General features: G+C 34.2%; 59 protein-coding genes and 7 pseudogenes (2 of these 66 cut by a window edge). 44 read left to right on the top strand and 22 right to left on the bottom strand.

Going from position 1 to position 57,671, the window contains the following annotated elements; genetic code table 11:
* The 3 genes from ASM33_RS01940 to ASM33_RS01930 form a co-directional block, all read right to left on the bottom strand.
* Positions 1-219, bottom strand: the 5' end (the start) of a protein-coding gene (locus ASM33_RS01940; protein WP_110409286.1) for a molecular chaperone DnaJ. 1,038 nt of this gene lie to the left of the window's left edge; 219 of the gene's 1,257 nt are visible here — the first part of the coding sequence; the start codon lies at positions 217-219; its stop codon lies beyond the left edge, outside the window.
* Positions 220-391: 172 nt separating this feature from the next.
* Entirely contained in the window at positions 392-1,168 is a 777-nt protein-coding gene (locus ASM33_RS01935) for a hypothetical protein (RefSeq protein WP_110409287.1), read from the bottom strand.
* Positions 1,169-1,296: 128 nt separating this feature from the next.
* A complete protein-coding gene (locus ASM33_RS01930; RefSeq protein ID WP_257791008.1) occupies positions 1,297-1,899 on the bottom strand; it encodes an LssY C-terminal domain-containing protein in 603 nt (200 codons plus the stop codon).
* Between the two features lie 125 nt (positions 1,900-2,024).
* On the opposite strand from ASM33_RS01930, the gene radA reads away from it, so the two are divergent.
* The gene (gene radA, locus ASM33_RS01925; RefSeq protein ID WP_110409289.1) at positions 2,025-3,371 is read left to right on the top strand and encodes a DNA repair protein RadA; all 1,347 of its coding nucleotides are present in this window, start codon (positions 2,025-2,027) and stop codon (positions 3,369-3,371) included.
* A 29-nt stretch (positions 3,372-3,400) separates the two neighbouring features.
* Complete coding sequence (locus ASM33_RS01920; RefSeq protein WP_110409290.1) at positions 3,401-3,583, top strand: hypothetical protein; 183 nt, start codon at positions 3,401-3,403, stop codon at positions 3,581-3,583.
* Here the strand turns inward: ASM33_RS01920 and ASM33_RS01915 are convergent.
* On the bottom strand, positions 3,580-4,023 hold the full coding sequence (locus ASM33_RS01915; protein ID WP_237342967.1) for a DUF2163 domain-containing protein: 444 nt from the start codon (positions 4,021-4,023) through the stop codon (positions 3,580-3,582). The two genes, ASM33_RS01920 and ASM33_RS01915, sit on opposite strands and share 4 nt — an antisense overlap.
* 216 nt (positions 4,024-4,239) lie before the next feature.
* On the opposite strand from ASM33_RS01915, the pseudogene ASM33_RS01910 reads away from it, so the two are divergent.
* From ASM33_RS01910 to ASM33_RS01815, 22 genes and pseudogenes are all read left to right on the top strand, one after another.
* Positions 4,240-5,085, top strand: a pseudogene (locus ASM33_RS01910) (IS110 family RNA-guided transposase); the annotation flags it as partial.
* Positions 5,010-5,402 carry a DUF5372 family protein gene (locus ASM33_RS01905; RefSeq protein ID WP_338063652.1) on the top strand — a complete coding sequence of 131 codons (393 nt, stop codon included), beginning with the start codon at positions 5,010-5,012 and terminating at the stop codon, positions 5,400-5,402. The pseudogene ASM33_RS01910 and the gene ASM33_RS01905, both read left to right, overlap by 76 nt.
* A gap of 161 nt (positions 5,403-5,563) precedes the next feature.
* Complete coding sequence (locus ASM33_RS01900; RefSeq protein ID WP_110409291.1) at positions 5,564-7,657, top strand: recombinase family protein; 2,094 nt, start codon at positions 5,564-5,566, stop codon at positions 7,655-7,657.
* 12 nt (positions 7,658-7,669) lie between these two features.
* Positions 7,670-8,266, top strand: a pseudogene (locus tag ASM33_RS08505) (DUF4815 domain-containing protein); the annotation flags it as partial.
* A gap of 36 nt (positions 8,267-8,302) precedes the next feature.
* A complete protein-coding gene (locus ASM33_RS01895) occupies positions 8,303-9,496 on the top strand; it encodes a hypothetical protein (protein ID WP_110409293.1) in 1,194 nt (397 codons plus the stop codon).
* A gap of 4 nt (positions 9,497-9,500) precedes the next feature.
* Positions 9,501-9,701 carry a hypothetical protein gene (locus ASM33_RS01890; RefSeq protein WP_110409294.1) on the top strand — a complete coding sequence of 67 codons (201 nt, stop codon included), beginning with the start codon at positions 9,501-9,503 and terminating at the stop codon, positions 9,699-9,701.
* Positions 9,698-9,946: a hypothetical protein gene (locus ASM33_RS08655; RefSeq protein WP_237342940.1), complete on the top strand. Its 249-nt coding sequence runs from the start codon at positions 9,698-9,700 to the stop codon at positions 9,944-9,946. Before ASM33_RS01890 ends, ASM33_RS08655 begins: the two co-directional genes overlap by 4 nt.
* On the top strand, positions 9,946-11,049 hold the full coding sequence (locus tag ASM33_RS01885) for a hypothetical protein (protein ID WP_237342939.1): 1,104 nt from the start codon (positions 9,946-9,948) through the stop codon (positions 11,047-11,049). The genes ASM33_RS08655 and ASM33_RS01885 overlap by 1 nt, the downstream gene beginning before the upstream one ends.
* A gap of 12 nt (positions 11,050-11,061) precedes the next feature.
* Positions 11,062-11,640, top strand: coding sequence for a hypothetical protein (locus tag ASM33_RS01880; RefSeq protein ID WP_110409295.1), 579 nt, complete (start codon positions 11,062-11,064; stop codon positions 11,638-11,640).
* 131 nt (positions 11,641-11,771) lie between these two features.
* On the top strand, positions 11,772-12,947 hold the full coding sequence (locus tag ASM33_RS01875) for a phage tail sheath subtilisin-like domain-containing protein (protein WP_110409296.1): 1,176 nt from the start codon (positions 11,772-11,774) through the stop codon (positions 12,945-12,947).
* An 18-nt stretch (positions 12,948-12,965) separates the two neighbouring features.
* Positions 12,966-13,472, top strand: a complete 507-nt coding sequence (locus ASM33_RS01870) for a phage major tail tube protein (RefSeq protein WP_110409297.1) — start codon at positions 12,966-12,968, stop codon at positions 13,470-13,472.
* 62 nt (positions 13,473-13,534) lie between these two features.
* The gene (locus ASM33_RS01865) at positions 13,535-13,744 is read left to right on the top strand and encodes a hypothetical protein (RefSeq protein ID WP_237342938.1); all 210 of its coding nucleotides are present in this window, start codon (positions 13,535-13,537) and stop codon (positions 13,742-13,744) included.
* Positions 13,728-14,009, top strand: coding sequence for a type II toxin-antitoxin system RelE family toxin (locus tag ASM33_RS01860; RefSeq protein ID WP_110409298.1), 282 nt, complete (start codon positions 13,728-13,730; stop codon positions 14,007-14,009). Before ASM33_RS01865 ends, ASM33_RS01860 begins: the two co-directional genes overlap by 17 nt.
* A 78-nt stretch (positions 14,010-14,087) precedes the next feature.
* Positions 14,088-14,345, top strand: a complete 258-nt coding sequence (locus tag ASM33_RS01855; protein ID WP_110409299.1) for a phage tail assembly protein — start codon at positions 14,088-14,090, stop codon at positions 14,343-14,345.
* A 109-nt stretch (positions 14,346-14,454) separates the two neighbouring features.
* Positions 14,455-15,459 (top strand): annotated as a pseudogene (locus ASM33_RS01850) (phage tail tape measure protein); the annotation flags it as partial.
* A gap of 50 nt (positions 15,460-15,509) precedes the next feature.
* Positions 15,510-16,985 carry an IS4 family transposase gene (locus ASM33_RS01845; protein ID WP_157956338.1) on the top strand — a complete coding sequence of 492 codons (1,476 nt, stop codon included), beginning with the start codon at positions 15,510-15,512 and terminating at the stop codon, positions 16,983-16,985.
* On the top strand, positions 16,978-18,369 hold the full coding sequence (locus ASM33_RS01840) for a phage tail tape measure protein (protein WP_110409301.1): 1,392 nt from the start codon (positions 16,978-16,980) through the stop codon (positions 18,367-18,369). The genes ASM33_RS01845 and ASM33_RS01840 overlap by 8 nt, the downstream gene beginning before the upstream one ends.
* A complete protein-coding gene (locus ASM33_RS01835) occupies positions 18,369-18,716 on the top strand; it encodes a phage tail protein (RefSeq protein ID WP_110409302.1) in 348 nt (115 codons plus the stop codon). Before ASM33_RS01840 ends, ASM33_RS01835 begins: the two co-directional genes overlap by 1 nt.
* On the top strand, positions 18,713-18,919 hold the full coding sequence (locus ASM33_RS01830; protein WP_110409303.1) for a tail protein X: 207 nt from the start codon (positions 18,713-18,715) through the stop codon (positions 18,917-18,919). The genes ASM33_RS01835 and ASM33_RS01830 overlap by 4 nt, the downstream gene beginning before the upstream one ends.
* Positions 18,919-19,875 carry a phage late control D family protein gene (locus tag ASM33_RS01825; RefSeq protein WP_110409304.1) on the top strand — a complete coding sequence of 319 codons (957 nt, stop codon included), beginning with the start codon at positions 18,919-18,921 and terminating at the stop codon, positions 19,873-19,875. Before ASM33_RS01830 ends, ASM33_RS01825 begins: the two co-directional genes overlap by 1 nt.
* 54 nt (positions 19,876-19,929) lie before the next feature.
* Positions 19,930-20,469 carry an ankyrin repeat domain-containing protein gene (locus ASM33_RS01820; protein WP_110409305.1) on the top strand — a complete coding sequence of 180 codons (540 nt, stop codon included), beginning with the start codon at positions 19,930-19,932 and terminating at the stop codon, positions 20,467-20,469.
* Between the two features lie 87 nt (positions 20,470-20,556).
* Complete coding sequence (locus ASM33_RS01815) at positions 20,557-20,796, top strand: hypothetical protein (RefSeq protein WP_110409306.1); 240 nt, start codon at positions 20,557-20,559, stop codon at positions 20,794-20,796.
* Here the strand turns inward: ASM33_RS01815 and ASM33_RS01810 are convergent, their stop codons facing one another.
* On the bottom strand, positions 20,797-21,312 hold the full coding sequence (locus tag ASM33_RS01810) for a phospholipase D family nuclease (RefSeq protein WP_110409307.1): 516 nt from the start codon (positions 21,310-21,312) through the stop codon (positions 20,797-20,799).
* Between ASM33_RS01810 and ASM33_RS01805 the strand changes: the two genes are divergently transcribed.
* From ASM33_RS01805 to ASM33_RS08645, 10 genes are all read left to right on the top strand, one after another.
* The gene (locus ASM33_RS01805) at positions 21,313-22,239 is read left to right on the top strand and encodes a patatin-like phospholipase family protein (protein ID WP_110409308.1); all 927 of its coding nucleotides are present in this window, start codon (positions 21,313-21,315) and stop codon (positions 22,237-22,239) included.
* Between the two features lie 31 nt (positions 22,240-22,270).
* Positions 22,271-23,188 carry a DNA-methyltransferase gene (locus ASM33_RS01800; RefSeq protein WP_110409309.1) on the top strand — a complete coding sequence of 306 codons (918 nt, stop codon included), beginning with the start codon at positions 22,271-22,273 and terminating at the stop codon, positions 23,186-23,188.
* Positions 23,189-23,540: 352 nt separating this feature from the next.
* The gene (locus tag ASM33_RS01795; protein WP_110409310.1) at positions 23,541-23,780 is read left to right on the top strand and encodes a hypothetical protein; all 240 of its coding nucleotides are present in this window, start codon (positions 23,541-23,543) and stop codon (positions 23,778-23,780) included.
* A 34-nt stretch (positions 23,781-23,814) separates the two neighbouring features.
* Positions 23,815-24,645: an ankyrin repeat domain-containing protein gene (locus ASM33_RS01790; protein ID WP_110409311.1), complete on the top strand. Its 831-nt coding sequence runs from the start codon at positions 23,815-23,817 to the stop codon at positions 24,643-24,645.
* 24 nt (positions 24,646-24,669) lie between these two features.
* Positions 24,670-24,927, top strand: coding sequence for a helix-turn-helix domain-containing protein (locus ASM33_RS01785; protein ID WP_110409312.1), 258 nt, complete (start codon positions 24,670-24,672; stop codon positions 24,925-24,927).
* Between the two features lie 31 nt (positions 24,928-24,958).
* A complete protein-coding gene (ligA, locus tag ASM33_RS01780) occupies positions 24,959-27,010 on the top strand; it encodes an NAD-dependent DNA ligase LigA (protein ID WP_112477197.1) in 2,052 nt (683 codons plus the stop codon).
* A 54-nt stretch (positions 27,011-27,064) separates the two neighbouring features.
* Positions 27,065-27,313: an XRE family transcriptional regulator gene (locus ASM33_RS01775; RefSeq protein ID WP_110409313.1), complete on the top strand. Its 249-nt coding sequence runs from the start codon at positions 27,065-27,067 to the stop codon at positions 27,311-27,313.
* A gap of 547 nt (positions 27,314-27,860) precedes the next feature.
* Positions 27,861-28,772 carry an Rpn family recombination-promoting nuclease/putative transposase gene (locus ASM33_RS01770; protein ID WP_110409314.1) on the top strand — a complete coding sequence of 304 codons (912 nt, stop codon included), beginning with the start codon at positions 27,861-27,863 and terminating at the stop codon, positions 28,770-28,772.
* A 189-nt stretch (positions 28,773-28,961) separates the two neighbouring features.
* The gene (locus ASM33_RS08650; RefSeq protein ID WP_237342937.1) at positions 28,962-29,081 is read left to right on the top strand and encodes a pyrimidine dimer DNA glycosylase/endonuclease V; all 120 of its coding nucleotides are present in this window, start codon (positions 28,962-28,964) and stop codon (positions 29,079-29,081) included.
* 224 nt (positions 29,082-29,305) lie between these two features.
* Positions 29,306-29,545, top strand: a complete 240-nt coding sequence (locus tag ASM33_RS08645) for a hypothetical protein (protein WP_237342936.1) — start codon at positions 29,306-29,308, stop codon at positions 29,543-29,545.
* Positions 29,546-29,690: 145 nt separating this feature from the next.
* Here the strand turns inward: ASM33_RS08645 and ASM33_RS01760 are convergent, their stop codons facing one another.
* The 7 genes and pseudogenes from ASM33_RS01760 to ASM33_RS01730 form a co-directional block, all read right to left on the bottom strand.
* Complete coding sequence (locus ASM33_RS01760; RefSeq protein ID WP_110409315.1) at positions 29,691-30,587, bottom strand: hypothetical protein; 897 nt, start codon at positions 30,585-30,587, stop codon at positions 29,691-29,693.
* A gap of 427 nt (positions 30,588-31,014) precedes the next feature.
* Positions 31,015-31,188: pseudogene (locus tag ASM33_RS01755) on the bottom strand (IS110 family transposase); the annotation flags it as partial.
* A gap of 9 nt (positions 31,189-31,197) precedes the next feature.
* The gene (locus tag ASM33_RS01750) at positions 31,198-33,291 is read right to left on the bottom strand and encodes a recombinase family protein (RefSeq protein ID WP_110409269.1); all 2,094 of its coding nucleotides are present in this window, start codon (positions 33,289-33,291) and stop codon (positions 31,198-31,200) included.
* Positions 33,292-33,452: 161 nt separating this feature from the next.
* Positions 33,453-33,785, bottom strand: a complete 333-nt coding sequence (locus ASM33_RS01745) for a DUF5372 family protein (protein WP_110409270.1) — start codon at positions 33,783-33,785, stop codon at positions 33,453-33,455.
* Positions 33,770-34,615: pseudogene (locus ASM33_RS01740) on the bottom strand (IS110 family RNA-guided transposase); the annotation flags it as partial. The pseudogene ASM33_RS01740 and the gene ASM33_RS01745, both read right to left, overlap by 16 nt.
* A gap of 254 nt (positions 34,616-34,869) precedes the next feature.
* Positions 34,870-35,520: a JAB domain-containing protein gene (locus ASM33_RS01735; protein WP_110409316.1), complete on the bottom strand. Its 651-nt coding sequence runs from the start codon at positions 35,518-35,520 to the stop codon at positions 34,870-34,872.
* Positions 35,521-35,969: 449 nt separating this feature from the next.
* Positions 35,970-36,320 carry a helix-turn-helix domain-containing protein gene (locus ASM33_RS01730; RefSeq protein ID WP_110409317.1) on the bottom strand — a complete coding sequence of 117 codons (351 nt, stop codon included), beginning with the start codon at positions 36,318-36,320 and terminating at the stop codon, positions 35,970-35,972.
* 69 nt (positions 36,321-36,389) lie between these two features.
* Between ASM33_RS01730 and ASM33_RS01725 the strand changes: the two genes are divergently transcribed.
* The 6 genes and pseudogenes from ASM33_RS01725 (at position 36,390) to ASM33_RS01700 (ending at position 41,688) form a co-directional block, all read left to right on the top strand.
* Positions 36,390-36,746, top strand: coding sequence for an XRE family transcriptional regulator (locus ASM33_RS01725; RefSeq protein ID WP_110409318.1), 357 nt, complete (start codon positions 36,390-36,392; stop codon positions 36,744-36,746).
* Positions 36,747-37,289: 543 nt separating this feature from the next.
* Complete coding sequence (locus ASM33_RS01715; RefSeq protein ID WP_237342935.1) at positions 37,290-37,637, top strand: reverse transcriptase family protein; 348 nt, start codon at positions 37,290-37,292, stop codon at positions 37,635-37,637.
* A 28-nt stretch (positions 37,638-37,665) separates the two neighbouring features.
* Positions 37,666-37,929, top strand: a complete 264-nt coding sequence (locus ASM33_RS08300; RefSeq protein WP_157956406.1) for a DUF5372 family protein — start codon at positions 37,666-37,668, stop codon at positions 37,927-37,929.
* Positions 37,930-38,090: 161 nt separating this feature from the next.
* A complete protein-coding gene (locus tag ASM33_RS01710; protein ID WP_110409269.1) occupies positions 38,091-40,184 on the top strand; it encodes a recombinase family protein in 2,094 nt (697 codons plus the stop codon).
* A 9-nt stretch (positions 40,185-40,193) separates the two neighbouring features.
* Positions 40,194-40,367 (top strand): annotated as a pseudogene (locus ASM33_RS01705) (IS110 family transposase); the annotation flags it as partial.
* A 427-nt stretch (positions 40,368-40,794) separates the two neighbouring features.
* Positions 40,795-41,688 carry a hypothetical protein gene (locus tag ASM33_RS01700; protein ID WP_110409319.1) on the top strand — a complete coding sequence of 298 codons (894 nt, stop codon included), beginning with the start codon at positions 40,795-40,797 and terminating at the stop codon, positions 41,686-41,688.
* A gap of 337 nt (positions 41,689-42,025) precedes the next feature.
* Here the strand turns inward: ASM33_RS01700 and ASM33_RS01695 are convergent, their stop codons facing one another.
* Positions 42,026-42,913, bottom strand: a complete 888-nt coding sequence (locus ASM33_RS01695) for an Rpn family recombination-promoting nuclease/putative transposase (protein WP_110409320.1) — start codon at positions 42,911-42,913, stop codon at positions 42,026-42,028.
* A gap of 107 nt (positions 42,914-43,020) precedes the next feature.
* Between ASM33_RS01695 and ASM33_RS01690 the strand changes: the two genes are divergently transcribed.
* Complete coding sequence (locus tag ASM33_RS01690; protein WP_110409321.1) at positions 43,021-43,809, top strand: ankyrin repeat domain-containing protein; 789 nt, start codon at positions 43,021-43,023, stop codon at positions 43,807-43,809.
* 27 nt (positions 43,810-43,836) lie between these two features.
* A complete protein-coding gene (locus ASM33_RS01685; RefSeq protein ID WP_110409322.1) occupies positions 43,837-44,373 on the top strand; it encodes an ankyrin repeat domain-containing protein in 537 nt (178 codons plus the stop codon).
* A gap of 275 nt (positions 44,374-44,648) precedes the next feature.
* On the opposite strand, the gene ASM33_RS01680 is transcribed toward ASM33_RS01685, so the two are convergent.
* Both ASM33_RS01680 and ASM33_RS08860 read right to left on the bottom strand, forming a co-directional pair.
* Positions 44,649-44,939 (bottom strand): XRE family transcriptional regulator, encoded by a 291-nt coding sequence (locus tag ASM33_RS01680; RefSeq protein ID WP_110409323.1) that lies wholly within the window; start codon positions 44,937-44,939, stop codon positions 44,649-44,651.
* A gap of 67 nt (positions 44,940-45,006) precedes the next feature.
* Positions 45,007-45,939, bottom strand: a pseudogene (locus tag ASM33_RS08860) (BRCT domain-containing protein); the annotation flags it as partial.
* 757 nt (positions 45,940-46,696) lie between these two features.
* Between ASM33_RS08860 and ASM33_RS01670 the strand changes: the two are divergent.
* A complete protein-coding gene (locus ASM33_RS01670) occupies positions 46,697-47,572 on the top strand; it encodes a DMT family transporter (RefSeq protein ID WP_110409324.1) in 876 nt (291 codons plus the stop codon).
* Between the two features lie 55 nt (positions 47,573-47,627).
* Positions 47,628-48,941: a UDP-glucose dehydrogenase family protein gene (locus ASM33_RS01665; protein ID WP_110409325.1), complete on the top strand. Its 1,314-nt coding sequence runs from the start codon at positions 47,628-47,630 to the stop codon at positions 48,939-48,941.
* Positions 48,942-48,943: 2 nt separating this feature from the next.
* Here the strand turns inward: ASM33_RS01665 and ASM33_RS01660 are convergent, their stop codons facing one another.
* The 7 genes from ASM33_RS01660 to ASM33_RS01630 all read right to left on the bottom strand — a co-directional run.
* Positions 48,944-50,110 carry an MFS transporter gene (locus ASM33_RS01660; RefSeq protein ID WP_110409326.1) on the bottom strand — a complete coding sequence of 389 codons (1,167 nt, stop codon included), beginning with the start codon at positions 50,108-50,110 and terminating at the stop codon, positions 48,944-48,946.
* 162 nt (positions 50,111-50,272) lie between these two features.
* Complete coding sequence (locus tag ASM33_RS01655; RefSeq protein ID WP_110409327.1) at positions 50,273-51,316, bottom strand: threonine aldolase family protein; 1,044 nt, start codon at positions 51,314-51,316, stop codon at positions 50,273-50,275.
* Complete coding sequence (locus tag ASM33_RS01650) at positions 51,313-52,362, bottom strand: threonine aldolase family protein (RefSeq protein WP_110410525.1); 1,050 nt, start codon at positions 52,360-52,362, stop codon at positions 51,313-51,315. The genes ASM33_RS01655 and ASM33_RS01650 overlap by 4 nt, the downstream gene beginning before the upstream one ends.
* Positions 52,346-54,139: an ABC transporter ATP-binding protein gene (locus ASM33_RS01645; RefSeq protein ID WP_110409328.1), complete on the bottom strand. Its 1,794-nt coding sequence runs from the start codon at positions 54,137-54,139 to the stop codon at positions 52,346-52,348. The genes ASM33_RS01650 and ASM33_RS01645 overlap by 17 nt, the downstream gene beginning before the upstream one ends.
* A complete protein-coding gene (locus ASM33_RS01640; RefSeq protein WP_110409329.1) occupies positions 54,140-55,129 on the bottom strand; it encodes a phytanoyl-CoA dioxygenase family protein in 990 nt (329 codons plus the stop codon).
* 4 nt (positions 55,130-55,133) lie between these two features.
* Entirely contained in the window at positions 55,134-56,828 is a 1,695-nt protein-coding gene (locus ASM33_RS01635) for a class I SAM-dependent methyltransferase (protein ID WP_110409330.1), read from the bottom strand.
* Positions 56,789-57,671: the final stretch of a glycosyltransferase gene (locus ASM33_RS01630; RefSeq protein WP_112477195.1), read on the bottom strand. 1,445 nt of this gene lie beyond the right edge of the window; 883 of the gene's 2,328 nt are visible here — the last part of the coding sequence; its start codon lies beyond the right edge, outside the window — the gene reads right to left on this strand; the stop codon is at positions 56,789-56,791. The genes ASM33_RS01635 and ASM33_RS01630 overlap by 40 nt, the downstream gene beginning before the upstream one ends.

Raw genomic sequence — 57,671 nt, 5'->3', positions numbered from 1 at the left:
AAGATCTTTATGAGCTTTAAAAATCTTATCAAACCTATACTTATCACCTCCCTTGTCAGGATGAGTGACAAGAATTAGTTTCCTATGCTGTTTTTTAAAAAACTCAACGAGCTCTTGGTAATTCTCGCCTACAACATCACCAATTTTTATTTCAAGTATCTTAAATAAATCTTCATTATCTTTGTAATCTTGCTCAGTTAGAGCAGCTTGATCGGACACGTTTTCCCTCTTTAGCCAGCTTCACTATACTAATAATACATTAATTACCCAATCTTTGGAAGTAAATTAATACTAACTATATGACAATTTCTCTTCAATATTTAAAAGAAATCCCTCTTTCTCATCATATAAACATAACTTCAACTAAAAAGCGTCAATAAACTTTTTAGATTTATAATTCTATGTTAACCATAGATCCATGCTGCAGAAGCTCTACATCCTGGAATTCTTCACACTGAACTAAATGCATCTCAGTTTCTTCCCTAGAATCGCTAGTGCTTGTTACTCTATTGCTTAATCTTTTCATGCAGCAATTAAATAAACACACAAAACAAACTAAGCATGCTATAAATGGGAATACAATCAATACTAATGAATAATCAGGTTTGAAAATTTCTCTATCAGGCAGGCTGTTGTTTCCAATATAGCGGAAATTAGATAGGTTATTCTTTCCAACAGAGTGAAAAGCAGGTAGGTTGTTATAGCTGTTATTTTCAGTACCATTAACATAAGAATCATAAGTTGGCCATTCTTGAAAGGCTTGATAATATTCATCTTTATATTCAGCGTTATGAATTAATTGCTTAAAATATTCATTCCACTCTTCTGCTTTCTTGCCTACATTCATCTTAATTTTCCTACTCCTTATATCTTTTTGTACGCACTTTTTAATGAATTCAAATAATTTAGTATGACTTTCTTCAACTTTTATATGAGTAATGTAGTCATTATCATTTGCACTATCAAAGTAAGGCAAATCATGTACAAGTAACTTTTTTAAATTTTTATTGCCCCATTTGTCATAATCTCCTTCTTCTATAAAAGAAAGAAATGGTGCAAAATTTAATATATGTAATTGAATTTTCTTATTTTGAAAGCTGTTTAGAAACTGCTCTATTTTTAAATTAATGAATTTATTGTATGCTGTTATTATAGCTATATTACCCATATTACCTCTTTTTAATTTACCATAATCTATTATAGATGTAATGTGTATTTAATCAAATGCATATTTTTTTGCTTGATTTTATGGTCTTTGGGCTGAGATCAGAGCGTTCAGAAAATTTTGTGTAGAGTTTAATTTTCCAATATAGCTAATTTTCCATCAGTGTAGTAATAATCACCTTCTCCATTTTTACCACATAATTTAGTTTGGAATTTATCTATCACTGTTGATTTGAATCCATGCTTTTTAAAGATTTTTACTATCATATTTCTTTCCTTATCCACATCAGGACTAATTTTATGGGTAAATTTCTTAGTAACACGGTTAAATTTAATTTTCTTATCAAATGATACAGCTCCTACCCATACTTCCTTATTGGATTTTTGTTCTGGAATTTTCCAAAATCTAACATGATGGCGTTTACGTGGACTTCCTCCATACTGAAGTTGATACGAGATGTCTTGCGGTTTGTTTAAATAATATAATTTACTAACCGGAGCTTTACGGTATGAAAGATTGAAAATACAGTCAAGTGCAATCCTCACGTTCTTAGATACACTAAGTTTATCTGCAACACTCCACCCTGCACTGGTGAAAGTTTTATGAATTCTTTCTTTACTTTCAACTATAACTATATTAACAGGATCACCGGCTGTTTTCCTATTTTTCATAGTCCTTTTCGGAATATCTTCTACGACTAAACCTTGACATGGTGAGCACAATAAGATAACCATGAAAGCAATACAATAATAATATAGCCTGCACATTTTTATATCCTTGAAATCAGCTTATTTGTTTTTACTTGATATGATATAAAAATTTATTAAACGTATCGTGTTGTGAAGGAGTCCTCATTTAGATGAAAACAATATATGTGTGTCAATCCTGCGGCCATACTACTGGTAGATGGGTAGGGAAATGCATTGCATGTGACAGTTGGGATACAGTTGTTGAAGAAATAGCAGTAAAAACTGATAAGAAAAATGTATCTGCACCAATTTTAATGAAAGCGTTGTCAGATAATGAAATTATCACTCCTGAACGTTTTTTAACTGGAATAGAAGAGCTGGATAGAGTTTTTGGTGGAGGCATTGTTCAAGGCGCTAGCATTTTAATTGGTGGTGAACCTGGAATTGGAAAGTCAACTCTTTTGCTAAGAATTGCAGCAAACCTTACACAATCTTCCTCTTTTGAATGTCTTTATGTATCTGGTGAAGAGTCTTTGGAACAGGTCAGTTTGAGAGCAAAGCGTCTTAAAATAAATGAACCGAAGATAAAGCTCTTATCTACAGTTTCCTCAACTGATGTGATAACAGCAGTAAAAGAAAATAAAAACGTTAAATTCTTAATAATTGACTCAATACAAACGATGTACGATAGCAGAGTAACATCTGCTCCAGGCACTGTAACTCAAGTGCGTACTTGTGCCCATGAGCTCACTGTTCTTGCTAAACAATATGGTGTTTCACTCCTAATAGTTGGCCATATTACTAAAGATGGACAAATAGCTGGACCAAAAACTTTAGAGCATATGGTGGATACGGTGTTATATTTTGAAGGTGAAAATAGCAATCAATACAGAATTTTGCGTACTATCAAAAATAGATTTGGCCCAGCAAATGAAATTGGTGTTTTTGAGATGTCTGAAGCTGGACTTGTGCCTGTTGATAATCCATCGTCATTATTTCTAATGGGAAATGGAACTCATGATAGAGAAGTAGTTGGCAGCGCAGTATTTGCAGGAATTGAGGGCTCAAGGCCAATTTTAATGGAAGTCCAAGCGCTGATAGCAGGCACGAATATGGCAACTCCAAGAAGAGCCGTGGTCGGATGGGATATTAATCGATTGGCTATGATTATTGCTGTACTAAACGCCCGTTGTAAAATATTCTTACATGATAAAGAGGTATACTTGAACATTGCAGGGGGGCTCAAAATACAGGAGCCATCAGCTGACCTTGCTGTTGCTGCTTCTCTAATTTCAAGTGTAGTAAATTTACCGCTGCCAGCTTCTGCAATAATCTGCGGCGAAGTTGCACTTTCAGGTGAAATTAGAAATATTTCGCATGCTGATTTAAGATTAAAAGAAGCGCAAAAGTTAGGATTTAAAAAAGCGATCATGCCTGAAAACGGTAATTACTCTTCTCATGATATTGAGATAATAAAACTTGGCCATGTTAGGGAACTGAGAAACATTTTTAGTTAGAGCTAAGATTTAGCAAGGTAACTAGGCAAATGTGGAGTAGACTTCTTTCGAAACTCGCTTGTGAGAGGCAAGTGCTAGAAGCATACGGAGCGGAAAACCGCAGTGTATTGAACATACATGAGGATTTGAGCACCGAAGCGACAACGCAATTTCCCACGGAAGTAGAGTTTCGAAAGAAGTCTGGTGTTTTGGCTAGTTCAACCAAAAATTAAGGAGTAGGGAGGAATGCGGGTATATAAGGTTCGCCATGAAAATTTATAGTGTTGTTAAATTTGCTTTTACACGTTGAAAATGTTTTATCGCAACCTGCAAGTATTGAATATTGATCTCCAGCAGAAATTTGATATGGGGGCGATGCAAACAATGTGATCACTTTGTTTTTATATTCTTTCACTACACCTTCGAACGCTACTGAGCCAGAAAATTTTACTATACCATGCTTATAATATTCATCGTTCTCAGTTAAATTTACATCCTCAAATCTTTTTTCGTCTATTACTTTAGTAACTGTACTGATTTTGCTAAATTTTTGAGTATCAGCCTTGCATTTATCATCGCAAAATTGTGCTCTGCATGTAGGGGAGTATAACTCTTGTACAGTTCTCTCTAGATGATATGAATAGTTATTGCTCGGTTGAGAGCATGAGAAGATAATAACTTCTCAGAGTGGATAGGTAGCAGGTTGGGCAAAGCTTGAGGCTCCCTCTGCTTTTATATGCAGTGAAAGAAGACCTCGTACTTTAGATTAACCGCACCTGCCACCGAAAACCATCGTGCGGCCCATAAAATTCGGTGACCGCGTATAGGAGTTTGGATCAACCGGCAATATTCTACTCTGATATATTATTATGCAATTGGAGGAAAAAGTATGCGTTACATTGGAGTTGATTTACATACAAATAGCTTCACTGCCTGTTATTTAGAGCAAGAAAAACCAGAATATATTCGCACGTTTCGCTTGCAGGATATAAACAATTTTATTGAGAATCTTCAGCCAACAGATGAAGTAGCTTTAGAAGCAACAGGTAACAGCTGTTTCTTTTATGATGAAGTGTTACCTTACGTCAAGCGTGTGGTAATAATTGCTCCTTTGCAATTCGAAGTTATTCGCCGTTCTGTACACAAGACAGATAAGCATGATGCAAGAGCTATTGCTTTTTTTCTAAGCAAGGATATGCTGCCTGAAGCAAGATGCAAAAACACACAATATCAGCAATTAGTTTCTCTTCTTAAAACAAGAGAACAGTTAGTAAAATCACGGATATCTTTGATTAACAAAATGCACAGTCTTTTTAATTACCACGGAATAAAAATTAAAAAGGAAGCACTGACAACCAAAACGGGGTTTAAACGTGCTATTCAAAAACATAATTGGTGTCATTTGGAAAAAGTTGAAATTGAAGTGATCAGCTATCACCTAGAAGCTATACGAGAAAGCCTCAAGAAACTTGAAAAGGAAATTGAAACTTTTGTTAAACAGCTTCCTGGATTTTATAATCTCATTAGCATTAAAGGCATTGGTGTAATTTCTGCAGCTGTTTTTATTACAACAATTGGTGATATTAATGACTTTCGCGATCCTGAAAAACTCACTGCTTATTTTGGAGTTGTACCATATGTTTCTCAATCTAATCAACAGTGCACGATTGGAAGGATTACCAAACGAGGGTCGAAAATGGCACGCACTGCTTTAATACAGTGTACTTGGGTTGCTCATGGTTAGAATTAACTGCACCTAAGTCCAGTCGATATTCGGGATACGCTACTATTACTCATCCATTCCATCCATGGAAGGGGAAAAGTTTTCAAATATTATCAACAAAAAACTTTAATAATCGGGATATATTTAGTTTGAAAACGTTGACGCGTGGTACAGTAGGCATTCCACGTGATTGGACAGACAAAGCAGATCCTAATCTTTATCAAACCCTTACTGATTTATCGCCTATTTTATCGTTTTCCCATCTTCAGCAGTTAGTTAAATTAGTTACCAATCTTGATCAAGCTAAAAATAGCAAAGAGGTTGATTAATGACTAACACAGAAACGATTATAGGAAAGAAATTATGCCATTGGAAGGAAAAACCTCCGTAATATCAGTAGATGCTACCAGGATAGCTATTTGTATAGCAAACATGTTGCATGAGTATTTAATAGTGGAACAACAATTGATTAAAACGGAGGATATTAATAATGACAGCACACAAAATTCAGAACCACCATATATTAAAACCAGCATACGTTTATTTAAGGCAATCAACAATGGGACAGGTAAGGCTCAATCAGGAGAGTACTGAAAGGCAGTATAAACTGAAAGATAAAGCGCAACAAATGGGATGGTCTCAGAATGCCATAAGAGTTTTAGATGATGATTTAGGGATTTCAGGAGCTCAAGCTAATAATCGAGAAGATTTTAAAATATTAGTTGCTGATGTATCAATGGGAAAAGTAGGAGCCGTGTTTGTACTGGAAGCGTCGAGATTATCTAGATCTTGCAGTGATTGGCATAGATTACTGGAATTATGTGCTTTAACAGATACATTGATTATAGATGAAGATGGTTGTTACAATCCTAATGACTTCAACGACCAATTGGTACTTGGGCTAAAAGGAACGATATCACACGCAGAGTTGCATTTCATCCGTGCTAGACTTTTAGGAGGTAAGGTAAATAAGGCTAAGAAAGGAGAGCTTCGATTTCCTCTCCCAGTAGGATTTTGCTATGATGATGAAGGTAATACTAGATTTGACGATAATGAGCAAGTAAGAAGTGTGATTCAATTATTGTTTAAAGTATTTAAAGAAAAGGGCAGTGCTTATGGAGTAGTACATCATTTTGGTAAGAACAAAATACAGTTTCCAAAACGAGCATATGGTGGTATTTGGAAAGGAAAGTTAATATGGGGAGCACTGACACATTCTAGGGTATGTTCAGTATTAAAAAACCCTTCTTATGCTGGAGCTTATGTTTATGGTCGCTTTAAATATCAGAAAAAATTATCAAGTACTGGATTGGTCAAGACAACAGTAGTTCGCCTACCGACAGAAGCCTGGCATACAATGATAAAAAACCACCACGAAGGTTATATAACGTGGGAAGAATATGTAGCAAATAAAAAGGTTTTAGCAAATAATCAAACCAGTGGAGAAGAGAATATGCTACCTACAGCAGTACGAGAAGGATTGGGATTATTGCAGGGATTATTAATTTGTAGTTACTGCGGCTGTCGTCTTACTGTAAGGTATAAGAGCAAAGGTGGTGTTCTTGCTGTTTATGAATGTAATTGGAAAAAGAAGTGGGGAGAAGATAGTAAGAGTTGTTTTTCTGTTTATGGAAATCCTCTGGATGAAGCTATCGTAAAAAGAGTATTGGAAGTCATGGAACCTGCGCAAATTGAGATTGCCGTAAAAGCATTTGAAGAATTGGAGCAACGAGGTCACATGCTAGATAAACAATGGCAAATGCAGATAAAAAGAGCAGATTATGAAGTACAACTGGCACAGAGACGTTATGAAGAAGTAGACCCATCAAATCGCCTAGTAGCTGGAACATTGGAGAAACGTTGGAACGAAGCTTTAATAGCATTGGAAGAAGCACAGAATCAATATGATGAATATAAGAAAAATGATGTACTTACAGCTACAAAACAACAAAAAGAGAAAGTGTTGGCACTAGCTCAGGACTTACCACGCTTATGGAATGCAGAATCAACAAGTGCAAGAGATCGAAAGCGTATTTTACGACTTCTAGTTAAGGATATTACTGTTGAAAAACTACGTAGTGAACAAAAAGCAGTACTACATATACGCTGGCAAACAAATGCTATAGAGGACTTAGAGGTGCAATTGCCAAAAAAATCCTATGACAGATGGAGGCATTCAGATGATATAATTGATCGGATAAGACAGCTATCGAAAACAATGACTGATGAACAAATTATTAGTTTGTTAAACCAAGAGGGGCTGACAACAAATAAAGGTAATCCTTTTACTATAAAAAGTATGAAATGGATTCGATTTAAACATAAGATCCCAGCACTATGTAATCAAAAATCTGAAGAAGAGTTATCAGTGAAACAAGTTGCAGAAAAATTCAATGTCAGTCATTACGTAGTACGTTATTGGATTGAACGTAAGTTTATTAATGCACGACGTATTGGTGAAAGGTTCTGGGTATCGATAAGTTTAGAACAAGAACTGGAGTTAAAAAAACGTATTGAGAGCTCTTCTAAAATAGCAATTGCAAGGTTGAAATCACAAAAACAAATTGAAGGAGGTGTATTATGAAGTTATCGTGCTCACGCTGTGCCTATGAATGATTTGGAGGCGATGAAAAAGGGAATAAATGATCTTTATGCTTTAGTTGCTACAGAACGTCTGCGTAATGATGCAAACTCAAGGGATCCAACTGCTAAAAAAGGAGTGTTTGTTGATCCATTCTTTGATGATGATATGCGTGATCAGGGAATAACGCAGACTGCAGCAATTGTTAACCGAGAGCTTACTTTACCAATTGAGGCAAAAGTTGTTGATGTTGATAAGAGTCAAAAACCTCAACTACTTCCATATGAACTTGAGCCAGTACTTGAACAACTTTTACAAACCACAGAAATGAAAATTAATCCTTATCAAGCTTTTGATCCCATTCCAGCTAAAGTTATTATTAATATGAATGTTGATCATTCTACAGAAATAAAAACTAATTGGTCAAGTCCAGTAACAAGAGAGTTTAGCACTACAATGAATTCAGAGACTACAGAGCTTTTATCAACTACATCAAAAGATGCTGAATTTATGAGAGAAGTAACCCAAAACTTTGAGATTGAAGGTTTTGCAGTTGGTGAAAAGCTTAAGGAATTAAAGTTTGATGGAATAGTTATTCAACCTCAAGCTTAATAAGAAATAAATGCCAAGAGAGAAAATATTGAAAATATGAATACCGCTGATCATCAAGGAAAAATAAAAGGAAGATTCACAGTTCCTGCTAATATCCCTGCCGGTACAAAACTTGTACAATTCTTTGGCGAAAAGGGAAGTTACGGTGAAGCAACTTATACTGGTAAAAAAACTATTACCATAGAAGAGCGAAGAAGAATCATAGCAACCAAACGTGTTGATCCTTTAGCACAAACATTTACTTTAGGTGAAAACAGGCATATTGCAGGAATTGATTTATGGTTTACGACTAGAGGTACAAAACGTGTTGCTCTTCAAATTCGTGAAACAGTTATTGGTGTGCCCTCGCAGACGGTAATTGCTGAGAGTTTTGTTGAGCCAGAGAGCATTAATACAAATGGCACAGCAACACGTATTGTTTGGTCTCCTGTCTTTTGCGAAGCAGGAAGAGAATATGCGATTGTCCTACTTACTGATGATAAAGATACTGCAGTAAAAATAGCAGAACTTGGAAAATATGATGCCGTAAACAGCCGTTGGGTTACAAGTCAGCCGTATCAAGTTGGAGTATTACTTTCATCAAGCAACGCAAGCACTTGGACTCCTCATCAAAATTTTGACCTTACTTTCCGACTTTTAGCGGCAAAGTTTACTGAAAATATTTCGACGTTTAATCTTGGAAAAGTAACAGCTAACAATGTTTCAGATTTAATTGTTTTGGCAAATATTGAAAAAGCAGGTTTTGATACTAATGCTGAATTTATTTTAACAGATACAGAAGGACAAGAGCATTTTCTATCTGATAATTTGCCTTTAGCATTGCGTTCAAGATTTGATGGAGAATTAACCGTAAAAGCAGCGCTGAAGGGGTCGGAAAAAAGAAGTCCGGTGCTTTATCCAGGAATACAAGTAGTGCTTGGCAATATTGGAGAAACTGCAGACTACATAACAAGAAGCATTACTGCAGGTTCCAACACTAAAATCACAATTACATATGATGCTATTATTCCTGGTACTGCAGATGTTAAAGCGTATATACAAAAAAATATTGAAAAGGAAGAATGGCAGTTAGTTAATTTAACAACGGGCAAACCTATAGGTGAAAATTGGGTGGAGAGAACTCATACATTGACGAACTTTAATGCCAATGAAACCAGAGTGAAATTAGTTTTAAGTGGAACAGTTTTATATCGTCCTAAAGTTAAATCCTTAAGAATTATAATAACATAAAAAAATGCCAAATGATCAGACAAATAGAGGATATCTTTTACCACACCCAGAGAATATTGCTTTCAAGGATGTGGTTCGTATCCGCACAACAATTGAGAAAGTAGATGATGATATTACCAAAAGAGAAAATGAACATATTAACCTTAAAGAAGCATTTGAACGATTTAGTTTTGAAACTTTTTTGAATTTTTGGAGCAATAAATGAGCATTACTAAAGAAGTGGTCGATGCTTTACACCAAAGAATTAAGGCTTTAGCAGTAGACAGCACACCTGATCAATTGGCATATCTTGCTAAATCTCTTGAATTAATAGTAGATAAGAGAACAATTTCTAATATTGTCCAAATGACTACTGTCAAAGAGATAATTGATGCACTACAAAAAAGGCTTAAGGACCTAGCAGCAGATAGCACTCCTGATCAGTTATTGCCAAAGCACTTGAATCAATAGTGGATAAAAGTGCAGTCTCTGATATTGTGCACATTACTGATAAAAAGTTAAATGAGCTTCTAAATAGTGCAAAATCACACTTAAATACCCTCAGTGCCAATAAAGAAAACTCTGTATCAGTTATAACTGCAGCAAAGACTGAGTCTCTAGATGAAATCAATACGCTTAGGGCTAATTCCTTAGACGCCTTAAAAACCTCATCAGATTCATATATATCGTTACTTGATACGAGGAAGGATGCCAACATTGCAGCAATTAATAGTGTGGGTAATGATCATAGAGATGCTCTGAAAGGTGTAGTAGAAGGTTTTCGTGCTGTTAATGATGTTCCAAGTGGTTCATCAATCATGAAAGAAGTAAGGAATCGAAATATGGTTGAACCTGAATCATTACCTTTTTTGTTTGGTGTTCTCGGTAGATTTAATGATGCTAACAGGGGCCATGGTCACTTTAAGAGTGAATTAGGACAGTGGTATAAAGATACAACACAAACTAACCATATGCTTAGTTTGCTTGCAGGTACTCATACATATAATACAAGTTATGTCGGCTTTTATCGACCACCAAGTATATATTTTTTGCAAGGTAAGGACGGTACATTTATTTATAGAGAGTCGTATGTACGTTATACTGGCGCTTTTTCTGATTCGATTTCTTACCCATATGCACTACTTGGAGCAATATTCATAAAAAATACTACTAAAGCAGATATAACCAGGGTGTTAAATTTTGTTGGTTCATCGTATTGGGATTCACAGTATGAAGGCGCAGGTATGTTTGTTGGTACACCTGATAATACGAACACTAATCAAGAAGAGATTTCAACAATTATCTGGAAAAATGTTTATAACAATTCATCTTCTAGTGAGGGTTTTGCTGATTCATGCAGTGTTATTGCTCCAGCAGAAAAAACAGTAGTAGTCTTATTTTACTCATCACCATACCATTATGGAATGCTTACTTCTCATGCTCAGTTTATGCAATGGGGAATATATAGCTTCCGCAGTAATTTTTTAACCACAGGACTTGAAGTTGATGTAGAGAGAACACTCAAAGCTTGGCAGTGCCCAGGCTTAGAACATTCATATCAAATTTGGAATTGATAAGGGGGAAAAATGACAATTTATATCCGTTTTGAAAACGACAAACAAGTTGAAACAACAACACTTGAAAATAAGCCAGAAGGAATCGGTTGGCATGAAGCTCCAGAAAGTTTTGATTGGCAGAAAAGTTATTGTTTAACAGAGGGAGGGGAAATTGCTGAACGTAGTGAAAAAGATATTGAAGATGAGTTACTACAAAATGCGAAATTTTCTGTACTTTCTAATCTCGATATTTATTTTAATAACTATACTAACCAATACACAGGCAATTCTCATCAAAAAGCTAAGTCATATGAAATACAAGAAAAAGCTGCGGAGAACATTTTAGTAGCCGAAGAAGCAAATCAGCCCTTACATAGTAAAGATACAGAGATTATTGAACCTCTAGCAAAAATCCGTGGCATTTCAGTTATTGAGATGGCAAAACTTATTCAAGATAAAGCAAAAAAAGCAGTGAAGGTCGTAGCAAAGTGTGAAGAATTAGAAGATTTAGCTAAAAAAAGAATAAAAGAAGCGAAGACCAAAGAAGAACTGCAAAATTTTCTTAAGCATTTTGAGCAAGAGATAGAAAATTCTCTAGCAAATTTATAAAGATAAAAAGAAAGATTCCCAAATTATAGGACCTCTAGCAAGAATCCTTATCTATAGCCCAAATAGCAAAAGGCGAAAAAACTTCTTAAGCAATTTTAAACAACAAATCTCTAGCAAATTTATAGGAAAAAATGACAGAAAAGTTTTTACATGGAGTCAATGTTATTGAAGTAACTTCTGGCCCAAAAACAATTAGAACAAGTAAATCATCAGTAATTGGTATTATTGGTACAGCACCAGATAGTGACGCAGAAAAATTTCCACTAAATAAACCAGTTCTTATAACGGGAAGTCTAAAAGAAGCAGCAAAACTCGGTAATAAAGGAACTCTTCCATCTGCAATAAGCTCAATCTTTTCACAAATTGGTGCGACAGTAGTAGTTATTAGAGTTGAAGAGAGTGAAATAATTAAAAATATCATCGGTGGAGTTGATTCAGAAACTGGAGAATATCAAGGGATAGAGGCTTTCCTCAGTAGTGAAAGTATAGTCCATGTTGCGCCAAGAATCCTTATTGCTCCAGGATTTACTCACCAACTACCAGAAGCTGAAGATGGAGAAGGGTCGAAAAATCCAGTAGTAGCAGCATTAATAGGGGTAGCAGAGAAGCTAAGAGCTATAATAGTAGCAGATGGACCAAATACCAATGATGAAGAAGCAATCAAATGGAGAAAAAGTGTTGGCAGCAGCAGAGTATACATTGTTGATCCATGGGCGAAAGTGTTCACTAATGGGAAAGAAGAGATTTTGCCTTCTAGCCCGTTTGTTGCTGGCTTAATTGCTAAAATAGACAATGAACATGGATTTTGGTGGTCACCATCCAATCAAGAGATTAATGGTATTGTTGGAACTAGCCGTCCAGTTGATTTTACTCTAGGTGACTCAAACTGCAGAGCAAATCACTTAAATGAAAATGAAGTTGCAACAATTATTCACCAAAATGGCTATAAACTATGGGGAAATAGAACCTGCTCAAGTGATTCAAAATGGGCTTTTTTGTCAGTCAGACGCACAGCTGATCTAATTAACGATAGTCTTCTTCGAGCACATCTCTGGGCAGTTGACCGCAATATCACTAAAACCTACATGGATGATGTAATTGAGGGGGTGAATTCTTACCTGGCAAGTTTAAAAGCCCAAGGAGCTATTATCAGTGGAAAGTGTTACGTATCACCAGAGCTAAATACACCAGCTAATATTGCAAGTGGAAGAGTATTTTTTGATTTTGAATTTACGCCACCATATCCCGCTGAGCAGATTACGTTTAGGTCGCGTCTGGTTAACAATGAAATAGAAAAATATAGTTAATTTTATAAAGGAGAAAAAATGCTGCCAAAAATCTTAAAGAATTTTAATGTATTCGTTGATGGTCGTGGTTATGCCGGTCGTATTGATGAAATAACCTTGCCAAAGCTTACCATAAAAACAGAAGAGTATCGCGCTGGTGGTATGGATATCCCAATAAATATCGATATGGGCATGGAAAAGTTGGAAGCTGAATTTACTTTTTCTGAATATGATACAGAGTTATTCAGGCTTTTCGGCTTAATAGATGGGAATTCAGTATCTCTGACACTTCGAGGTGGATTACAAGGCAGTGGTATCAATAATATCGAAGGAGTAATCATTAATCTCAGGGGAATATTCAGAGAATTTGACTTTGGTAGTTGGAAACCTGGTGAGAAAGCAACACTCAAATGCACTGTCGCTGCTCATTATTATAAACTCACCATTGGTGACAAAGAACTTATTGAGATTGATGCTGAAAATATGATTCGAAAGATAAATGGTGTTGATCAGATGGCTTTACTACAAACAATTTTAGGTATATGATAAAAGTTGACAAAATGACGTAAAAGTGTTAAAATACATCAACTTATAAGTTAGGTAATACTATGGCTGAAATGAATCATAAAACTCATGAGGATCTTGAAAATCAGTTGAATGATTTACTTGTTAATATTGCTCAGTCTCAAAACAAATCTGTTCTAAAACTATTAACCGAGTTAATGGGAGAGGAAATTGAGGATATAGAATTATCTAAAATTGCTGGTGAACGCTATAAAGAGAAAAGAATAAGACATCAAGATGCCTTCTGGGATTAGGCCATATAATATAGATTACTCAGAATCTGTTATAAAGAAAGATATTCCAGCACTTCCAAAAAAGATAAAATCAATTATTGAAAAGGCAATAATGGAACGTCTTACGGTTGAGCCGATAGGACTTGGAAAACCTTTGCGCCATGATTTAAGTGGACAGTACAGTTTAAGGGTAAGTACTTATCGTATACTGTACTATATAGACGCTCCAGCACATACGGTAGTAATTACTTCAATTGAACACAGAAAAGATTCTTATCAAAGCTAACAATTCTTACTTTTTAAGAAAGTTAGTCATGTAAAAGTCAATGTAGGCTTTTATTTAATTAACTTTTTGAGGAAAAACATGCAAACAATTACACTAAACAATCCAATTACAGTTGATGGAATTTCTGTTTCAGAGCTAACTATCAGACGTCCAAAAGTAAGGGATTACCTAGCAATTGAGCGCCTTAATGGTAGTGATCTGAGTAAAGAAGTGACCCTAACTGCAAATCTAGCCTCTGTTACAAAAGAAGCAATCGAAGAATTAGATATTGCAGATTATGTAAAAGCACAAGAGATCTTAAAGGATTTTTTTTCACCAATTATCCAAAGGACTTAAGGCTAAACGTATTAATGCTCAGCTCTATCACAGGCGGTGGGGTTGAGCAAATACTCAACATGGAAATTAGTGAATTTATTTTATGGTCGAAAGTAGCCAAGGAGTTTAAATGTCAACATTATCAATAAAAATAGGAGCTGTCTTAGATGGCAGTTTTAATGCTGCAATAAAGGGAAGTAGCGGTCAGCTCTCTAGTCTTGGTGAAAACATCAGGCGGCTTGATTCGTCTTTAAAGTCAGTGTCTAAGTTCAAACAATTGGGTTCTGATATTTTGGCTAGCAAGAAATCCTGGAAAGGCTTTGAAGATCAGGTAAAATCCTTAGCTAAGCAGATCAAAGCAGTAGAAAAACCAAGTAAAACTTTAAAAGCCGAATTTGATAAAGCTAAAGCGTCTGCAACAAAAGCAAAAGTATCTTACCTGAAAAAGAGAGATTCACTGCATTCCTTAAATGAAGAAGTAAGGAAGAGTGGAACAAATATTAAATCCTTAGTGAGAGATCAAAACAAACTTGGTTCATCTCTTGAGATGCTGAGAAGTAAATACAGCAAACTGGGATCTGTAATCAGTCAACAGCAAAGTATCTCAGCAAAAAAAGCACATTACAGATCACAAGTAATAGGAATGATAGGTTCATTACTCTCAGTTGCAGTTCCAATTAAAATTGCAGTTGATTTTGAGTCTGCTATGGCCAATTTTAAGGCAGTGGTAAGATTTTCTCTTGATAAAGAAACCAATAATAAGATGATCATGGAACTTGGACAGGAGTTAAAGAAATTATCCCGTGAAATACCAATATCAGCTTCAGAGTTGGCTGAAATTGCTACAAGTGGTGGACGGCTTAAATTTTCAAAGGATGAGATTACTCAATTTACAAAAGCAGTAGCAAAAATGGCAGTAAACTTTGGTATGACAGGAGAAGAAATAGGAAGTGCTACTGCCACACTTTCCAATATTTACGGAATTATGCCTGAAAAAATTGAAGATCTCGGAGACACGCTAAATCACCTTGCAAGTAATACTACTGTTGACGCAAAAGATATGATGTCAGCAATGACTGTGGCTGGAGGAGCTGCAAAACAGTTCGGATTAGATGTTCACCAGACTGCTGGTCTTACTTTTACCCACAAATATAAAAAAGCTAGTAAAATAGCAAATTCATATATTTGATAAAGGGTTTAAAAATGTACGGAGTAAATACAAATACGCAATATACTGATAGCTTAGGGGACAAATGGCTAGAAAGAGAGTTGAGACATGTTAATCTGGGAGATATAAGGCTTAATAAGAGGCTTATTACAACAAGTTATCTTATAGAGCGTAAGGCATCTGGATCAATTAATCAAAGTTGTGGTGGATGGAAAGAAGCTAAGGGCGCGTACAGGTTGTTTAGTAATGAAAAGCTTGAGGCCGAGAAAATTTATTCTTCTCATCATAAAGAAACAGCGGAAAGGATAAAAGGAAATAAGCTTATATTTTCAATCCAAGATACTAGTTATTTGGATTTTGACTCTCATATAAATACCAAAGGGCTAGGCAGTATTTCTAAAGCTTATACAAAGCATAAAAAGGGTTTGCTGCTGCATAGTGCCTTAATGGTCAGTAAAGAAGGATTACCTTTAGGTTTATCTTCTCAACAGTGCTGGGCGCGTCCCGCTAGAAAAGAAGAAACAGCAAAAGAAAAAGCAAATAGGAAATACCGTACTTCTATAGAGGAGAAAGAAAGTTATAAGTGGATAGCAGCACTAAAAGAAACCATAAATAACGTTTCCAAAGATGTACAACTTGTCACTCTTGGTGATAGGGAAGCAGATATCTTCAAATTTTTATGGATAGCTGAATCATTGGGTAGTTTTTATGTAATCCGTAACCGAGCTAATAGAAAATTTATCTGTACTGAAGAGGGAAAAACAGATTTGCAAACACGCATAGCTCAACTTCCGGTAAAAGAGAAAATCGTCTTGGAAGTTGCTAAAAACGGGCACCAGAAGTCAAGAAAAGCAAATATTGAAGTAAAATATATGAAAGGCTATATACCTATCAGAGCGCCTTACATTTATGGGTCAAAAGATACAGCACATAAAATAAGTGATAAAGTCGCTGTATATGTGGTAAGCGCAAAGGAAATGGATCCTCCTAAAGGAGTTGAAGCTATCGATTGGACTTTGTTAACTAATGTACCAGTTAATAGCACTTTAGATGCCATAGAAAGGATAAATTGGTATAAGCTACGATGGAAAATTGAAGAATACTTTAGAATTTTAAAATCAGGATGTAAAATAGAAAGCTCTCGTTTAACTACAAAGGAAAGGCTACAGAAATTAATTGCTATAAAGAGCATTATTACATTTAAAATTTTATATTTAACAAAAGTGGCTTTATCGCATCCTATGGAGGCTTGCACTAAGGTTCTAAGCAATGAAGAGTGGAAAGCTCTTTACATACGTGAGCATCAAGTGGCCACATTGCCCGAAGAACCTCCAAACATAAAACAAGCTATTATTTGGTTAGGAAAATTAGGTGGGTTTATGAATAGAAAAGGTGATAATTTACCAGGAAGTATGACTCTATGGCGAGGCTATGAAAATCTTAGAGAGAGCATGGTTATGCTTCACATAATAACTTCTCAAAGTTATGGGTAAAAGTAAGACTGCTGGTTTAGTGAATACCTTCATTAGCTTAGGAAAACAGCCTAAAAAGGCAGCAACAGTGATAAGTGATATACTCGTTAAACTACAAACTGCAAGAAATCAAGGTCCTGAATTTATAGGAGCACTAGAGGAAGTAGGAATAGATATTGATGAGCTTGAGGAGAATATTAAGAAAGATCCACAAGGAACACTTCTAAAAGTTTTTGAAGCCTTGAGAAACGTACCTGAAGATGAGCGTCCTGATATTCTCTTGAGACTTTTTGATTCTGGATCTCAAGATGATATAGCACTAATAGTTGCAAACTTAGAAAAATATAAAGAGGTGCTAGGGTTACTAGGTGATGAAAAAGAACGTGTAGGCTCGTTAGGCAGAGAATTTGAAGATCGTGTAAGTACTACAGCAAAACAATTGCAACTACTTAAAAATTCAATGGCAGAAGTAGGAATGAACTTGGGATCAGTCATGCTACCTACTTTAAATTGGATAAGTGGTTTTTTAAGATCTATAACCACAGGTATAGCTTGGTTTGCAGAACAGTGTCCCATTTTGACTACTGGAATTATGAGCATCATTTCAGCCTGTATCCTCTTGAAGATTGCAGTAGTGGGTGGTGGTTATGCATTCGCTTTACTTCAAGGAGGTGCTTTAACTTTAAAAGCTATTTTGTACGGACAGCTCGGACCAGCGCTAATGTGGCTATCAACAACAATAATTCCTGCTGTAGTTACGGGCTTTAGAGTGTTAACAGCGGCAATGATCAGTAATCCTATAGGAGCTGTTGTTGCTTTACTTGCAACCGGTGCAATTCTCGTAATTAGTAATTGGGAAAAAGTGAAAGACTTCTTTGCTGGTCTTTGGGAATATATAAAATCGATAATAAAACCAATCGGTGAAGCTTTTTCATGGCTAGGAGATACTATCAGTAGCATATTTGGTGGAGTTTCTGAGAATAGCCCATTAAAAGAATTTGAAAAGATGGAGAGTGTTGTTTCATTAGTCGATGGAAAAGTTGGCAATGCACTTTCTAAAAATAGCGTTTTCAGTGATGGAAATCCTTTACTCAATAATAATGTAGTGAAAGAAATCTCTGAAGGTAGTGAAAATAATATTAAGTTCAAAAGTATCATAGAAGAGAAAAGATCTGTGGAGGATTATCATCAGGAAGAAGCCGAAAAAGCATTTAAGGAGCTTATCAAAAACAAATTTGAAAGCAAAGAATCAAAAACATATGACCAAACATTCAATCAGACGTTTAATATAAGTGTCAAAGCAGAACCTAATCAAGATATACGTAGTATTGCAAATGCAGTAATAGAAAGGTTAAGAGAACAAGCACGTGGTGCGCTCTTTGACACCATAGAAGAGATGCATTAATGTTACTTGGGCAATGTAAGTTTGAGCCAATAAGCCTGAGATACAGTAAAGAACAGAGGTGGCATACAATTGAATGTATTGAAAAAACGTCATTGCAAAATATTGGTTCAGGAATTGAATGCATTGATTTAGCAGGAGTAATTTATCCTCATCATCGGAGTGATGGCTTAGAACAGTTGAAGAGTATGCGTAACACTCAAGAACCACACGTTCTAGTTGATAATTCAGGCAATGTACTTGGAAATTTTGTTATCACCAATTTGGAAGAGAAACAGACATCGTTTTTTCCTGACGGACGGCCAAGAAAAGTTGAATTTCAAATAAAGTTAAAAAGTTATAATAAATGATTTACTATACTACCAAAGAAAATGAAATGCTAGATTATATTTGCTGGAAGCACTATGGATATAGTAGCGGAGCAGTGGAAGAAGTATTACTTGAAAATCCTGGTCTTGCAGAGTACGGTAGTTTCTTACCGGCGGGACTAAAGATTAAGCTTCCTATAATTCAGAAAACATCACAAGAATCTGTAACAAAAATTTTAGAATAATGAAACCAGATTTTGACATAATAGCAGAAGATAACTCAGTAACAGAAGCTTTAAAAAAGAGCTTAATATCATTACGCCTTACTGATGAATCTGGGACTACGAGCGATGAAGCTGAAATACATATCAACTACGGGAGTAGCGCTTTAGAGCTTAAAAGTGAATTAAAAGTTTTTCTTGGGTATAAGGAAACAGATCTGGTACTTATGGGAGTTTATACGGCAAGTGAAATCACGGTGCAGTGCCCTCCACAGACTTTGAGGGTAAGGTGTCTTGCTGCAAATTTTAAAAGCTCACTAAAGGAAAAAACATCAAGAGTGTGGAAGGACATTACTTTAGGTGATTTAGTGAGAGAAATAGCACAGAAACATGGATACAAAAGTAAAGTTGCTGAAAAATTTGAAAACGTACTTGTACAATATAAAAATCAGACAAATGAAAGTGATATAAACTTTTTAAAAGGGTTAGGCAGAGAACATGATGCATTAGTAAAGCCTGTGGGAGGATGTATAACTTTTATTTCAAGAGGAGAGGGGAAATCAGTAACTGGTAAAGTATTAGGTATAACATTATTAACACCTAAAGATGTAATAAATTGGAAAGTAAATTTTAATGTACGTAATAAATATGGATCTGTGACTGTAAAATGGTATAGTTATGAAACGGGAAAAACTACAGAAGAAAAAGTAGGAAATGAAGGCCCAAGTTATTCAATACAAGATCCTTACTCTACAGCAGAATCAGCAATTAGTGCAGCAACTGCTAAGTTAAAACAACTAAAACGTAGTACATCAAATTTAAATGTAACTGTTCCTGGTAACCCTGCACTTTTTGCAGAAGCTAAGATCAGCCTTTCAGGGTTTTGTCAGGAGATTGAAGGTGAGTGGGTAATTAATAGAGCGGAACATATCTTAGATAGTAAAGGGTATCAAACTACAATAGAGGCAGTGCAAGGCTAGTTAAAGAAAATTTAAGCAAATTACAATCTAATGCCAAAAATAATATGATTATATATGAACAGAAATTTAAGGAGAATTCTTCGAGCAAGCTCAACAGGTCAGTATGATGTACCAATTTTCCTGATAGTATTAGTAATATGTGTTGCTACTATATATTCTTTGTTATTTAGTGGAGAGAGTCTTGATGAAATTGATAGAAATTTACGAGTTGCAACTAAGAACTGTGATTTAGAGGCTGTTGAACCCTTGATAAAAAAGAACGTGAATACTAAAGGTTCTTTAAGTATTAGTGAAAGAGCATTACATTATGCTGCAGGAGAAGGGTGCTTAGAAATTACCAAGTTTTTATTAGACGAAGGGGCTGATATAAATGCTATTAGTGGAGCATTACATGAAGCGGCCAGAGGGGGACAATTAGAGATAGTGAAGCTTTTATTGGAAAAAGGAGCTAACCCTCACCTTCGTGACTGGAAAATGCAAACTGCAAAAACTGCAGCAGTAAGAAAGTTTCTTAATCATCCTAACAGAAAAAAGCCTTACAGAGAAATTATAGACATACTTCGTGATGCAGAAAAACGATACGAGTCCAAGTAGTAACTACCATAACTAAAGTATAGGGAGTGAATATATTTCCCTTCTTATTAATCATTATAACTAATTCATTTTATAATCAGGAAAAACATGCAAAACCAAAACACAGGGAAAATCCCAATTACAGTAGTCGTTACTATGCTAATCCAAACAATAGGAGTTATATGGTGGCTAGCCAAGCTAGATTTACGGGTTCACATACATGATAAATTCATAGAGCAGAATAACGGATTGACTGTAACGGTATATCGTCTTGAAGAGAGAGTAAAAAATCTTTCTGAAGAACTTGATGAGTTTAAAGGGCAGGTTTCAAATAGTAAATGGAAGTGATCATTCTTCTATTGGTTGATAAGGATTGGACTGTAATTGACGTTTCTGCCAATTTTCCACATATTGCTCAACTAATGGATGATTGCCAGTAATAATCAGCAAATTCTCAGCATTTCTTCCCTGCGCAGAGTAAGTAAAGTTGAATGAACCAGTTATTATTTTTCGATTGTCAATTATCATTAACTTGCTGTGTGCTATAGCTGGTTTATAGTCGATCCAAATTGGGATTTTTTGTTGAAATAGCTCATTGATAACACTGTATTTCGATTGAATTTGTGATTCATCTAGAATAACTTTCACATCAATACCACGCTGTTTAGCCATAATAAGCGATTTTGCAATTGGCTTGGAAGTAAATTCATAGGCCTGTATCAGTACAGATTTTTTAGACTGATTTATTTCGTGAATTATCTGATTAGCACAATTTCCGCCAGGAGTAAAACAAACCGTGATCTTTGGGCAAATACATCCAGATAGAAGTGAACATATTAATAAAAATAAAATATACCTCAACATATGACCAAATTTATTCTCTCAGTCGATGGTGGCGGAATCCGAGGAATTATACCAGCAATAATATTAGCAGAAATAGAGCGTAAAACAAATAAACCTATTTCCCAAATATTTGATTTAATGGCTGGCACTTCAACTGGTGGAATAGTTGTTGCAGGGCTATGTAAGAAGGATGGAAAAGGGAAACTACAGTATTCAGCAAGTGATTTAGTTGAGCTATATAAAGAATACGGATCCTATATTTTTAAATCTTCATTTTTAAGGAAAGCGATTACTTGGCTGAATGGTGCAGAGTATTCGAATAAAAACATTGAACTTGTGCTTGATAAGTATTTTGGTGAGATGACTCTTGCTGATGTTACAAATAACTTATTACTTACAAGTTACGATATTCACAATAACTGCCCTTTCTTTTTTAAGAGCTGGAAGGAAGATAGGAAATTTCTCAAGCTAAAAGATGCACTAAGGGCTACAACCGCTGCTCCTACTTACTTTACCCCAAAATATCTCAAAATTAACCAAATTGAAAGAGTATTGGTGGATGGAGGTGTATTTGCCAATAACCCTGCTGCCTGTGCATATGCAAGTTGTAGAAAGTTATTCCCTGATGATGAGATAGTGCTGTTTTCAATTGGTGCTGGTAGGCTATCTAACCCCATTAAATATATTAACTCAAAGAGATTTGGAAAGATAGCTTGGGTAAAACCGCTACTAAATGTAATGTTTGGATCGAGCCTTGATATTGTCAATTATCAACTCAATAATATAATTGAAGATAAGTATTTACGTATACAATCACAGCTAAGCGTAGCATCACCCGACCTGGATAATGCTGGAACTAAAAACATAAAACTCCTGCAGCAAGAGGCGCGAATGATGATTGAATGTAGTCAGAAGATAATTGATAAATTTTGTAATATCGTAAGTTAAGGCTGGAAGTCATTTTCAACTATAAAATTAAATGAACGCATTAGAAAAATTCACATTTAATGCTAAACCCATATATACTACAAATAGAGGAGCTGCGTATTGTGGAGACTCTATTAATCTACTGCCACAACTCCCAGACAATAGCTTAGATCTTGTAATAACCAGCCCACCGTTTGCTTTGCAAAGAAAAAAAGAATATGGAAATGAGTCTCAAGCTGAATACGTTGCATGGCTTAGTAAATTTGCAAAATTAGTATATAGAAAACTTAAAGATACTGGTAGTTTTGTACTTGATCTTGGTGGGGCTTATGAAAAAGGTATGCCATTGCGAAGCTTATATAATTTTAGGGTGCTTATACATCTCTGTGATGATATAGGATTCTTCCTTGCCGAAGATTTTTATTGGTATAATCCATCTAAGTTACCAAGTCCAATTGAGTGGGTAAATAAGAGAAAAATCAGGGTAAAAGATTCTGTTAATACTGTATGGTGGCTCAGCAAAACCAAGTGGCCTAAGGCAGATATCACAAAGGTACTAGTGGAATACAGTGACCGCATGAAGAAACTTATTGAGGACCCAAAGGCATATTATACTCCAAAAAAGCGACCTTCAGGACATAATATTAGTAGTAGCTTCAGTAAAGATAATGGTGGATCCATTCCATCAAATCTTTTACAGATTTCAAATTCAGAATCCAACAGCGCATACCTTTCTGCATGTAAAGAACTAGGTATAAAACAGCATCCTGCTAGATTTCCTGCCAAATTACCTCAATTTTTTATTCGATTTTTAACACAGCCTGGAGATGTTGTTTTAGATATCTTTGCTGGGTCTAACACAACTGGCGCTGTATGTGAACAAGAGGGTCGCTACTGGCTAGCGTTTGAGGAAAATAGAGAATATCTTGCTGCGTCTGCTTTGAGGTTCAGAAAAGAAATAATATATTAATGGTAAAGAGCAAGTATTAAAGTCTTATTTGAGTTCACTGAGCAGAATTTAGAAGCAAACTACTATTTTCTCTAGATCTGAAATGGGCTGCCAAAAATCCCAAATACCCAAAGCACATTTAATCAAATAACAAAGCTATTGGTGCCTTTTGCAAATTAACATAAATTTTTTTACCTATTTTATATTTATTAAATACTTCTCTATTTCTATTTGCATATTAATACTAATTATTAACTTTCTCGACTAGAGAGAATTAATTTATTTACCTTCTAACTAAGGTTGCATGTCAGTCAATATTTTGTTAATATCTATCACTGTAAACTATAACAGTTTGGTAATAATGTGAGGTTATATGCAAAATAAGAAAATTGTACAAGATAATGATCTTTTAGTTGGTATAAAACAGATCTTATATAGTTTTTCAAAAAGTGTAAGGTTTGAGAATGAAGGATTGAAAAATGAACGAATGCCTTCTTCTAAAAATATTGTTTTCAACGCAAGTAATTCGGAAGAAGGACTTAACTATCATCTTAATCAAAAATTCTTAAGTTATCCAGAACGTCTGAGTCCATTTAACGTCCTAGGGCGCTAGCAACAAATTACAGACTTTAATAGTGGAGGCTAGTATGGATATTGATAAGGAGTTAGTGGCTATAGTCAGAAAAATTAAGAGGGATAGAGTACTTACGATACTTTCACTTCCTTTTTACATCATTACAAGCATTGTTGTTAATACTAAACTTGGTATAAAATGTCTACGTTTTGCTTGTAAATGGAATTGCAAAAGGGTTGTTAATTTCCTCGTTTTGTGCGGAATAAACGTTAATGCAAAGGATAACAAAGGCAATACTGCTGTTCACTTAGCAGCCCAATATGGATACAGCAATATTCTTGAGGCTCTAATTATAAGCGAAGGAAATGTTAATGCTAAAGATATCTACGGCAGGACACCTCTTTTCCTTGCTGCATTATATAATCATCAGGAAGCTGTTCAAACTTTACTGCAATATGGAGCTGATATAAACCATCAGGATAATTGCCTAAATACTCCTTTTCATATAGCTGCAAAGTGTGGGTATGACGGAATACTGTCAATGTTTATAAAAAGAGCTAGTTGCAATATTAATGACTTAGATGGAGATTTTTATACACCATTACATTTAGCGGTTGCCCATGGTCATAAGTCAACGGTAGAAATACTGCTACGGAATAGAGCTAACGTTAATGCTTTAGGTGGTAAACACTGTTGTACTCCACTACATGCTGCGGTTATGAACAATAATAAAGAAATGGTTGAAATACTGCTAAGTAAAGGAGCAAATGTTTGTGTAAGAGCTGATATTGAAGGCCATTTGACTGCACTTGATATAGCGGTTGCAAAGAATAATAAGGAGATAGTGGAGCTATTATTAATACATAGGGGGATAGTAAAAGCAGGAAATAGTTATGGAATATAAAGCTGAATTAGAGAGGTATAATTTATGATAAAGGTAATTAGAACAAATTTCAAAACAGAGTTATTCAATATTATCAAAAGTGTAATCGAAGAAAACAATTGGACACAACAAGAAGCTGCAAATGTGCTGAAACTTGACCAACCAAAGGTATCCTCGATTGTAAATTTGAAAACAAAAGGGTTTAGCGTAGAAAAGATTTTCACTCTTCTGTCTAGGCTAAATTGTGATGTAGAAATTATGGTAAAAAGGAGAGGAAATTTGGATAAAGGAAGTCACTACTAAATTATGGAAATAAATTAATGTGGGGTAAGTCATGAAAGATATTAATAGCGCAATAAAATTAAATAATAATGGTTCAGCTGATTTAAAAGTAACACAACAACAGGAATTATTTCAATTGAAAGAGAAAATAGCACACCATAACTTGTTGTATTATCAAAAGAACAATCCGGAAATTACAGATGCTGAATTTGATGAATTAAAGAAAAAAGCAGCTAAAATAGAAGAGCTGTTTCCAGAATTTAATGAAAACTCTCTAAGCAATGTAGGTGCTGAACCTGATTCGAGGTTTGCCAAAGTACAGCATATAGTACCAATGCTTTCATTAGGTAATGCTTACAATCGAGAAGACATAGAGACATTCTTAACTAAGGCGAAAAAATTCTTGAATATTGATGAATTAGAGGTAATATCTGAACTAAAAATTGACGGGCTGTCATTTTCTGCAATTTATGAGGATGGAATTTTTGTAAGAGCTGGAACTCGTGGTGATGGTTATTTTGGTGAAGACGTAACAAGAAACATCTCAACTATAAAAGATTTGCCTAAGTTTTTGCCAGGCTTGAAGGGGAGATTGGAAATTAGGGGAGAAGTGTACATTGCTAATGAAGACTTTATAAAGCTCAATGTGAATAATGATTTTGCCAATCCACGTAATGCTGCTGCAGGTTCCTTACGACAGTTGGATTCAAATGTTAGTGCCAGCAGACCGCTTAAATATTTTGCATATTCTTTGATTGGTGGAGAAGAAAAGACCCAATTTGCAGTATTAAATAGATTAAAAGAACTTGGGTTTTGTGTAAATGAACATCAACTCTTAGCAAACAGTTTGGATGAAATGTTACAGTTCTATAGTAGGATATATAATTGCCGTTGTGATTTAGGGTTTGACATAGACGGTTTGGTTTATAAAATTAATAATCTAGGATTACATAGCAAATTAGGGAATACCAATCAGTACCCAAGATGGGCCATAGCTCATAAATTTCCTGCTGCTTATGGTAAAACTAAAATTGAAAAGATAATTGTTCAAGTTGGACGTACTGGCATTTTAACACCAGTTGCTCAATTAGCCAGTATCAATATCGGAGGGGTATTAGTCAGTCGAGCAAGCCTTCATAATTATGATGAGATAAAACGCAAGGATATAAGAGAGGGAGACGTTGTCACTGTAATTAGAGCTGGTGACGTGATACCTTATATTGCTGGAGTCGATAAAAGTGCTCGCTCTTCCAATGCACCTGAATTTGTATTTCCCAAAATTTGCCCTGAGTGTGGTAGTCGGACAATAAAAGTTGAAGAAGAATCAGCTATAAGATGTTCCGGCGAATTTACTTGCAAAGCTCAACTTATTGAAAAGTTAAAATATTTCGTTTCTCAAGAAGCTTTTAACATAGTCGGCCTCGCTGATAAGCAGATCGAGTTTTTCTATAATATTGGCCTTATTCAGCAAGTTTCAGACATATTTATGTTAGAAGAAAAATTAAAAGAGTTTGACTTGGAAACATATAATGGATGGGGACCAAAATCTATAGCAAATTTGTTGAATTCCATTAATAGTAGAAGAACAATCAGCCTCGATAAGTTTATATGTTCACTAGGCATTAGGTTTATTGGACAGTATGTGTCAAAATTGCTTGCGGATTACTATGTTTCCTTTGAAAATTGGTACAACTCTATGGTCAAACTACAAAGCTACGATTCTTTTTCTGAGCTCAATGAGATAAAAGGCGTAGGTGAGAAAATTGCCGAATCTATAAGATCATTCTTCTCCAATCAGCAAAACGTAAATATGTTAAATAATCTTGTGCGCCACCTGAAGATTACCCCAGCTGATAACAATAAACGTAGTGCAGCCATAAGCGGTAAGGTGGTTGTTTTTACTGGTACACTTTTAACCCTAAGTAGAACCGAAGCAAAAGAACAAGCTGAATCTCTGGGTGCAAAGGTAAGTTCAGGTGTGAGCAGCAATACAGATTTTCTAGTTGTTGGAAATGAGCCTGGTTCAAAGTACAAAAAAGCAATGGAGCTTGGTATAAAAGTGCTCAGCGAGGAAGAGTGGTGCGAACTAGTTAATTCTCATTGATTTATATAAAGTTTCTGTTAATTTAATATTAATTTTGACATAATAACAAGATTAATGGAAACGTTAAATACTACTAACGCTAATACAAAAGAAATATTGGTACAAATGATAAATAAAGCAATAGATGATAACCAATGGAACAGTAAAAAAGCCGCATATGCATTACAAACCCCTCTTGCAGATATTTCTCTGATTAAAAGATTAAACACTGCAAACTTTTCATTGGATAAGCTTCTTATGCTTTTGGTAAGACTAGATTTTGAAGTTAAGATTTTAATAAATAGTAAGAAAACAACTTCATAACGCTAGCATAAAACCATGCGAAAATGGAGAATATATTTACCGGGCTTATAAGTGGATTTATAGAGGTAATAGCAAAAGACAAGAGATTGACCATCCAAGCCTAAAACGGTGTTCTAATGGCGCGTAAAACAGTCAGTTTAAAAATGAATACACCTGAAACTTGAAATTAGACATAAATTTACTATTAATGAGAGCTGCAGCTAAATATTATCATCTATTATAGCAACAAACACCGCTTTCTATTGAAATCTTTCTGCTAAAAAAAGTTGAATACTATTTTCAAGTATTTTATAATAGAAATGTGGCAGATTAACAAGCCTGTCCTCTCGATGGTAGGTAATCGTTATTGAGCGTAAAGGCTCTTGTTTTTTAGGAGGTTAATCTTCCACACTGAAAAAATGAATTTGCTTATTAGGCTTTTTAGCTACTTTGCAGAGCTACTTATAAAAATGATGTTTGTCTAAGTTAAGCAAGAAACACAACAAAAACGTTGAACATTTATCATAAATGATGTATAATTATTAATGGTTTTTCAGGTATATTGGCCATGGCTATTTCTAAGTTTCTAGACCCAAAATGTGATCTAACCTTTAAGCGAATCTTTGGTACTGAAAAAAATCAAAATATTCTTATCCATTTTTTAAATGATATTTTGGGGTTCGGTGAGGAAAATGCAATACAAGAAGTGGAGTTTCTTAGTACTATTATGAATCCCGAGATTGCTTCTGATAAACAAAGTATAGTTGATATTCTTTGCAAGGATTCAAGTGGTGCGAGATATGTTGTTGAAATGCAGGTTGCTAGAGATAAGGGTTTTGAAAAACGCGCTCAATTATATGCTGCTCAAGCTTACTCAAGACAATTAGATAAATCTGGTAATTACATTGATTTAAAGATAGTTTATTTCATAGCTGTTTCCAATTGTAACTTGTTTCCTGAAGAGATTGATTACTTATCTACTCACAATATACGCGATATCAAAACCAATGGACATTACTTAAAAGATTTGCAGTTTATCTTTATTGAGCTACCTAAATTTCCTAAAAGTGAAGTAGAGCAACTAGAAAACATAGTAGAACGTTGGTGTTATTTCTTTAAATACGCAGAAGATACAACAGATGAAGACCTAAAGAAGATTGCTGAACAAGCACCAATAATAAAGTTAGCGTACGATGAATTAGATAGGTTTAGCTGGGATAAAAAAGATCTAGCAGCATATGAAGAAAGAATTTTGAGTGTACAGAAAGAGGCAGCTATTTGGGAACAACGGCTTGATGATGCTAAAGATGAAGGCAAAAAAGAAGGTAGGGAAGAAGGCAGAGAAGAAGGTAGAAAAGCAGAGAAAATTGAAGTCGCAAAGGCAATGCTTATTGATAGCATGGATGTCGATACAGTTGCTAGGTTAACTGGATTACCTATTGATGAGATTAAGAAACTTCAAAAAGAAAGTATCCATTAAATTTGCAATCAATTTTATTCGTTAACCATACTGATATATAAAAATCTTAATTTTAACTAGAACGGAAATAACTTATTATTAAATACATACAAGTCACAGAAGAAAGAAGCAGAAAAAATTGAAATAACAGCAGATTTATTTTGAATTTGGCATACCTACTTGATATAATAGATTAAGCTAAAGTGAGGTATGATGAATATTTTTATATTACATGAAGACCCAGTAATTGCAGCGCAAATGTTGTGTGATAAGCATGTGGTAAAGATGGTGTTGGAAACTGCTCAATTATTAAGTAGTGTTTTTGGGTAGCAAAAGAGTCAGGTCCGTTAGTAAGCATTACAGATAAGAGTATATCAGTTCCATATAAACTTACTCACAAAAATCACCCTTGTTCTGTATGGGCAAGAGAATCAAAAGAAAATTTCGATTGGTTAATAACCCACGGAAAAGAATTATGTAAAGAGTATACTTACCGGTATAAAAAAGAGCATAAGTCAGAAAAAGTAATAGATTGGTGTGATAGTAATAAAAATTTGCTCATTTTTCAATCAACTGATATGCAAGCTTTTGTACAAGCACTACCAGAGCAACATAAATGTAATGATGCTGTAGAAGCTTATAGAAAATATTATCTGCAGGAAAAAATGAGATTTGCTAAATGGGAGAAAGGCAGAGCAAAGCCGGATTGGGTAACAGAGCAACCTACTACGTCAGTGTCTGATGTCAAAGTTGCGGCAACTCATCAAGCTATAGAGAGACCAAAAAGAAGGTAGAGAGGAAGGTTAAATGAGAGCTAAAGCAACAAGCTCACTTAGTCCAGTACATGTATAGATGTTATATAGCTATGCCTTTCCCCTGATGAAATACAAAAATTGCAAAAAAGACTCTTTAGCCACTTCAGCGTGAACGTTATCCAAGTTATTGAGCTACTGTTCTTAGCAGTTGTTTCACTAGCCTTTTCCTTTCATCAATTAAATCAACTGACTTGATGTACTTTTCTTTAATTTTCTCCATTTCCTTTTCCCGTTCTTTAATGCTATCACGAATGACTTCAGTTGAATATTTACTTTTTCCGCTTTCAAGTTCTGATTTTAATCTTCTGATCTTATATTCCAATCCGTCAAATTTTTCATACTTTTTTAGAAGCTCAATCATACTGCTTATTTCAGAAAGTAGCTCTTCTTCCTTTGTCTTTTTTGTAATCAAAGAAAGCAGAAACTTATCTATTTCATAGTCAACCTCTGACCGATTTGCAAATAACTCTATGGGATCTTCGTCAAACTTAAAATCACACAAAAATCTGCAAAACCCTATCTTCCTTTCAAGGTAATTTTTCATATCCTTCGAAAGATTCAACTCTTCATAACCCTTTGATAGCAATTTTACCAAACCCTTTAGATCTACCTTTCCTTCAAAATCACTCGACAGTAGCACTATCAATACGTGTTTAACCAACTCAACATCATCTGATTTGATTGCTTGGTAAAGCGCTTCTTCTTTATTTTCTCTTAAGTCGTAGAGTTTCGATGAATCACCAAGACTAAACAGATAATTGGTTAACCCATCTCTCTCTACTACGATATTTGCTTCCTTAAGCGGATTTTCATCGTCAAAGGATTCAAGCAACTCTTTTTCACTTACTTCTTCCATTGCAACTGCAGCCTCACTCAGTTTTTTTAGCTGATCAATGTCGTTACTTTCAATTGCTACTTTTGCTTCCTCCATTACCTGCCTATAAAGTTCTTGTTTCCCTTTATTATTCAAGCTTTCACAATGTTTTTTGACTTCTAGAGATGTCTGCAATAGTAATTTCATAGTTAATCCTTAAATCTTACTACAGTAACTTATTTTCAGCAAAGCTCCTATGATTGTTGTCAATTATAAATTTCATATTTTGTAAAATCTTTAAAAACCCAGTTATTTTTAAGTGTGTAGAAAATTTCTGTCAGCAATTTCTCAGCAGCTCTAAATTGCATAAAAGTCAATAATGATTTTTTGCATTACCCAAAACATTTTCTGATATAAAATTCAGCTCTAATACAATTTTTTATTTATTACTGTGCCATCTGATTCAATCAAAAGTTGTTTCATTGGCAACAAAAACACCAAGTTTTTAATTAATCTTTTTTAAATTAATGTAGCTAATGAATATGTGTATAAGTATGTCCCCACATATTTTAAGTACTTATGCACATATTCATTAGCTTATAAAACTAAGGTTCCATATTTTCCTTCACGATTATTATCCAATAAAAAATTCAAATTTTGTGAAATCTTTAAAAATCCAGTTCTTTTTAAGCGTATAGAAAATGGTTGTCAGGAATTTCCTAGCAGTAGCAATAATGGCCTTAGCAGAACCACGCCTTTTTTTCACATTTTCATAGAAACTTTTCAAGTAAGGACTATAACGTATAGCACGATAACTTCATAATACACCTCCTTCAATTTGTTTTTGTGATTTCAACCTTGCAATTGCTATTTTAGAAGAGCTCTCAATACGTTTTTTTAACTCCAGTTCTTGTTCTAAACTTATCGATATCCAGAACCTTTCACCAATACGTCGTGCATTAATAAACTTACGTTCAATCCAATAACGTACTACGTAATGACTGACATTGAATTTTTCTGCAACTTGTTTCACTGATAACTCTTCTTCAGATTTTTGATTACATAGTGCTGGGATCTTATGTTTAAATCGAATCCATTTCATACTTTTTATAGTAAAAGGATTACCTTTATTTGTTGTCAGCCCCTCTTGGTTTAACAAACTAATAATTTGTTCATCAGTCATTGTTTTCGATAGCTGTCTTATCCGATCAATTATATCATCTGAATGCCTCCATCTGTCATAGGATTTTTTTGGCAATTGCACCTCTAAGTCCTCTATAGCATTTGTTTGCCAGCGTATATGTAGTACTGCTTTTTGTTCACTACGTAGTTTTTCAACAGTAATATCCTTAACTAGAAGTCGTAAAATACGCTTTCGATCTCTTGCACTTGTTGATTCTGCATTCCATAAGCGTGGTAAGTCCTGAGCTAGTGCCAACACTTTCTCTTTTTGTTGTTTTGTAGCTGTAAGTACATCATTTTTCTTATATTCATCATATTGATTCTGTGCTTCTTCCAATGCTATTAAAGCTTCGTTCCAACGTTTCTCCAATGTTCCAGCTACTAGGCGATTTGATGGGTCTACTTCTTCATAACGTCTCTGTGCCAGTTGTACTTCATAATCTGCTCTTTTTATCTGCATTTGCCATTGTTTATCTAGCATGTGACCTCGTTGCTCCAATTCTTCAAATGCTTTTACGGCAATCTCAATTTGCGCAGGTTCCATGACTTCCAATACTCTTTTTACGATAGCTTCATCCAGAGGATTTCCATAAACAGAAAAACAACTCTTACTATCTTCTCCCCACTTCTTTTTCCAATTACATTCATAAACAGCAAGAACACCACCTTTGCTCTTATACCTTACAGTAAGACGACAGCCGCAGTAACTACAAATTAATAATCCCTGCAATAATCCCAATCCTTCTCGTACTGCTGTAGGTAGCATATTCTCTTCTCCACTGGTTTGATTATTTGCTAAAACCTTTTTATTTGCTACATATTCTTCCCACGTTATATAACCTTCGTGGTGGTTTTTTATCATTGTATGCCAGGCTTCTGTCGGTAGGCGAACTACTGTTGTCTTGACCAATCCAGTACTTGATAATTTTTTCTGATATTTAAAGCGACCATAAACATAAGCTCCAGCATAAGAAGGGTTTTTTAATACTGAACATACCCTAGAATGTGTCAGTGCTCCCCATATTAACTTTCCTTTCCAAATACCACCATATGCTCGTTTTGGAAACTGTATTTTGTTCTTACCAAAATGATGTACTACTCCATAAGCACTGCCCTTTTCTTTAAATACTTTAAACAATAATTGAATCACACTTCTTACTTGCTCATTATCGTCAAATCTAGTATTACCTTCATCATCATAGCAAAATCCTACTGGGAGAGGAAATCGAAGCTCTCCTTTCTTAGCCTTATTTACCTTACCTCCTAAAAGTCTAGCACGGATGAAATGCAACTCTGCGTGTGATATCGTTCCTTTTAGCCCAAGTACCAATTGGTCGTTGAAGTCATTAGGATTGTAACAACCATCTTCATCTATAATCAATGTATCTGTTAAAGCACATAATTCCAGTAATCTATGCCAATCACTGCAAGATCTAGATAATCTCGACGCTTCCAGTACAAACACGGCTCCTACTTTTCCCATTGATACATCAGCAACTAATATTTTAAAATCTTCTCGATTATTAGCTTGAGCTCCTGAAATCCCTAAATCATCATCTAAAACTCTTATGGCATTCTGAGACCATCCCATTTGTTGCGCTTTATCTTTCAGTTTATACTGCCTTTCAGTACTCTCCTGATTGAGCCTTACCTGTCCCATTGTTGATTGCCTTAAATAAACGTATGCTGGTTTTAATATATGGTGGTTCTGAATTTTGTGTGCTGTCATTATTAATATCCTCCGTTTTAATCAATTGTTGTTCCACTATTAAATACTCATGCAACATGTTTGCTATACAAATAGCTATCCTGGTAGCATCTACTGATATTACGGAGGTTTTTCCTTCCAATGGCATAATTTCTTTCCTATAATCGTTTCTGTGTTAGTCATTAATCAACCTCTTTGCTATTTTTAGCTTGATCAAGATTGGTAACTAATTTAACTAACTGCTGAAGATGGGAAAACGATAAAATAGGCGATAAATCAGTAAGGGTTTGATAAAGATTAGGATCTGCTTTGTCTGTCCAATCACGTGGAATGCCTACTGTACCACGCGTCAACGTTTTCAAACTAAATATATCCCGATTATTAAAGTTTTTTGTTGATAATATTTGAAAACTTTTCCCCTTCCATGGATGGAATGGATGAGTAATAGTAGCGTATCCCGAATATCGACTGGACTTAGGTGCAGTTAATTCTAACCATGAGCAACCCAAGTACACTGTATTAAAGCAGTGCGTGCCATTTTCGACCCTCGTTTGGTAATCCTTCCAATCGTGCACTGTTGATTAGATTGAGAAACATATGGTACAACTCCAAAATAAGCAGTGAGTTTTTCAGGATCGCGAAAGTCATTAATATCACCAATTGTTGTAATAAAAACAGCTGCAGAAATTACACCAATGCCTTTAATGCTAATGAGATTATAAAATCCAGGAAGCTGTTTAACAAAAGTTTCAATTTCCTTTTCAAGTTTCTTGAGGCTTTCTCGTATAGCTTCTAGGTGATAGCTGATCACTTCAATTTCAACTTTTTCCAAATGACACCAATTATGTTTTTGAATAGCACGTTTAAACCCCGTTTTGGTTGTCAGTGCTTCCTTTTTAATTTTTATTCCGTGGTAATTAAAAAGACTGTGCATTTTGTTAATCAAAGATATCCGTGATTTTACTAACTGTTCTCTTGTTTTAAGAAGAGAAACTAATTGCTGATATTGTGTGTTTTTGCATCTTGCTTCAGGCAGCATATCCTTGCTTAGAAAAAAAGCAATAGCTCTTGCATCATGCTTATCTGTCTTGTGTACAGAACGGCGAATAACTTCGAATTGCAAAGGAGCAATTATTACCACACGCTTGACGTAAGGTAACACTTCATCATAAAAGAAACAGCTGTTACCTGTTGCTTCTAAAGCTACTTCATCTGTTGGCTGAAGATTCTCAATAAAATTGTTTATATCCTGCAAGCGAAACGTGCGAATATATTCTGGTTTTTCTTGCTCTAAATAACAGGCAGTGAAGCTATTTGTATGTAAATCAACTCCAATGTAACGCATACTTTTTCCTCCAATTGCATAATAATATATCAGAGTAGAATATTGCCGGTTGATCCAAACTCCTATACGCGGTCACCGAATTTTATGGGCCGCACGATGGTTTTCGGTGGCAGGTGCGGTTAATCTAAAGTACGAGGTCTTCTTTCACTGCATATAAAAGCAGAGGGAGCCTCAAGCTTTGCCCAACCTGCTACCTATCCACTCTGAGAAGTTATTATCTTCTCATGCTCTCAACCGAGCAATAACTATTCATATCATCTAAAGTAATTTTTTTCTGTCACAATTATGTGATCAATTAACTCTATCTCCATGCTACTGCACGCTAATGATAGGATTTTGGTTAAACTTATATCGTGCTGTGATGGTTTTGCACTTCCTAAGTGGTTGTGTGCTATAACCATTGCAGTTGCTCCTACTAGTAGTGCTCTTTTTATTACTTCTCTCGCATATAGAGGTGTTTTATCTACTGTTCCCTCTTGAGTGTACTCATCGATAATACGAGATTTCTTGTTCAAATAAATAACACGAAAGTTTTCTATACTTAATTGGCCTATTGTTACTCTTAAGTATTCTATCAATTTTTTCTGATTCTCAATTATTGGCAGTTCTTCCAGATCTTCTCTGAGCATTCTTTCAATTGTTTCCCTCACACACATAATACTTGCTATTGCTGAATCATTCATGCCAGTTATACTTTTCAGCTCATGAAAGTCAGCGCTAATCACCTTACCAATACTCTTGAACAGCTCTAATAATCTTTCTGCAACTTCTTTATTTTCCCCATTATTAAATGAAGAATATAAAATAAGCTCCACCAGCTCAAGATCAAGTAATGACGACCTACCTTTGCTTGCTAATACTCTTTTTTCCAGTTCTGTTTTTCTTTTATTTTCACTATTATTCATAAAATTACCTATTTATTAACAACTAAACAAATTCAATTATTTACTCTGCTTTTTAGCATTGGTCGCCATAAAGCCATGGATTTACAAGAAGATCAAGTCATTTTTAAATTTTTTTTGCAATTTTATTTATTAACAATAGTAGTAAATATATTATTCTTTCTTGTATCACTTGCTTAGCATAAATAGTCTTTATAGTGCTTGACTAGTCATAAAAAGCATATTATATTAACCTTTTACTAATAATTGAGGCTATATACTAGATTAAAAATAAGGGGTACTTATGAAAAAGAAAGAATCATCTAATCTAAATCTGCTGTATTTACAGATACGCTGAAAGATATAGCTCAGGGCCTACCGGCTGATTTTTGCGTACATTGTGATAAGGAAATAATTGAAGTTTGTACAGAAGAATAAAGAAAGAATTACAGGGGTCAGCTTGCAACTTTCCACTACCTCCCAGTTGGAAAGGACTTCACAAGCAAGCGGGCTGACCCCTGTAACTCTTTTTTGATTTTTCTATAATCTGCTATGAGCTCTACTATTTCTCTACTCTCTGTACCACTTTCATCATCTTCATGCAAGTCCGAAGACATATCAATAAAAAAGTCCGATACATCAACTGAAAGAACTTTTGCTAACTCATATAACCTACTTGCTGAAATTTTAGCTTCAGCTCTCTCGTATTTCATTATTTGGCTAGATGAAATGCCTAACTTTTCTCCCAACTGCATTGTTGTCAATCCACGTGCTCGCCTCCAGAGTCTTATTTTTTTACCTATTATTATATCAAGAGAGTTCATACCACACTATAACCACTTGAAGAATATATTACAATCCTCTACTGAAAAAATCTACTTGAGTAAAATGTCATGAAATTTACTGTTACTTCACCAACTTCACAATTTGATTTAAGCAATATTAAGGATGTTAGAATTGTATTGGTAAAAATAATCAACACTATAGTACAAAGAGATTCTTGGTCCCAAGAAGAAGTAGCTGAAGTTCTTAAAGTTAATCAACCAACGGTATCTAGATTAAAACATCTAAAAATTTCAAGCTTTTCTTTAGAGCGTATTTTTCTTTTTTTATTGAGATTGAATTGCGATTTAAATTTAGTAATAAATAGACCAGAGTATATAACAACTATAAAAGTACGATCTAACATAAAAAATGTAAGAATAGATATTATGAGCTATATAACAAGCATAATTCTAAGTATCAATTGACTCAGGTAGAGGCAGCAGAGGTCATGCTTATAAATCGTGTGTCCAGGAAAGGCACGTATGTTCAGTGGGAGTCAGACCCACCAGGATAAGAGTCGGAGTCCTGTAGCTAGGGTAGCAATGTGGAGGGAAACCAAAATGTTGAAGCCTACCGACAACGTTATCGTAGGATAATGGCGAATTACTAGGCCGTAGTGAAAACGAACACATAGGTGGCCTCGAAAAGCAAAGTACTGAAGGCTGAACCAACGGTTTACTGGTGAAGGCAAAATAGGCAGTTGAAATGCGGCTGATACAACTGTTCTACTTCAGCGGGGTGTGAGTGATGGCATGGTAATGAGGACATACAAAGCAACTGGAGAAGCCCTCCTCATCCAAAGGAGAAATACCTTGGAGCGGTAGGTTCTATAACTGGAAAACAGGAAATGAACCGAAGATGAGAGGGTGGCGGATGGGTGTGTAGTAGTGATGAAGTGAGGTAACGCTCATGGAGCAAAGGCACCCTACTAGTAGGAATCTTTTAACAAAAGGGAGGTAAAGGTAAAAATGATAAAAATGCCAATTAAATTACAAGACCTGAGAAGAAAGATATATACCAAAGCGAAGGCAGAACCGGAATGGCGATTCTGGGGAATCTATGTTCACGTCTGTAAGATGGAAACACTAGAAGAAGCATATAAGCTGACAAAGAAGAGTAATGGGGCACCAGGAATTGATAAGGTGACATTCGAATCGATAGAAGCAGAAGGCTTAGAAAAGTATCTCCAACAAATAAGACACGAACTAATAACCAAAACCTATAGCCCAAATAGGAACCGTAGGAAGGAAATACCAAAAGCTGGAGGAAAACTCAGAGCATTGAACATACCCATGGTTAGAATTAACTGCACCTAAGTCCAGTCGATATTCGGGATACGCTACTATTACTCATCCATTCCATCCATGGAAGGGGAAAAGTTTTCAAATATTATCAACAAAAAACTTTAATAATCGGGATATATTTAGTTTGAAAACGTTGACGCGTGGTACAGTAGGCATTCCACGTGATTGGACAGACAAAGCAGATCCTAATCTTTATCAAACCCTTACTGATTTATCGCCTATTTTATCGTTTTCCCATCTTCAGCAGTTAGTTAAATTAGTTACCAATCTTGATCAAGCTAAAAATAGCAAAGAGGTTGATTAATGACTAACACAGAAACGATTATAGGAAAGAAATTATGCCATTGGAAGGAAAAACCTCCGTAATATCAGTAGATGCTACCAGGATAGCTATTTGTATAGCAAACATGTTGCATGAGTATTTAATAGTGGAACAACAATTGATTAAAACGGAGGATATTAATAATGACAGCACACAAAATTCAGAACCACCATATATTAAAACCAGCATACGTTTATTTAAGGCAATCAACAATGGGACAGGTAAGGCTCAATCAGGAGAGTACTGAAAGGCAGTATAAACTGAAAGATAAAGCGCAACAAATGGGATGGTCTCAGAATGCCATAAGAGTTTTAGATGATGATTTAGGGATTTCAGGAGCTCAAGCTAATAATCGAGAAGATTTTAAAATATTAGTTGCTGATGTATCAATGGGAAAAGTAGGAGCCGTGTTTGTACTGGAAGCGTCGAGATTATCTAGATCTTGCAGTGATTGGCATAGATTACTGGAATTATGTGCTTTAACAGATACATTGATTATAGATGAAGATGGTTGTTACAATCCTAATGACTTCAACGACCAATTGGTACTTGGGCTAAAAGGAACGATATCACACGCAGAGTTGCATTTCATCCGTGCTAGACTTTTAGGAGGTAAGGTAAATAAGGCTAAGAAAGGAGAGCTTCGATTTCCTCTCCCAGTAGGATTTTGCTATGATGATGAAGGTAATACTAGATTTGACGATAATGAGCAAGTAAGAAGTGTGATTCAATTATTGTTTAAAGTATTTAAAGAAAAGGGCAGTGCTTATGGAGTAGTACATCATTTTGGTAAGAACAAAATACAGTTTCCAAAACGAGCATATGGTGGTATTTGGAAAGGAAAGTTAATATGGGGAGCACTGACACATTCTAGGGTATGTTCAGTATTAAAAAACCCTTCTTATGCTGGAGCTTATGTTTATGGTCGCTTTAAATATCAGAAAAAATTATCAAGTACTGGATTGGTCAAGACAACAGTAGTTCGCCTACCGACAGAAGCCTGGCATACAATGATAAAAAACCACCACGAAGGTTATATAACGTGGGAAGAATATGTAGCAAATAAAAAGGTTTTAGCAAATAATCAAACCAGTGGAGAAGAGAATATGCTACCTACAGCAGTACGAGAAGGATTGGGATTATTGCAGGGATTATTAATTTGTAGTTACTGCGGCTGTCGTCTTACTGTAAGGTATAAGAGCAAAGGTGGTGTTCTTGCTGTTTATGAATGTAATTGGAAAAAGAAGTGGGGAGAAGATAGTAAGAGTTGTTTTTCTGTTTATGGAAATCCTCTGGATGAAGCTATCGTAAAAAGAGTATTGGAAGTCATGGAACCTGCGCAAATTGAGATTGCCGTAAAAGCATTTGAAGAATTGGAGCAACGAGGTCACATGCTAGATAAACAATGGCAAATGCAGATAAAAAGAGCAGATTATGAAGTACAACTGGCACAGAGACGTTATGAAGAAGTAGACCCATCAAATCGCCTAGTAGCTGGAACATTGGAGAAACGTTGGAACGAAGCTTTAATAGCATTGGAAGAAGCACAGAATCAATATGATGAATATAAGAAAAATGATGTACTTACAGCTACAAAACAACAAAAAGAGAAAGTGTTGGCACTAGCTCAGGACTTACCACGCTTATGGAATGCAGAATCAACAAGTGCAAGAGATCGAAAGCGTATTTTACGACTTCTAGTTAAGGATATTACTGTTGAAAAACTACGTAGTGAACAAAAAGCAGTACTACATATACGCTGGCAAACAAATGCTATAGAGGACTTAGAGGTGCAATTGCCAAAAAAATCCTATGACAGATGGAGGCATTCAGATGATATAATTGATCGGATAAGACAGCTATCGAAAACAATGACTGATGAACAAATTATTAGTTTGTTAAACCAAGAGGGGCTGACAACAAATAAAGGTAATCCTTTTACTATAAAAAGTATGAAATGGATTCGATTTAAACATAAGATCCCAGCACTATGTAATCAAAAATCTGAAGAAGAGTTATCAGTGAAACAAGTTGCAGAAAAATTCAATGTCAGTCATTACGTAGTACGTTATTGGATTGAACGTAAGTTTATTAATGCACGACGTATTGGTGAAAGGTTCTGGATATCGATAAGTTTAGAACAAGAACTGGAGTTAAAAAAACGTATTGAGAGCTCTTCTAAAATAGCAATTGCAAGGTTGAAATCACAAAAACAAATTGAAGGAGGTGTATTATGAAGTTATCGTGCTATACGTTATAGTCCTTACTTGAAAAGTTTCTATGAAAATGTGAAAAAAAGGCGTGGTTCTGCTAAGGCCATTATTGCTACTGCTAGGAAATTCCTGACAACCATTTTCTATACGCTTAAAAAGAACTGGATTTTTAAAGATTTCACAAAATTTGAATTTTTTATTGGATAATAATCGTGAAGGAAAATATGGAACCTTAGTTTTATAAGCTAATGAATATGTGCATAAGTACTTAAAATATGTGGGGACATACTTATACACATATTCATTAGCTACATTAATTTAAAAAAGATTAATTAAAAACTTGGTGTTTTTGTTGCCAATGAAACAACTTTTGATTGAATCAGATGGCACAGTAATAAATAAAAAATTGTATTAGAGCTGAATTTTATATCAGAAAATGTTTTGGGTAATGCAAAAAATCATTATTGACTTTTATGCAATTTAGAGCTGCTGAGAAATTGCTGACAGAAATTTTCTACACACTTAAAAATAACTGGGTTTTTAAAGATTTTACAAAATATGAAATTTATAATTGACAACAATCATAGGAGCTTTGCTGAAAATAAGTTACTGTAGTAAGATTTAAGGATTAACTATGAAACTACTATTGCAGACATCTCTAGAAGTCAAAAAACATTGTGAAAGCTTGGATAATAAAGGGAAACAAGAACTTTATAGGCAGGTAATGGAGGAAGCAAAAGATGCGACTGAAAATCATGATATTGATAAGCTGAAAAAACTTAGTGAAATTGTAGTTGTGATAGAAGAAGTCTGCGATAGAGGAGTACTTAAGGATTTTGATGATGAAAACCCACTGAAGGAAGCAAATATCGTAGTAGAGAGCGATGGGTTAACCAATTATCTGTTTAGTTTTGGTGATTCATCGAAACTCTACGACTTAAGAGAAAATAAAGAGGAAGCGCTTTACCAAGCAATCAAATCAAATGATGTTGAGTTAGTTAAGCACGTATTGATAGTTCTACTGTACGGTGATTTTGAAGGAAAGGTAGATCCAAAGGGTTTGGTAGCATTGCTAGAAAAGGCTTGCGAAGAGTTGAACCTTTCAAAGGATATGAAAAATTACCTTGAAAAGAAGATAAGGTTTTGCAGCTTTTTGTGTAATTTTAAGTTTGACAAAGATCCCATAGAGTTATTTGCAAATCGGTCAGAGGTTGACTATGAAATAGATAAGTTTCTGCTTTCTTTGATTACAAAAAAGACAAAGGGAGAAGATCTACTTTCTGATATAAATAACATGGTAGAGCTTCTCAAGAAACATGAAAAATTTGAAGAGCTAGAATACAAGGTAAGAAGGCTAAAGTCAGAACTTGAAAGCGGAAAAAGCAAATATCCAACTGAAGTAATACAATCCAGCATTAAAGAACGGGAAAAGGAAATGCTTGAGATCGAAGAAAAATATATTAAGCCAGTTAATTTGGTAGATGAAAGGGAAAGGTTAGTGAAGCAACTGTGTTTCAAGAAAGCTTGATTGTTTTGAGGTAGTGTTGGTTATAGTTCTCTTTACAGTAGCAATGCTCTGTCTAATTTAAAATATTGGTGGTATTAAGTTTGGAGATGACCTTTTTACATGACCATAGGAAGCCATTCTGGACTCAGATCGTATTTATGTATCTCTATATAAGTACCTCTATAACTGCCCTTAAAACCCCAATACCGAAAAAGAAAAAATTGGATTTAATGATATTCTAATATTTACACTAATATGGCTAATATACTAGCAGGTATTATTGATTAATTAAAAATTACAGCGTTTTATCTTCCTTTAGCTGTTTTATATAACCCAAAAGTTATCCATCTGTAAGAATTTAGTGAGTATTCTCCTTTTGAAGTTTTTTGATTTCGTCAGCAGATAGTCCAGTGAATTTAGCAATGGTGTTAATATCCATATTATCAGCAAGCATTGACTTTGCTACTTCGATTTTACCACGTTCTTCACCGATTTGGATGCCTTCCGTTTTAGCAGACTGAACTTCATGTTGTAAAACAACAGATTCATCACGGAGACGTTTAGCTTCATGGTTATACTCCATCAGTTCCTGATCAGACCAATAATATTGATTTAGCGCATCACAAGCCTTTTTGATTATAGGATATTTCTCAAATACTTTCTCTCTGTCTTCCTCTTCTATTTCTGTTGCATACCTAAAGAACCAGCACCATTTTGATACAGCATCATCTAATTCATCCTCTTTAGTTTTATTAGATTTAGGTAACTCTATGAAAGTAAAGTGGAAGTCTTTTAGGTCATGTTCATAGCTTTTTCTGTCTAAAATAGCATGGTCAGACTTATACTCTGGCTTATCAGGAAATATAATGTAATCGACAATGGCAATAAAGATAACTTCTTTAAGATCATGGTATTGATCACCAACATGAGCTTGATCGCAGTAAGCATGAGCAGCATAGTATTGAGCTCTTTTTTCAAAACCAGGATATTTAGTAACTTGTAACTCAACAATATATTGAATACCTAGAAAGTCGGTACATAGTATATCAACAATACTTTGCTTTTTAGAAATAATCTCAGGATTTTGAACAGTCTGTGAAAAAATAACTTTTATAATTTGAGACTCGCCAGTAAGGTTAAGGACATCATTTAAAAAGTGAACAAGAATATCTTTATTCTTCTCAGAGCCGAAGACTTTTTTGAAGGAAAGGTCATTTTTTGGATTAAGCAGCTTTGAAAGTACCATAATAACAAGGATAAATTTTTATTATTATACACTATATTTATAGTAATAGCAAGTTGACAATACAAAGCTTATAAAGTAAAATTATGGGCTAAATAAGGTGGAATATTATGGCTTCTAATAGAGAATTAAATGAAGATCTACTTTATGCTGCAGGAATATATAGTCTTAATAGGGTCAAAGAACTAGTGGAAAAAGGGGCTGATTGTAAGGCTAGTGATCATCACGGTGATACACCACTGCACTATGCTGCTGAATCAGGTAAGTTGGAAAAAGTAAGATATCTTGTAGAAGAGAAAGGGTGCGATGTTACAGCTGTAAATAATTGTGGTTCAACACCTTTACATAGAGCTGCAAGGTGGGGTTCATTGGAGATAGTAAAGTATCTCGTAGAAAAGGGTGCTGATGTTGTATCTGGTATTGATCATGGTAAAACTCCTTTGCATGAAGCTGTTGCTGTAGGAAACTTAGATATAGTGAAATACCTAATGAAAAAAGGATTTGATCTAAAAGCTGCTGAAAATGGTAGTTTAACTCCTATGCATAGTGCTGCTTTTCATAATCATCTAGAAGTATTAAAATATTTAGTAGAAGAAGGTGCTAATATTAATGCTACCAATCAAGGTGGGTGGTCTGCTCTACATGAAGCTGCAGGTCAGGGTTATTTAAGTATAGTGGAATATCTTGTAGAAAGAGGTGCTAACCTTAATGCTAATAGATGGGGAGAAACACCCCTACACTGTGCTGCTAAGAAAGGAAAATTTGATGTAGTAAAATATCTGATAGAAAAAGGTGCTGATTTTAAAACAACTAGCAACAATGGTGATACTCCCCTAAGCTTGGCTAGTGAAGAAGGTCATTCAGATATAATGAAATATATGATGGAGAAAGGAGCTTGATTTAAAGTACAGGAGGAATTTAGAATTATGATTTCTACCAAACATTTAAATGAAGAGCTATTTTATGCTGTAAAACAAGGTAATCTCAATAGTGTCAAAGAATGTATTGGTAAAGGGGCTGATTTTAAAGCTATCACTAAATATGGTAATACTACTCTACACTTGGCTGCTTACTGGGGAAACTTGGATGTAGTACAATATCTTATAGAAATAGGGATTGATATAAATGCTATAGCTAAGGATGGTAACACTTCTTTGCACTTAGCTGTCAGAGATAGTGAGTGGGATATAGCAAAATATTTAATAGAGCAAGGTGCTGACTTTAACATTATCGATAGTGATGGCAATATTCCTCTACACTGGAGTGTAAGAAATGGTGGGTTGGATGTAGTAAAATACTTTGTAGAAAAAGGTGTTGATTTGAATACTACTGACAGTGATGGCTTGACTGCTATGGATCTGGCTGCTGCAACTCATAACTTTGACATAGTTAAATATCTTAGTAAGAAGGGTTGCAATTTGAATGGTTTGTTAAAAAAGCTTAGGTTAAAAATGGATGCTTAGACTTTAAAGGCCATGCCTAATAGTTATGGATAAAAATTTTTAGATAGAAAATAGTAATTTATATAAATACAAATTTGGTTTTGTTATCATTCTCACTGCAATGGTGAATTTAGACTTAATTTCTAATTTCAAGTGTATTCATTTTTAAACTGGCTCTTTTATATCACTTTAGAGCACCGCTTTAGGGTTGGATGGTCATTTATCTTATCTTTTGTTATAGCCACTATAAATGCATCTAAAGGCCCAATACGTAAATCTTCCATTTTTGCATGATTTTATGCTAAGGCAGAAGTCGCTGTAAGTTCAAAATATTCAACTTGTTTTATAGCCTCTTTAATATTAATTGAAATTGTTACCCTGTAATCTAATCTCACTAAAAAAGTTAAAAGCCTCGCTAATGAAAAATTTGCAGCTTTTGACCTTCTAATGCGTGAAATGTCTGAGAGAGCTGTCTGTAATATATGTGCTGTTTCTTTGCTGCTCCATTTATTATCATCTATTGCTTTATTTATCATTTGTACCAATATTTCTTTTGTATTAGTGTTAGTAATATTTAAAATTTCCATTTATCTTATTATTATATCAAATTATTATATCAAAATTAATATGAAATTAACAGAAGCTTTATATAAATCAATGAAAACTAGCTAGTTTGCACAACTGATCCTCAGTTAATATTTTTATACCTAACTCTAAAGCTTTCTTGTACTTGGATTCAGGCTTATCTCCAACAACTAGGAAGTGCGTGCTACGCGATACGTCTGAAGTAACTTTTCCACCTAGAGATTCTACTTTTGCCTTAGATTCGTTTCTGTCCATCGTTGATAAACTTCCGGTAAAAACAATAATTTTTCTACTTAAAGGGGAACTATTTCTGTTGTTGTCCATTGGAAGAATTTTCAAATGAGACACAAGATTATTTAACATATTTATGTTTTGCTGATCGGAAAAGAATGATCTGATAGATTCGGCAATTTTCTCTCCAATGCCCTCTATACTCATTAACTCAGAGAAAGTCTCATAGTATTGCAGCTTAATCATCGAGTTATGCCAATTTTCACAAGAAACGTAATGCTTTGCTAGTAGTTTTGCTGTACCTTGAGCAATGTATCTAGTTCCCAAAGAAGATATAAATCTATCCAAACTTACTGTTTTTTTGCTATTAATGGAATTAAGTAGATTAGCTATAGATTGCTTTCCCCAACCATGTTGTTCTTCCAAGTTAAATTCATTTAGCCGCTCTTCTAGGGTGAAAATATCTGGGATTTGCTTAATTAAGCCAATGTCATAGAAAAATTCTATTTGTTTATCTCCAAGCCCAACTATGGCAAAAGCTTCCTTGGAAACAAAATATTTTAACTTTTCTATTGTTTGAGCTCTACAGAATTCACCTGATCATCTTATTGCTGCTTCACCTTCAACCTTTTGTACGCTACTTTCACATTCTGGACAAACTTTAGGAAATACAAATTCAGGCGCGTTGGGAGAGCGAGCGCTTTTATCTACTTCTACAATTTTAGGTATTACATCACCTGCTCGTGCAACTGTTACAATATCGCCTTCTCTGGACGCACAATAGGTAAAAAATTAATCAGGTATATTGAACTGCAATTTTGCAAAACGCATCTATAACTTTGTGATTGGATTCTATCATAGCTTGAGCTTCATGCTGTAGGTACTTAATATTGTACAGTAATAGATATTATTAAAACATTTACCTATTTTATAACTTTAGTTAAAAAACCAAAAGTTAATTCTTTTTTTTATCAAGAAAATTAACAATTAGTATCAATATCAAAGTGAAGATAGAAATGTGCTTAATAGACTAGATAGAATTAAGCTAAACTATTTTTATTATATCCACAATTAAGATCTACAGCGACAGGCAAAATGTTTAATACCAAGTTGCTAAGAACTGCTTCAATATTTATTAACAATAGTTTACTGATCTACATTTTTTATGGCATAATATCTATCTTAATGGAGTTTTTTTTACTAGAATTACAAAAAAATTATCCATGTGTCTCTAAATCCACTAAAATTATGTAATTAATCCACATCTGGTATAATAATGCCACTTTTACCTTTGTGAAAAACAATTGATAGAAGATGGAACACTCTAAATCTTTTATGCAGTGAGGTTATATGAAAGCGTAATAGCAGTTTGTTGGGGAAGTTTTATGTGTTATATGTTGAAAGCTTATTTTGTTGGAGTTGTTTGGTTTATACTCAGCTTACTTAGCAGCGTGGCTATGGAACACTCTAAATCTTTTATGCAGTGAGGTTATATGAAAGCGTAATAGCAGTTTGTTGGGGAAGTTTTATGTGTTATATGTTGAAAGCTTATTTTGTTGGAGTTGTTTGGTTTATACTCAGCTTACTTAGCAGCGTGGCTAATGATACTATATCAAAATATCTAGGTTTATACCTACAAAGTTTTGAAGTAATTTTTTTCCGCTTTTTATTCAGCACTATTACTCTTATACCTTTTATGTTTTACTACGGAATAAAGACTTTTAAAACAAGTCAAATATCTATTCAGATAGCTAGAGGAGTATTGTTATTTTGTGGAATGACCTTGTGGACCTATGGGTTGACTATTTGGCCTATAGTAACTGCAACAATTATAAGCTTCTCTATACCATTATTTATTATACTTCTTGCAATACCTTTACTCAATGAAAATATAATTTGGCAAAGATGGGTAGTCACTGTTATTGGTTTTGCCAGTATTGCTATTACTACAAAAGCTTATAGTAAAGATTGCGACCCTAAAATTCTTATTTTCATTGTATCTGCATTCATCTTTGCTATATTAGACATACTTAATAAGAAACTTGTGATCAAGGAATCAGTAATAAGTATGTTATTTTATTCAGCTCTAACAACAACTGTTTTTTCTGCTGTACCTTTGCTATTTTATTGGCATATGCCTTCTTTGTTAGAATTAGTTCTGCTATTTATCTTAGGGGTTAATTCAAATTTAATTCTGTTTTTCGTATTAAAGGCTTTTACCTTTGCTGACGCTACTGCTCTTGCACCATATAGATACATAGAACTAATAATTTCTGTAGTAGTAACATACATGATGTTTAATGAATTACCTGATAAAAGTGCTTTGTATGGTACTTTAATATTAATACCATCAACTTTGTTTATAGTTTATTCAGAGAATAAAATAATTAAGGGTATGAAGTAAGTTATGGTATTTTAGATAGATGGACTGCGTTGAGAGATATTGGGGAGTAGTAATAATGTATGTAACTATTGTAGGGATAGGATATGTGGGTTTAGTATCTGGTGTTATGTTATCAGAACAGGGTCATAGCGTTGATTGTATTGATATAAGTACTCGAAAGATTGATTCATTAAGGTCAGGGAAAATTCCCATATATGAGCCTGGATTAGCAGACTATCTAGAAAACAATATAAAATTACAAAGAATAAGATTTTTCGATTCATATTCTCAAGTTAATCCTAACACAGAAGTAGTATTTATAGCTGTAGATACCCCATCAGACTCTCTAGGTAGTGCAAATTTAAAGAATGTGTATAAGTCAGTAAGTGAAATTTCTAAAAGAGTTACTCAAGATTGTTTAATAGTTATAAAGTCAACTGTTCCTCCTGGCACTACAGAAAATATATATAATTGCTTACTTAATGAGGGCTATAACCGTGATGTAGGAGTTAATCCAGAATTTCTTAAGCAAGGCTCTGCGGTATCAGACTTTTTACATCCAGATCGAATAATAATAGGAGTAAAAACCAAGCAGGCTAGAGTAAAGCTAGAAGCTATATATAGGTCATTCACAGATAGAAATATTCCGTTAATAGTCACTGATACAGTTACTGCTGAAATGATAAAGTATGCTTCTAATGCCTTTCTAGCTACAAAAATTGCTCTTATAAATGAGATAGCAGGTTTATGTGAGACATTAGGAGCAGATATTGATCTTTTATCTGATGGTATAGGGATGGATCACAGGATAAACAAAGAATTTTTAAAAGCTGGGCCAGGTTTTGGAGGATCTTGTTTCCCTAAAGACATATCAGCTTTAATAAGACTTGCGGAAAAGCATAATGTAAGGTTGCAAATTTTACACTCTGTAAATGAATCCAATTTTAATCATATCATTAACATTGCTAAAAAGATAGAGACTGTACTAAATGGTGTACAAAACAAAAGAATAGCTATATGGGGACTAACATTTAAATCTGGTACTGACGATATTAGGAACAGTCCAGCTGTAGCTATTGCAAAACTATTAGCAAGTAATAATGCTAAAATCACTGCCTATGATCCAGTTGGAACAAATAATGCCAAACAAGTTCTAAAGGATATAGAGTATACCAACAATGCTACAGAAGCAGCAAGGGATGCAGAAGCTTTGTTGTTGTTAACGGAGTGGGAAGAGTTTAAAAATCAAGATTTTATAATTTTAAAAGATGTTATGGCTATACCTAATATTTTTGACTTTCGTAACTTGTTAGATAGCGAACTATTGCTAAGGTACGGTTACAATGTTTACTCTATAGGCAAAAAGGCTAAGCTTATCTGCGAAGTCTAACGTTAATAGATGCTCTTTATATTAACTTTGTGTAGTTGTTTGGAATTTCTGCTTGATAATACGAAAAAGCAAACAGATGCAACAGCAGAACAAATAAAAAAGAATGTGAACATCATGTTGTGACCAAAATATTCCACCAGTAACCCTAAAACTACACATGAAAATATTGAACTTGCAATATATCCAAATAACCCTGTCAAGCTTACAATTGTACATACATTATTTTGTGGAGCAATGTCTACAGCTATGACACCTGTTAGTACTTGTATCCCAAATATAAAAAATCCTGACAGAGCTGCCCAAAAACTCATAAGAACTACGTTTTGGCAAAAGTTCATTACAATAAAAGTAAGTGCTATGCTTAACATGTAAAGTAATGCCAGCAAGCTTCTATTTTGAGAGAAATACATATCGCTAACTCTTCCCGTGATTAAAGTTCCAAGAATTCCACCTAAATCATATACACCTGTTATTAATGAGGATTGTAAAAGAGAAATCTGTAATCTATCTTGCAAAATTATAGGAAACCAAAAAAAGATTCCCATTTTAATAATATAAGTGCAAAAAGTGGCATAACATAGAAACCATATAGGATTTGGTACTCTTGCACAAATGTGAGGTTTCTGTATTTTATAAATAGCAAGATGATACTTCTTCTCGTGGTACGCTTTTATTGTTATGTAAATTCCAAAAAATAAACATAGAAGACCAGAATATAAAAATGCACTTTTCGCACCATGTATTTTAATTATGCTTGGTAACGCAATTAAAGTAAGGCAAGAACCAAGTTGCTGAGATACACTCATAACTCCCCACAATGATGCAATTGAAGAGATACTAGAATTTGTAACCATAAACTTAGTAATAGCTGGCCATCCTACTCCTTGTGCACAAGCTAACAATATTAATGTTAACAGCAATAAGGTTAGGTTATTATATAATAGGACTATACCAATGGTTGATAATCCAGTTACAACATTGCATAATCCAAACATAAATAACGGATGATTTTTGAAGTCCATTATTATCCCGTTAACAAATTTTGAAACTCCGTAAAAAAAAGAAAAGCATGCAAAAAAATAGCTTAATTTTACATGATTCATGAATTCATTATCTATTAACAGTGGTAGAGCAATTGGTATACTTTGTCTTGATAAATAAAGTAGCACATATCCACAAAAAAACAGTAAATACTGAAAGAATATACAGTTCACACCTATTTCCAAAATAGCTCTATGATAAATTATGCAATAATTAGCATAATACTATATTGGTATAATATTACGAGGAGTTTGCAAACTGTTACTGTAGAACATTAATAACAATGGAAATTATTCACTTAGTATTTTCCTTATAGTAGATGCAGTTGTATTAATATCCTCATAGCTTATATCTCTATGCGTTATAACTCTGATCTTACCTCTTATGTTGGCCATTCTAATTCCATAATTAGTCATTAGTGTATCTATTAATTTCTGAATAGACATAGAATCAGCACGTAATGAGAAATACGCTATATTAGTCTTATAAATGTCAGTATCGATTATAACTTGATCTATAGAACTCAGGCTTTCTATGAGGTGTTGCATTTTTTTATGATCTTCTTCTAAGGAATTTATATTATTATATAAAGCATATAAGCATGCAGCAGAAATAATGCCAGCTTGATGTATAGCTCCACCAATTTGAAATTTATAGTACCAAGCTTTTTCTATGAATTCTTTGCTTCCAGCTAACACTGCTCCCATAGGGGCACCTAATCCTTTGCTAAAATCAATAAATACAGAGTCAAAGTAACTTGCATACTCTTTCGGAGGAATTTTAGTATGAGTACAAGCATTAAATAATCTTGCACCATCTAAATGAGTAAGCACGTTATTTTTTTTACATAGACTTGAAATTTCTTGAATGTACTTTAGAGGCCATACAGCCCCACCACCAAAATTTGTTGTCTGTTCAATGGATACTAACCCAACTTTTGGGACATTTCTTAAGCTAGGACGAATAATAAAGTCCATAATTTGGTCTTCAGTAAATATTCCTCTCGTTCCTTTAATAGGTAAAGGAGTTGCATGTGCCTGGGCTGCAATTAATCCAGATTGCACTATTAATGGATGTGAAGTCTCATCAAGTATAAGATAATCACCTGGTCTTTGAATATGTACTTTATAAGCAATCACATTACACATCGTCCCTGAAATCAAAAATATTCCTGCTGGCTTACCTAGTGTTTTACATGTGGCTTCTATTAATTCATTTACTGTCGGATCTTCACATGCAGCTTCATTTCCAACTTCTGCTTTAGCCATTACTTCCCTCATCTCAATTGAAGGATTAGTATTTGAATCACTAAAGAAATCTATTCTTATTTTCATACCAAATTTAATACAACCTCCTTTATAATTTCAGCAGCATTTACAATATCTGCCTTTTCTATGCCTAAGTGGATGACTGCTCTTATGTGAGACTCAAGCCAAGGAAACAACAGTAAACCATAAGCTTGACACTGGCTCAAAAAAACTTCATTAGTCACATTGAGTTCTTTTATACTAAAGCTTACTATATTAGTTTCTGGATAAGGCAGTATTAGCTTGATATATGGAATTTCCTTAATTTTGTCTGCAAACAATTTAGCGAGCTCATTATCTTCTTTAAGCCTAGACACATTATTCTGCAGTACGTATTTTGCTGCATTAGCATAGTACCCTATCTGATGATAACCACTACCCAGCCAAACTTGTAACTTCTTAGCCTTTTCAATTATCTCTCTTTTACCCATAAGCATTGAACCAAAAGGAGCCCCAAGTCCCTTAGTGAAAGAAAAGCTCATTGTATCAACATGCTTAGCATAATCAGCTAAAGAAATATTTGTTTCAACATGAGCATTAAATATTCTTGCACCATCTAAATGAAGATTTATATTGTAAGCTTTTAAGAAGTTATATAACTCTACCTGTTTTTCAAAAGGATAAATTTTACCGTTAAACCCATTTATACTATTTTCTATAGAAACCAAACTCACTTGAGCAAAAATTTTATATCTCGGCTTAGAATTAATAGCATATTCTACTTCATTAACATCTAATATTCCACTACTATTCCTAATACAGTTAAACACTATGTTATTCACTTTTGCATTGCCTGCACTATCGAAAAAATTAACATGATAATTATAATGAGTGATCAGCTCATCACCTGGACTCGTTTGACTAGCAATAGCTAACCTATTTGCAAGCATACCACTAGTTACAAACAATGCTTCTTCTACTTTGAATAACTTCTTACAATATTCTGATAAGTCATTACAGCTTTTATCTTCACCGTAAGCAAAGTCTCCAACAGTTGCATTACTTATTGCATGTATAACATTATGGCTTTGTAAAGTTGTAGTATCACTTCTCAGATCAATAGTTTTTTTCATTGTTTTCTTTGATATATAGACAGCCAATTTGTGCATCCCAAAGTTCTTTATAAAGACCTTGCTTGGAAACTAGTTCAATGTGTTTACCATCTTGTACAATTTTTCCTTTGTCAAATACTAGAATTCGGTCCATATGTAAAAGTGTAGAAATGCGGTGTGCTATAGTAATGGTAGTTTTGTTTTCCATTAACTTAAATAAGCCCATTTGAATTGTTTTCTCTGTTATAGAATCTAACTGACTCGTTGGCTCATCAAGAAATAATATCGGAGCGTTTTTTAGAAATGCTCTTGCTATTACTATTCTTTGCCTTTCTCCTCCGGATAGCTTTATGCCTTTTTCTCCAACTGTAGTTTTATAGTGATCTGGCAGAGTCATAATAAAATCATGAATACCAGCTAATTTAGCAGCTTTTATCACTTCTTCGTTAGTAGATAGAGGGTTACCATACATGATATTTGCTGAAATAGTATCGTGAAATAACAATGGATCTTGAGGTACTACAGAGATTTGTTGCCTCAAAGAACTCTGTGTAACTTCTGATACTACTTGGTTATCAATCTGTATGTTACCTTTTTTGACATCAAATAACCTTAGGATTAAGCTTATAAAAGTAGATTTACCACCACCAGAATAACCAACTAGCCCTACTTTTTCGTAAGGGTTGATGGTGACTGAAAAATTTTGAAATAATGGTTCCTTATCTTCATAAGAAAAATCAACATTATTAAATATTATTTTCCCGCTTACTACAGTTAATCTCTTAGCATTTTGTTTATCCTGAATTTCTGGTATAGTGATTAGGATGGGTAGTGCATCTAAAACCTTGCCGTAGTGAGCAGAAAATTGAGCAAGGTTTCTAGTTAAATGATTGAGAAACTCTATGATAGATATGTTAATTCCAAGTACAAGCGCAATATCTCCTATTGCAATCTTGTTCAATTGATAGTCATGAATTAAAAAATATAAACTTACTGCTTGTAGTAAATCAAATGAATAACCATATACAAGCCAAAGCCAAAAGTATGCCCATTGTAATTTCCTTTCTGAAAAGGTCTTTTTCTTGCATATGTAAGAAAATTTACGTCTCTCATATGCTTTCTGAGAAAATAACCTTATTGATATAATGTTTAAAATACTATCAGCTATGCTGGCTATAACTTGTGAACTTTGCTGAGAATGATTATCAGCTAACCCAGTAAGTGTTCGAAAGCTAAAAATTGAGATTAAAGTAAAAATACTTACCCAAGTAAATGTAGCTATTGCAAATTTTATGTTTACTAGTGATAAAGTATAAATAGCCAAGATCAATGCTATACTATAACTAAAGAAACAGTCTATAAATAATCTTATTAACTCTATTACACTATCCATTAAGTTACTAGCCTTATGTACTAAACTTCCAGATAGATTATCCTGATAATATGAATGGTCTTGCTGAAGCAGCCTATAAAAAGACATATCTGCTATTTTCTCACGTAGTGAGGTAAACATTCGAATATCAACAAAGTAACCATAAAATCTAAAAGCAGTAGTGATAAGTAATGCCATAAAAATGTAAGCACTTACAGGTAACAAGAGATTTTCAATAACATTACCTTCTTGATATTTTACAGCTGTATCTAAGATATCTTTTACTAGGTATTTTCTAAAAGATAAATCGATAGCCACTACCAAAGCAATTAGAAGCATTATAAGCACGTTGAGCTTAAACTTGGACAACATACTTAAAATAAACACTAATATATACTTGAAATTACTAGTTCTACTTTTGTTCATTTATAATGCCAACTCTACCATATTGACTTTTTTATTGAGAAATAGAAGTAGTGAAAACCATAAATTCTTGTATATTTTTCCTGAGATGTCTCCAGCATCATGTAGTGCTGACGCTTGATTTAGGATAAGTAACTTATATAAATCTTGCTTAGCTTTAGCAGTACTAACTCCAGAAATATTTTTAGTTTCATCTGTAAGAAAAGCTAACCAGCTCTTGATAAGCTCTTCCATGCTTTTTTTCTCTATGCCTTCCTGTTGATTAAATAATGATAAGCATTTTCTAAGTATAGATTCTGTTAATTCACCACAATTTAATATACCAAAACCCGAAGGCTGAGGTTTAGGTGTGCAAGGAAGACTTTTATCCTTTATAATCCATCTTGTAACATAGGCAAACCTATCTCTAGCATCTATGTTCTTATCACTACCATGCCATAACCGTGAATCAAAAACTATTGCGTCTCCTGCTGAGATAGGTAGTGACTTAATTTTGTAATCTTTTCGATTCTTCGAGTATTGATCACAAAAGTATGGATGCCAAAAATCAACTAAAGGCTGTATTGTCCAATTGTGACTATCTTCTATAACTTGCAGCACACCTGAAGCTTCGTTAACATTATTCAAAGCTAGCCAAACAGAAAAATGATAAGGATCATTAAAGCTATAAGAGATATCCTGATGGAAGGGAACTGCATCTATTAAATCAGCAGTTTTACATATAATATTTGATTTCTTCTGAAGAATCTGGCATTGAAGTGACTTTTCAAGATAATTTTTAATAATTTCATCTAATATTTGGGATACAATTCTAGTTACTTGAGATGATGTTCCCCATCTTCCAGTGCAGTTTAAATAGTTAGAAGTTGAAACACCTAATTCTTGAGATAATTTTGATATTGTATTTGTTATATCATTTAAAGACTGAGTGATTAATTCTAAAGGAACAAGATTTTTGATAATAAAGAAACCATTTTTTTGCAGTATTTCCATATGATTAACACCTAAAATCAATAACTGATAAATAATCTGTTAAAGGAACAACATCAAAAATCTTAAATTCCTTTATTTGCTTTAATATTTTTTCCCAATCACTTAATGTTCTTAGTTTACCTCCTGTTTCAACCATTATATTAATATCTACAGAGCCTCCTACTGGAGAATGGTAATCTAAGATAGTTTCTATTAATAAAATGCGTGATATTCCTTTATCTTTGACTAACCTTAAATAAGATAGTACTTTATTATCATCGTAATGCTGTAAAAAGCGACAAAAGACACCTAACTCACAGTTCGTAGCTAATAATTCTTCTTGGCTGATAAGCTTGGCTTTTAAATTTTCTACTATCTGTCTAGGTACTTTATGTTCGTTATAGTAATATAAGCCTATAGAATCCTTATTAGGTATATTGGAATAAGCAAGAAATAAGGAGTGTACACCAAACAGCAATATATTTTTAGCATTATCTATATTAACTTTAACATTAAACTCTTTAGTATCAAGTACAGAATATCCAAGCAATGCCTGATAAAACTTGATTTTCCTGCTTTCTGATGTTTCTTTTTCTTTAAAAGATTCAAATGAAGATATTGACTTCTGCCTTAATATATCAGAGATTTTCAACCAATTCTTTTCAGCAGCAACTCTTGCCCACATGATCGCTGCGTTAGATAAGAATGGTATTTCCTTGAAGAACTTACCTTTTGATGATAGTTGCCATAAGTCATTATCCTTATCATAATCGATAAATTCTATTGTCCACAATGCCCTAAGCAGCCTTTCCAAATTTGGTACAATAATATTCAATTTTTGAGATAGAGCTTGTGTAGTGTCAGGTAAAATATTTAACAGATCAAGTTCAATTGCAACATTTGTTAGGTAAGTTTTCCAAAATCCAGACAGTTCTGCAGAAATTTTGTGTACTTGAGATTCTTGACTTAAAGTAAAAATACTACATTTTATATTGCCTGTGATATCGATTTGTCCTAGTGTACCTTCAAAAGTCTCAACTTTTGCCATGCCGTTATAGAATGCATCGACCATTTTAAATCTTTGCTGGTAAACAGGATTACCATTGATATCTATATGAAACCAGCCATTCTGATCCTCGGCAATAGCACACCCTTTATGAAAAACATTAAGCTTTTTATACCATTTATTATGTACTAACTTTCCATGATGATTAATATGTGTAGCTTTACCATCTTTATAAACTACAGCAACACCATCCTTAGAATCTCCAACATAATCATATTCTTCTTGATAAATTCTGTTACCATCTAAATCAATATGAAAAAATTTATCATGTTTTCTGACTACACAAATATCTTCCTGATAGTTTCCAACCCATTGATATGACTGCTTGTATACTTTACATCCTAATAGATCGATATGGTAATATCCTGTTTCATCTTCTACAGCTGATCTATTGCAGTAAAAACCAAAAGTTTTTAAAAATCTGTTGCAATAAATTGCTTCTCCTGTGATATCAATGTGATAAGCGCCAGTATTGTCATAAACAGGTGCAAGTCCTGGCTCGTGAAATTTATCAACTTTTATAAACATATTTTCGTATAGAGGACTCTCTGACAGTTGGTGAAACCTCCCACAGGGCGAAACCTTAATAGATCTAAGATATTTATTATCTTTGGCTAATTGATTAATGGTTTTCTCATGTTGCATGTTTTGCATAATTCATAGTTTAAATAATTCTTTTGTAATCTTAGATACTCACTACTTTGCCATATTTCTTCCAGTTTAACTTCATTAACATTACCAAAATTCCCTAATGTTTTTCGTAGTTCATCTGGAGCACAGCAAGGACTAAATTTTCCTTCATTGTTTATCCATGCTTCTTTACCTAAAAATGGACATTGACCACCTGGAGCCAAATCTTCAATACCTTCTCGAGAGAGAATTGTAAAATTTTCTAACTTTATCTTTTTACCATTTGGCAACAACATATTATCTCTCAGTTCGTATAACCTTCTTACCTCAGTGTTCCACCTACTAATTGCTAACTCATCTCTTCTCATAGAGAGATTCTTGATTTCCTCAAAATGTGCCCAAAGGTGATGTCCTTTCACTCTATCTATGCTATTTTTTATAGCCATCTCAACTATATCATAAAGCTCATGCAAATTACTCTCTAAAAATGTTAATTGTAGAGTAACAGTACATCTCTTACCTGTATCATTAAAGTATTTATCTCGAACATTAAGGAAGATTTTTAGATTCTCTGTTACTACTTCCCATTTTGAGCCTTTCATGATCTTTTCATGAGTTTCCTTAGTTGCTCCGTTCCAGGAAATCTTAACATCAGATAAGATTGGTATCAGCAGTTCAGCCCATTTTTTAGCCCCTTTAATAGGAAAAGAACCATTAGTTGTAAGGTTAAGCTTTAGGTCAAATTCATGACATAAATTTATTATTTCATCAAAATTCTTGTACATCAAAGGTTCACCCATAGTAGAAGGAATTATTTCCCTCAAAGGTGTTCCAGCTGCTTCTGTAATTACTTTTCTGATAGTTTCT

This window comes from Wolbachia endosymbiont of Folsomia candida (assembly GCF_001931755.2).
Classification (GTDB): domain Bacteria; phylum Pseudomonadota; class Alphaproteobacteria; order Rickettsiales; family Anaplasmataceae; genus Wolbachia.
Note: the sequence above shows the minus strand (reverse complement) of the source record. Positions and strands in the feature narration are given on the sequence as shown.

Coding starts and splice junctions, on each gene's coding strand:
- ASM33_RS01935 (WP_110409287.1), bottom strand. CDS start 1,168: ATGGGTAATATAGCTATAATAACAGCATACAATAAATTCATTAATTTA.
- ASM33_RS01930 (WP_257791008.1), bottom strand. CDS start 1,899: ATGGTTATCTTATTGTGCTCACCATGTCAAGGTTTAGTCGTAGAAGAT.
- radA (WP_110409289.1), top strand. CDS start 2,025: ATGAAAACAATATATGTGTGTCAATCCTGCGGCCATACTACTGGTAGA.
- ASM33_RS01920 (WP_110409290.1), top strand. CDS start 3,401: ATGTGGAGTAGACTTCTTTCGAAACTCGCTTGTGAGAGGCAAGTGCTA.
- ASM33_RS01900 (WP_110409291.1), top strand. CDS start 5,564: ATGACAGCACACAAAATTCAGAACCACCATATATTAAAACCAGCATAC.
- ASM33_RS01895 (WP_110409293.1), top strand. CDS start 8,303: ATGAATACCGCTGATCATCAAGGAAAAATAAAAGGAAGATTCACAGTT.
- ASM33_RS01890 (WP_110409294.1), top strand. CDS start 9,501: ATGCCAAATGATCAGACAAATAGAGGATATCTTTTACCACACCCAGAG.
- ASM33_RS08655 (WP_237342940.1), top strand. CDS start 9,698: ATGAGCATTACTAAAGAAGTGGTCGATGCTTTACACCAAAGAATTAAG.
- ASM33_RS01880 (WP_110409295.1), top strand. CDS start 11,062: ATGACAATTTATATCCGTTTTGAAAACGACAAACAAGTTGAAACAACA.
- ASM33_RS01875 (WP_110409296.1), top strand. CDS start 11,772: ATGACAGAAAAGTTTTTACATGGAGTCAATGTTATTGAAGTAACTTCT.
- ASM33_RS01870 (WP_110409297.1), top strand. CDS start 12,966: ATGCTGCCAAAAATCTTAAAGAATTTTAATGTATTCGTTGATGGTCGT.
- ASM33_RS01865 (WP_237342938.1), top strand. CDS start 13,535: ATGGCTGAAATGAATCATAAAACTCATGAGGATCTTGAAAATCAGTTG.
- ASM33_RS01860 (WP_110409298.1), top strand. CDS start 13,728: ATGCCTTCTGGGATTAGGCCATATAATATAGATTACTCAGAATCTGTT.
- ASM33_RS01855 (WP_110409299.1), top strand. CDS start 14,088: ATGCAAACAATTACACTAAACAATCCAATTACAGTTGATGGAATTTCT.
- ASM33_RS01840 (WP_110409301.1), top strand. CDS start 16,978: ATGGGTAAAAGTAAGACTGCTGGTTTAGTGAATACCTTCATTAGCTTA.
- ASM33_RS01835 (WP_110409302.1), top strand. CDS start 18,369: ATGTTACTTGGGCAATGTAAGTTTGAGCCAATAAGCCTGAGATACAGT.
- ASM33_RS01830 (WP_110409303.1), top strand. CDS start 18,713: ATGATTTACTATACTACCAAAGAAAATGAAATGCTAGATTATATTTGC.
- ASM33_RS01825 (WP_110409304.1), top strand. CDS start 18,919: ATGAAACCAGATTTTGACATAATAGCAGAAGATAACTCAGTAACAGAA.
- ASM33_RS01820 (WP_110409305.1), top strand. CDS start 19,930: ATGAACAGAAATTTAAGGAGAATTCTTCGAGCAAGCTCAACAGGTCAG.
- ASM33_RS01815 (WP_110409306.1), top strand. CDS start 20,557: ATGCAAAACCAAAACACAGGGAAAATCCCAATTACAGTAGTCGTTACT.
- ASM33_RS01810 (WP_110409307.1), bottom strand. CDS start 21,312: ATGTTGAGGTATATTTTATTTTTATTAATATGTTCACTTCTATCTGGA.
- ASM33_RS01805 (WP_110409308.1), top strand. CDS start 21,313: ATGACCAAATTTATTCTCTCAGTCGATGGTGGCGGAATCCGAGGAATT.
- ASM33_RS01800 (WP_110409309.1), top strand. CDS start 22,271: ATGAACGCATTAGAAAAATTCACATTTAATGCTAAACCCATATATACT.
- ASM33_RS01795 (WP_110409310.1), top strand. CDS start 23,541: ATGCAAAATAAGAAAATTGTACAAGATAATGATCTTTTAGTTGGTATA.
- ASM33_RS01790 (WP_110409311.1), top strand. CDS start 23,815: ATGGATATTGATAAGGAGTTAGTGGCTATAGTCAGAAAAATTAAGAGG.
- ASM33_RS01785 (WP_110409312.1), top strand. CDS start 24,670: ATGATAAAGGTAATTAGAACAAATTTCAAAACAGAGTTATTCAATATT.
- ligA (WP_112477197.1), top strand. CDS start 24,959: ATGAAAGATATTAATAGCGCAATAAAATTAAATAATAATGGTTCAGCT.
- ASM33_RS01775 (WP_110409313.1), top strand. CDS start 27,065: ATGGAAACGTTAAATACTACTAACGCTAATACAAAAGAAATATTGGTA.
- ASM33_RS01770 (WP_110409314.1), top strand. CDS start 27,861: ATGGCTATTTCTAAGTTTCTAGACCCAAAATGTGATCTAACCTTTAAG.
- ASM33_RS08650 (WP_237342937.1), top strand. CDS start 28,962: ATGATGAATATTTTTATATTACATGAAGACCCAGTAATTGCAGCGCAA.
- ASM33_RS01760 (WP_110409315.1), bottom strand. CDS start 30,587: ATGAAATTACTATTGCAGACATCTCTAGAAGTCAAAAAACATTGTGAA.
- ASM33_RS01750 (WP_110409269.1), bottom strand. CDS start 33,291: ATGACAGCACACAAAATTCAGAACCACCATATATTAAAACCAGCATAC.
- ASM33_RS01735 (WP_110409316.1), bottom strand. CDS start 35,520: ATGAATAATAGTGAAAATAAAAGAAAAACAGAACTGGAAAAAAGAGTA.
- ASM33_RS01730 (WP_110409317.1), bottom strand. CDS start 36,320: ATGAACTCTCTTGATATAATAATAGGTAAAAAAATAAGACTCTGGAGG.
- ASM33_RS01725 (WP_110409318.1), top strand. CDS start 36,390: ATGAAATTTACTGTTACTTCACCAACTTCACAATTTGATTTAAGCAAT.
- ASM33_RS01715 (WP_237342935.1), top strand. CDS start 37,290: ATGATAAAAATGCCAATTAAATTACAAGACCTGAGAAGAAAGATATAT.
- ASM33_RS01710 (WP_110409269.1), top strand. CDS start 38,091: ATGACAGCACACAAAATTCAGAACCACCATATATTAAAACCAGCATAC.
- ASM33_RS01700 (WP_110409319.1), top strand. CDS start 40,795: ATGAAACTACTATTGCAGACATCTCTAGAAGTCAAAAAACATTGTGAA.
- ASM33_RS01695 (WP_110409320.1), bottom strand. CDS start 42,913: ATGGTACTTTCAAAGCTGCTTAATCCAAAAAATGACCTTTCCTTCAAA.
- ASM33_RS01690 (WP_110409321.1), top strand. CDS start 43,021: ATGGCTTCTAATAGAGAATTAAATGAAGATCTACTTTATGCTGCAGGA.
- ASM33_RS01685 (WP_110409322.1), top strand. CDS start 43,837: ATGATTTCTACCAAACATTTAAATGAAGAGCTATTTTATGCTGTAAAA.
- ASM33_RS01680 (WP_110409323.1), bottom strand. CDS start 44,939: ATGGAAATTTTAAATATTACTAACACTAATACAAAAGAAATATTGGTA.
- ASM33_RS01670 (WP_110409324.1), top strand. CDS start 46,697: ATGTGTTATATGTTGAAAGCTTATTTTGTTGGAGTTGTTTGGTTTATA.
- ASM33_RS01665 (WP_110409325.1), top strand. CDS start 47,628: ATGTATGTAACTATTGTAGGGATAGGATATGTGGGTTTAGTATCTGGT.
- ASM33_RS01655 (WP_110409327.1), bottom strand. CDS start 51,316: ATGAAAATAAGAATAGATTTCTTTAGTGATTCAAATACTAATCCTTCA.
- ASM33_RS01650 (WP_110410525.1), bottom strand. CDS start 52,362: ATGAAAAAAACTATTGATCTGAGAAGTGATACTACAACTTTACAAAGC.
- ASM33_RS01645 (WP_110409328.1), bottom strand. CDS start 54,139: ATGAACAAAAGTAGAACTAGTAATTTCAAGTATATATTAGTGTTTATT.
- ASM33_RS01640 (WP_110409329.1), bottom strand. CDS start 55,129: ATGGAAATACTGCAAAAAAATGGTTTCTTTATTATCAAAAATCTTGTT.
- ASM33_RS01635 (WP_110409330.1), bottom strand. CDS start 56,828: ATGCAAAACATGCAACATGAGAAAACCATTAATCAATTAGCCAAAGAT.